The organism is Streptomyces sp. NPDC021224 (assembly GCF_044332905.1).
Lineage (GTDB): Bacteria > Actinomycetota > Actinomycetes > Streptomycetales > Streptomycetaceae > Actinacidiphila.
Map to the genome: position 1 here is coordinate 115,344 of NZ_JBIRPW010000011.1, position 40,732 is coordinate 156,075.

Consider the following 40,732-nt stretch of genomic DNA (forward strand, 5'->3'; position numbering starts at 1 on the left):
CGTGGCCGACGGGCTCGCCTACCTGCACGGGCTGGGCTGGCTGCACGGTGACCTCAAGCCCGCCAACATCCTGCTCGGCCCGCGCGGCGAGGTGTGGCTCGCCGACTTCGGCCTGACCGCCGAACTGGACGGCACCCACGCCTACGTCCCGCCCATGGGCACCCTCGACCACCTGCCCCCGGAATGGTGGTCCGCCCGCACCGGCAGCCAGGGCACCGCCGTCCGGCCCAGCGCCGACATCTGGGCCTACGGCGTGCTCGCCCACGAGGTGCTGTGCGGCGGACTGCACCCCTTCCCCGGCGCCACCGCCCGCGCCCGCGCGCTGGCCGCCCAGTCCTACGCCCGCGGCGCGGCGCCGCTGCGGCTCGACTCCTCCCTTCCCGACGGCTGGCGCCGCCTCGTCACCGACTGCCTGGCCCCCGACCACGCCCGCCGCGCCGGTCTGACCGCCACCCTGCTCACCGAGCGCGTCACCGCGCTGACCGCCGGACCCGCCCCCGCCCCCGGCCGGACCGCACCGCCCCGCCCGGCCCGGCGCCGGATCCGGCGGGCCGCCGCCGCGGCGAGCGGGCTGCTCCTCGCCTCGGGCGCCGCCGCCGGACTGCTGTCGGCGGAGCACGGCCACTCCGCCCACGCCCCCGCGGCCCGGCCGGACGGCACCCGCGCGGCGCCGGCCGCCCCCCTCGCCGACGCGCTGCCCGCCGGCTCCGACGTCCCTGTCACCCTGCGCCCCGCGATCGACCAGGCCACCCGGCTGTGCGTGCAGCCCGAAGTGACCCCCGCCCTGGTCGCCGCGATGCTCAAGGCGGAGAGCGGCTTCGACGTCCACGCCCGCCGGCCGGCCACCGACGAGTACGGGGTGGCGATGTGGACGCCCCGGGTCTTCGCCTCCTGGGCCGTCGACGGCGACCTCGACGGCACCAAGGACTACATGTCGCCGCCGGACGCCATCGCGACCATGGGCGTGTACCTGTGCTGGATCGACCAGCAGCTCAAGCAGCGCGGTATGCGCGGCGATCTCCCCTCGTGGATCGCCGCTTCCTACCGCACCAGCGTCCGGACCGTCCTCGACGCGGGAGGGGTGCCCGCCCGGCTGCGGCCGTACGTCGACAAGGTCCGCCGCTTCATGGCCGACTACGCACCGCGCGCCGCCGCTACGGGCGGTCCAGGGTGATGGAGTTGACCGGGGTGAGGTCGGCGCGCACCCCGGTCTGCGGGGCGATGTCATAGGTGCAGTTCGCCCCGTCGTAGCCGAGGCACAGATGGGCGTGGGCGCCGCCCGTCTGGTTGTTGAGCACCCAGTGCCAGCCGAGCTGGTTGCTCAGGTTGTGGGCGCCGTAGCTGTAGTAGACGGCCGTCGGCGTCTGCGCCGGGGCGTCCTTGCCGTAGACGCACACGGCCCCGGAGGGGCAGCCGTCCCACGAGTCGCCCGCGGGCTGCGCCTGGGCGATGCCGCCCGTCGCGGCCACGCCCGCCGCGAACACCAGGGCCGTGATCGCCTTCGTGATCTTCCGCATGATGTGCTCCTTCTCCGATGGCTGGTCCGTCCAGCCATCAGAAAAGTAGCCACCGTCGAGCACGCTCCGCTCCTGACAGATGACAGGGTGTAGTGGGAGCCGTTTCGTGCTTCCCGTCCCGCACGCCCGCCCGCGGTAACGGGAAGGCGGGAAGGGCGCGGATCAGGCGCGGCGGCCGCCCGGGGTCACCAGCCGCGCTCGCGCCACTCCGCCAGGTGCGGACGCTCGGCGCCGAGCGTGGTGTCGTTGCCGTGCCCGGGGTAGACCCAGGCCTCGTCCGGCAGCGGGCCGAAGACCTTCTCCGTCACGTCGTCGAGGAGCGAGGTGAAGGCCACCGCGTCCCCGAAGGTGTTGCCGACGCCGCCGGGGAAGAGGCAGTCGCCGGTGAAGACGTGCGGGTGGCCGTGCGGGTCGTCGTAGACCAGCGCGATGCTGCCCGGGGTGTGGCCCACGATGTGGCGCGCGGTCAGGGTGATCCGGCCGACCGTCACCGTGTCGCCGTCGTCCACGAGCACGTCGGTCGGGACCGGGATGCCGGCCGCGTCCTCCCGGCCCGCGTAGGTACGCGCCCCGGTCGCGTCCACGACCTCGCGCAGCGCCTGCCAGTGGTCCTGGTGGCGGTGGGTGGTCACCACCGAGGTGAGGCCGTCCTCGCCGACCAGGTTCAGCAGTGTCGCGGGCTCCGCGGCCGCGTCGATCAGCAGCTGCTCGCCGGTCGCCCGGCAGCGCAGCAGATATGCGTTGTTCTCCATCGCGCCGACCGCGACCTTGCTGATGATGAGGTCGGTCAGTTCGTGCGCGTCGGCGGGTCCGCCCACCGTCACCTGTCCGCTGTAGGCCATGGCGTCAGCCTAGCGGTGGCAGCACCGGCAGGGCGTGTCCGGCGGGGCTCACGTCGAGCTTCTCACCGGTGCCGCGCCCGCTGACCCACGCCAGCAGCGCGCGGGCCGGGCCCGCCACCGTCAGCTCCGGCTCCGCGGCGGCGCCCAGGTCCCACGTGGCGCCGGAGCCGGTGTCGCGCAGCCGTACCGCGGCCACCCCCTCGTGCGCCGCGAGCCGGTCGACGACATAGGCCAGCTCGCGGTCGGCGAAGTCGGCGGGCAGGTCGTCCGTGCCGGGGCCGGCGTCCAGGTCGACGTGGTGCATCCGCACCTCCACCAGCCGCAGCCAGGGCACCTCGGCCGCCGCGACGACCCGGCCCGAGCGCATCGTGACCTGCGCCGCCCAGCCGGCCGGGGGCATCCCGGCGGCGGCCGCGGCGAACCGGTCGGCCGATGCGCGCAGGTCGGCGAGCTGCTCCTCGGGGTTCCTGGCGGCGCCCGCCTCGATGTCGCGGTCGCGGGTGGCGGCGTCGGCGTACATCGGGGTCTCCTCGCCCGTCCGCGCCCATGTGAGCAGGTTCACCAGCGCGTCGGCGTTGCGGGCGACGTGGGCCAGGACGTGGCCGCGGGTCCAGCCGGGCAGCAGCGAGGGCCGCGCGAGGTCCTCCGCGGACAGCCCGGCGGCGGTGTCGAGCAGCTCGGAGGTGGCCGCGGCCACCTCGGCCGCATCGCGCTCGGGTGCGGGTCGTTGGACGGTCACGGGCGCTCCAGGGGGTCGGCGTCGTCGGGCGGCGTTGTCAGTGGTGTCGTGCAGGCTTGGGGTACGGCATCAGGTTTCCGTATGCCCCGGGGAGCGGGCGGCGATGTCCGCCACACGATCGGGTGAACCTGCCGGCACGAGCCCGTAAATCGAATGCACGTGCTATATGGTCGGTGTGTCGCAACCTCCGCGACAGGAAGAAATGCCGTGGGCTCCCCGTTTAGGCTGACTGGGGGGTGACGACTCTCCCCCCGTTTCTAGGAAAGGTGCGCACTGGCGTGGCCGATCGACTCATCGTCCGTGGCGCTCGCGAGCACAACCTGAAGAACGTCTCGCTGGAGCTGCCCCGGGACTCGCTCATCGTGTTCACCGGGCTGTCCGGCTCCGGCAAGTCCTCGCTCGCCTTCGACACGATCTTCGCCGAGGGCCAGCGCCGCTACGTGGAGTCACTGTCGTCCTACGCCCGGCAGTTCCTCGGCCAGATGGACAAGCCCGACGTCGACTTCATCGAGGGCCTGTCACCGGCCGTCTCGATCGACCAGAAGTCGACGTCGCGCAACCCGCGGTCCACCGTCGGCACCATCACCGAGGTCTACGACTACCTCCGGCTGCTCTTCGCCCGGATCGGCAAGCCGCACTGCCCCGAGTGCGGGCGCCCGATCTCCCGGCAGTCGCCGCAGGCGATCGTCGACAAGGTGCTGGAGCTGGAGGAGGGCAGCCGCTTCCAGGTGCTCTCCCCGCTGGTACGCGAGCGCAAGGGCGAGTTCGTCGACCTCTTCGGCGATCTGCAGACCAAGGGCTACAGCCGGGCCCGGGTGGACGGCACGACCGTCCAGCTGACCGACCCGCCGAAGCTGAAGAAGCAGGAGAAGCACACCATCGAGGTGGTCGTCGACCGTCTCACGGTCAAGGACTCCGCCAAGCGCCGGCTCACCGACTCCGTGGAGACGGCCCTCGGCCTGTCCGGCGGCATGGTCATCCTGGACTTCGTCGACCTGCCGGAGGACGACCCGCAGCGCGAGCGGATGTTCTCCGAGCACCTGTACTGCCCGTACGACGACCTGTCCTTCGAGGAGCTGGAGCCGCGCTCCTTCTCCTTCAACTCGCCCTTCGGCGCCTGCCCCGACTGCACCGGCATCGGCTCCCGTATGGAGGTCGACCCGGAGCTGGTCGTCCCGGACGACCAGAAGACGCTCCAGGAAGGCGCCATCGCGCCCTGGACCGGCGGCATGTCCAAGGGCTACTTCGAGCGCCTGGTCGACGGACTGGCCTCCGAGCTGGGCTTCCGCACCGACATCCCGTTCGCCGGGCTGCCCGCGCGCGCCAAGAAGGCGCTGCTCCACGGCCACAAGTCGGAGATCCGCGTCGCGTACAAGAACCGGTACGGCCGCGAGCGCGCCTACAACGCGCATTTCGAGGGCGCCATCCCGTTCGTCAAGCGCCGCCACCAGGACTCCGAGAGCGACTCCAGCCGGGAGCGCTTCGAGGGCTACATGCGCGAGGTGCCCTGCCCGACCTGCCAGGGCAGCCGGCTCAAGCCCATCGTGCTGGCCGTCACCGTGCAGGACAGGTCCATCGCCGACGTCTCGGCGATGTCGATCAGCGACTGCGCGGACTTCCTCGGCGCCATGAAGCTCGACGCGCGCGACCGCAAGATCGCCGAGCGGGTACTCAAGGAGGTCAACGAGCGGCTGCGCTTCCTGGTCGACGTCGGCCTGGACTACCTCTCGCTCAACCGCGCGGCCGGCACCCTGTCCGGCGGCGAGGCACAGCGCATCCGGCTCGCCACCCAGATCGGCTCCGGCCTGGTCGGCGTGCTCTACGTGCTGGACGAGCCGTCCATCGGCCTGCACCAGCGCGACAACCACCGGCTGATCGAGACCCTGGTCCGGCTGCGCGACCTGGGCAACACGCTCATCGTCGTGGAGCACGACGAGGACACCATCAAGACCGCCGACTGGGTCGTCGACATCGGCCCCGGCGCCGGTGAGCACGGCGGCAAGGTCGTCCACTCCGGCTCCCTCAAGGAGCTGCTGGGCAACGACGAGTCGCTCACCGGGCAGTACCTGGCGGGCAAGCGGGTCATCCCGACGCCCGACGTGCGCCGCCCGATCGACCGCAAGCGGCAGCTGACGGTGCACGGCGCGCGCGAGCACAACCTCCAGGACATCGACGTGTCCTTCCCGCTCGGTGTGCTCACCGCCGTCACGGGCGTGTCCGGCTCCGGCAAGTCCACGCTGGTCAACGACATCCTCTACACCCACCTGGCGCGCGAGCTGAACGGCGCGCGCAGCGTCCCCGGCCGCCACACCCGGGTCGACGGCGACGACCAGGTGGACAAGGTCGTGCATGTGGACCAGTCGCCCATCGGCCGCACCCCGCGGTCCAACCCGGCGACGTACACCGGGGTGTTCGACCACGTCAGGCGGCTGTTCGCGGAGACGATGGAGGCGAAGGTGCGCGGCTACCTGCCGGGCCGCTTCTCCTTCAACGTCAAGGGCGGCCGCTGCGAGAACTGCGCGGGCGACGGCACCATCAAGATCGAGATGAACTTCCTGCCGGACGTGTACGTGCCCTGCGAGGTCTGCCACGGCGCGCGCTACAACCGGGAGACCCTGGAGGTGCACTACAAGGGCAAGTCCATCGCCGAGGTGCTGGACATGCCCATCGAGGAGGCGCTGGACTTCTTCGAGGCGGTACCGGCCATCGCCCGCCACCTGCGCACCCTCAACGACGTCGGTCTCGGCTACGTCCGGCTCGGCCAGTCCGCGCCGACGCTGTCCGGCGGTGAGGCGCAGCGCGTCAAGCTCGCCTCCGAGCTGCAGAAGCGCTCCACCGGCCGTACGGTCTACGTCCTGGACGAGCCCACCACCGGCCTGCACTTCGAGGACATCAGCAAGCTCATCAAGGTGCTCTCCGGACTGGTCGACAAGGGCAACTCGGTGGTCGTCATCGAGCACAACCTGGACGTCATCAAGACGGCCGACTGGGTCATCGACATGGGCCCCGAGGGCGGCAGCGGCGGTGGCCTGGTCATCGCCGAGGGCACCCCCGAGCAGGTCGCCGCCGTCCCGGCCAGCCACACCGGCAAGTTCCTGCGGGACGTGCTGGGCGCCGACCGGGTCAGCGACGCAGCGGTGCCCCAGCCCAGGAAGCGCGCCGCGGCCAAGAGCACGGCGGCCAAGGGTGCAGCGGCCAAGAGCACGGCGGCCAAGGGCACGGCCGCGAAGAGCACCGCCGCCAAGTCCACGGCGGCGAAGAAGGCTCCCGCGGCCCGCAAGAGGGCGGCCAAGGCCTGATGAGCACCGGACAGCCGCCGCCCTGCCGCCGTACGGTCCTGCGCGGGGCGGCCCTCGCCGGGGCCGCCGGCGCGGCTGGTATCGGCCTGGCGGCGTGCGGTGGCAAGACCGGCTCCGCCTCCGGGCCCACCACGCCGGTGGCGCTCGGCCCGTCCGGTGACGTACCGGTCGGCGGCGCCAAGCTCTACCGGGAGGACCGGGTGGTGGTCTCGCAGCCGCAGCAGGGCACCTTCAAGGCGTTCAGCGCGGTGTGCACGCACGCGGGCTGCGTGGTGGACCGGGTGGAGGGCACGACGGTGTCCTGCCCCTGCCACGGCAGCCAGTTCGACGCAGAGACCGGGGCCGTGGTCCAGGGCCCGGCGACCAGACCGCTGCCCGCCGTCCATCTGACGGTGGCGGGCGGCACGATCACCGCGGGACCCGCGAGCTGACCGGCGGTCCGGCCCGCTCCCGGAATCCGGATCGCACGGTTCCGGGAGCCCGAGCCTGACCCCGGTCTGCGGCATCCCGCCAGTAGGGTGGGAGCCATGGCAGACCCCAGCAGCTACCGACCGAAGCCGGGCCAGATCCCCGACTCTCCCGGGGTCTACAAATTCCGGGACGAGCACGGCCAGGTGATCTACGTCGGCAAGGCGAAGAGCCTGCGCCAGCGGCTGTCCTCGTACTTCCAGGACATCACCAACCTGCACCAGCGCACCGCCACCATGGTCACCACGGCGGCGTCGGTGGAGTGGACGGTCGTCTCCACCGAGGTGGAGGCGCTGCAGCTCGAATACTCCTGGATCAAGGAGTTCGACCCGCGCTTCAACGTCAAATACCGTGACGACAAGAGCTATCCGTCGCTCGCCGTCACCATGAACGAGGACTTCCCGCGCGTCCAGGTCATGCGCGGACCCAAGCGCAAGGGTGTGCGCTACTTCGGCCCGTACGCGCACGCGTGGGCGATCCGCGAGACCGTGGACCTGCTGCTGCGGGTCTTCCCCGTCCGCACCTGCTCCGCCGGGGTGTTCAAGCGCTCCGCGCAGATCGGCCGGCCCTGCCTGCTCGGCTACATCGGCAAGTGCTCCGCGCCCTGCGTCGGCCGGATCAGCCCCGCCGAGCACCGCGAACTGGCCGAGGAGTTCTGCGACTTCATGGCCGGCCACACCGGCACGTACACCCGCCGGCTGGAGCAGCGGATGAAGGACGCCGCCGCGGAGATGGAGTACGAGCAGGCGGCCCGGCTGCGCGACGACCTGGAGGCGCTGCGGCGCGCCATGGAGAAGAACGCGGTCGTGCTCGCCGACGCCACCGACGCCGACCTGATCGCCGTCGCCGAGGACGACCTGGAAGCGGCCGTGCAGATCTTCCACGTCCGCGGCGGCCGGGTGCGCGGCCAGCGCGGCTGGGTCACCGACAAGGTCGAGGCGGTCGACACCGCGGATCTGGTCGAGCACGCCCTCCAGCAGCTCTACGGCGAGGAGAGCGGTGACGCGAGCCGGTCAGGCGGCAGCGGCGGCGTGCCCAAGGAGGTGCTGGTCCCGGTGCTGCCGAGCCCCGTGGAGCCGCTGGCCCAGTGGCTCGCCGACCGGCGCGGCTCGCATGTGAGCCTGCGGATCCCGCAGCGCGGCGACAAGAAGGACCTGATGACCACCGTGCAGCGCAACGCGCAGCAGGCGCTGGCACTGCACAAGACCCGGCGCGCCTCGGACCTGACCACCCGGTCGCGCGCGCTGGAGGAGATCGCCGCGGCGCTGGACCTGGACACCGCGCCGCTGCGCATCGAGTGCTACGACATCAGCCACCTCCAGGGTGAGGACGTGGTGGCCTCGATGGTGGTCTTCGAGGACGGGCTCGCCCGCAAGAGCGAGTACCGCCGCTTCCAGATCAAGTCCTTCGCGGGACAGGACGACGTCCGCTCCATGCACGAGGTGATCTCCCGGCGTTTCCGCCGCTACCTCCAGGAGCGGCAGAAGACCGGCGAGTGGGAGCCCGACCAGCCGCAGGACGCGGACGCGGCGGCGAACGGCGAGCCGGACGCAGCGGAAGGGCACCCCGAGGGCGGCGGCGAGCAGCCCGCCGGGCCCATCGACCCGGACACCGGCCGCCCGCGCAAGTTCGCCTACCCGCCGCAGCTCGTCGTCGTCGACGGCGGCAAGCCGCAGGTCGCCGCCGCCCGCCGGGCGCTGGACGAGCTGGGCATAGCCGACGTCTTCGTGTGCGGCCTGGCCAAGCGCCTGGAGGAGGTCTGGGTCCCGGACGACGAGGACCCGGTCATCCTGCCGCGCAGCAGCGAGGGCCTCTACCTGCTCCAGCGGGTCCGTGACGAGGCCCACCGCTTCGCCATCACCTACCAGCGCAGCAAGCGCACCAAGACGCTCAAGGCCGGCGCCCTCGACCAGGTGCCGGGTCTGGGCGAGACCCGCAAGCAGGCGCTGCTGAAGCACTTCGGGTCGCTCAAGCGGCTGCGCGCGGCAACGGTGGAGGAGATCTGCCAGGTCCCGGGGATCGGCCGCCGTACGGCGGAGACGGTCGCCGGGGCGCTGGCGACCGCGGCCCCGGCCGCACCCGCGGTGAACACCGCGACCGGAGAGATCATCGAAGACGACGGCGGCCCGGCCGACGGCACCCAACCGGTGCCGTCCGGGCGCGACCCACGGGGGAAGAGCACATGAGCGAGCAGGACGCAGAGCAGGACGCAGAGCGGGAAACCGGCCAGGAAACGGACAAGGAAACCGACCAGGGCCCCGAGCTGGGCCCCGAGAAGGACGCAGCGCGTATGACCAGCACCGCACCGGGCGAGGCCGGCCAGCCGGCCCAGGCGATCCCGGAACTGGTGATCATCTCCGGGATGTCCGGAGCCGGCCGCAGCACCGCGGCCAAGTGCCTGGAGGACCTGGGCTGGTTCGTGGTGGACAACCTGCCGCCCGCCCTCATCCCGACCATGGTGGACCTCGGCGCCCGCTCGCAGGGCAACGTGGCGCGGATCGCGGTCGTCGTGGACGTCCGCGGCCGGCAGTTCTTCGACAACCTCCGCGAGTCGCTCGCCGACCTGGAGACCAAGCACGTCAAGCGCCGGGTGATCTTCCTGGAGGCCTCCGACGAGGCGCTCGTGCGGCGCTTCGAGTCGGTGCGCCGCCCGCACCCGCTGCAGGGCCAGGGACGCATCGTGGACGGCATCAACGCCGAGCGCGACCTGCTGCGCGAGCTGCGCGGCGACGCCGACCTGGTGGTCGACACCTCCAGCCTCAACGTGCACGAACTGCGCGCGAAGCTCGACGCGCAGTTCGCCGGTGAGGAGGAGCAGGAACTCCGGGCCACCGTGATGTCGTTCGGATTCAAGTACGGCCTGCCCGTCGACGCCGACCTGGTGGTGGACTGCCGCTTCCTGCCGAACCCGCACTGGGTGCCGGAGCTGCGGCCCTTCACCGGGCTCAACGACGAGGTGGCGACGTATGTGTTCAACCAGCCGGGCGCCAAGGAGTTCCTCGACCGCTACGCCGAGCTGCTGCACATCATCGCCGCCGGTTACCGGCGTGAGGGCAAGCGGTACGTGACGATCGCGGTGGGCTGCACGGGCGGCAAGCACCGCAGCGTGGCGATGTCGGAACGGCTGGCCCAACGGCTGGCGGCGGACGGAGTGGAGACGGTGACGGTGCATCGGGACATGGGGCGCGAGTGATCATGGCGGGGCGGCGGTACGGCCGCCGCACCGGGCGCAACGCGGCGGGCCGACGCGGCGTGCCGCCCAAGGTGGTGGCGCTCGGCGGCGGCCACGGGCTGGCCGCCTCGCTCGCCGCGCTGCGCAGGATCACCGGCGATCTGACGGCCGTCGTCACGGTCGCCGACGACGGCGGCTCCAGCGGGCGGCTGCGCAGCGAGATGGGCGTCCTGCCGCCCGGCGACCTGCGCAAGGCGCTGGCCGCGCTGTGCGGCGACGACGAATGGGGCAGGACCTGGTCGCAGGTTGTCCAGCACCGCTTCGTCAGCGGCGGCGACCTGCACGGCCACGCGGTCGGCAACCTGCTGATCGTCGCCCTGTGGGAGCAGCTGGACGACGAGGTCGCCGCGCTGGAGTGGGTCGGCCGGCTGCTGGGCGCGCACGGCAGGGTGCTGCCGATGTCCGCCGTCCCGCTCGACCTGCACGCGACCGTACGCGGCCACGACCCGGCCGCGCCCGACGCGATCAGCACCGTCCGCGGACAGGCCACCGTCGCCCTGACCCCCGGCGAGGTGCAGGAGGTCATGGTCGTGCCGGCCGACCCGCCGGCCGTACCGGAGGCCGTGCAGGCGGTACTTGACGCCGACTGGGTGGTGCTCGGGCCCGGCTCCTGGTTCTCCTCGGTCATCCCGCACCTGCTGGTGCCGGAACTGGCGGACGCCCTGATGACGACCCGTGCCCGGCGGGTGCTCACACTCAACCTGGCACCGCAGCCCGGCGAGACCCCAGGATTTTCTCCGCAGCGTCACTTGGAGGTTTTGGGGCGACACGCCCCTAAACTCACCATCGACGTGGTTCTCGCCGACGAGGCCGCCGTGCCCGACCGTGACAGCCTCGACGAGGCCGCGCTGCGGTTGGGCGGCACGGTCCACCTGGCCCCGGTCGCCGCCCCCGACGGGCCGCGGCACGACCCGGAGTTGTTGGCCGCCGCGTATGACCGGATTTTTCGTATGCGTGGAAGGATCGGCCCATGGCGATGACGGCAGCGGTGAAGGACGAGATCTCCCGGCTTCCCGTCACCCGGACCTGCTGCCGCAAGGCGGAGGTGTCGTCGATCCTGCGCTTCGCCGGAGGACTCCACCTGGTGAGCGGCCGGATCGTGATCGAGGCCGAACTCGACACCGGGATCGCGGCGCGGCGGCTGCGCAAGGACATCCTGGAGATCTTCGGCCACTCCTCCGACCTGGTCGTGATGGCGCCCGGCGGGCTGCGCCGCGGCAGCCGGTACGTCGTCCGGGTCGTCGCAGGCGGTGACCAGCTCGCCCGGCAGACGGGCCTGGTGGACGGCCGCGGGCGCCCCATCCGCGGGCTGCCCCCGCAGGTCGTCTCCGGCGCCACTTGCGACGCGGAGGCCGCGTGGCGCGGGGCCTTCCTGGCGCACGGCTCGCTCACCGAGCCCGGCCGCTCCTCCTCGCTGGAGGTCACCTGCCCCGGCCCCGAGGCCGCGCTCGCCCTGGTCGGCGCCGCCCGCCGGCTGCAGATCCCGGCGAAGGCCCGCGAGGTGCGCAACGTCGACCGCGTCGTCGTACGCGACGGTGACGCGATCGGCGCGCTGCTGACCCGGCTCGGCGCCCACGACTCCGTCCTGGCCTGGGAGGAGCGCCGGATGCGGCGCGAGGTGCGGGCCACGGCGAACCGGCTCGCCAACTTCGACGACGCGAATCTGCGCAGGTCCGCGCGGGCGGCGGTGGCGGCGGGCGCGCGGGTCGCGCGGGCCCTGGAGATCCTCGGCGAGGAGGTCCCCGAGCACCTCGCCGCCGCGGGCCGGCTGCGGATGGACCACAAGCAGGCGTCGCTGGAGGAGCTGGGCTCTCTCGCGGAGCCGCCGCTCACCAAGGACGCGGTGGCCGGCCGGATCCGCCGCCTGCTCGCGATGGCGGACAAGCGCGCCTCCGACCTGGGCCTGCCGGGCACGGAGGCCAGCCTCACCGACGAGATGGTCGGCTGATCTCACCTGCCGGGCAGGGCCCGTGCCCCCCGGGGGCGCGGCCGCACGCGGGACGCGCCCCCCGCGGGAGCGGAAAACGCTCGGCCCGGGATGGGCAATGTCACTCGCGCGACACGGGCGAGGTAGGGTCGGACGTGGTCGGGGACATCCCATATTTCGCAGCCGGAACGGATTCCGGCGACTGAGCGAGGAGATCGGTTCGTGACGATCCGGGTAGGCATCAACGGCTTTGGCCGCATCGGTCGTAACTTCTTCCGCGCCGTCCTGGAGCAGGGCGCGGACATCGAGATCGTGGCTGTCAACGACCTGGGTGACACCGCGACCACGGCACACCTGCTGAAGTACGACACCATCCTGGGCCGCCTCAAGGCCGAGGTGACCCACACCGCCGACTCCATCACGGTGGACGGCCAGACCATCAAGGTGCTCGCCGAGCGCGACCCGGCCGCGCTGAACTGGGGCGAGCTGGGCGTCGACATCGTCGTCGAGTCGACCGGCATCTTCACCAAGGCCGCCGACGCCGGCAAGCACCTGGCCGGCGGTGCCAAGAAGGTCATCATCTCGGCGCCCGCCTCCGACGAGGACATCACGATCGTGATGGGCGTCAACCAGGACCAGTACGACCCCGCCAACCACAACATCATCTCCAACGCGTCCTGCACGACGAACTGTGTGGCGCCGATGGCGAAGGTGCTGCTGGAGAACTTCGGCATCGTCAAGGGCCTGATGACCACGGTCCACGCGTACACCAACGACCAGCGGATCCTGGACTTCCCGCACAAGGACCTGCGGCGCGCCCGCGCGGCGGCGGAGAACATCATCCCGACCACCACGGGCGCCGCGAAGGCCACCGCGCTGGTCATCCCGCAGCTCAAGGGCAAGCTGGACGGCATCGCCATGCGCGTGCCGGTCCCGACCGGCTCGGTCACCGACCTGGTCGTCGACCTGGAGCGCGAGGTCACCAAGGACGAGGTCAACGCCGCCTTCCAGAAGGCCGCCGAGGGCCAGCTCAAGGGCATCCTGGAGTACACCGAGGACGCGATCGTGTCCTCGGACATCGTCAACTGGCCGGCCTCCTGCACCTTCGACTCCTCGCTGACCATGGCGCAGGGCAAGACGGTCAAGGTCATCGGCTGGTACGACAACGAGTGGGGCTACTCCAACCGCCTGGTGGACCTGACGGTCTTCGTCGGCGGCCAGCTCTGACCTGCCGCACGGCAGCAGCAGACGGCACAGCCGACACGGCACCGCGGATGTGAGGGACAGGGTCCGGCCGGGCGCGACGGAGCGCCCGCGCCGGGCCCTGTCGCCGTGCGGTGCCCCCCGCAAGCAGACAGGGCAGACCCAGGCAGACCCGGCCGAGCGGCCGGGCCGGCAGACCGGAGTGACCGCAGAAGATGAAGACGATCGACGACCTCATCGGCGAGGGGCGGGTGGCGGGCAAGCGGGTCTTCGTCCGCGCCGACCTGAACGTGCCGCTCGCGGGCGAGACCATCACCGACGACGGCCGGATCCGCGCCGCCGTACCGACCATCACCAAGCTCGCCGAGGCCGGCGCGCGGGTGATCGTCGCCTCCCACCTGGGCCGTCCCAAGGGCGCGCCCGACCCGCAGTTCTCGCTCGCGCCGGTGGCGAAGCGGCTCGGTGAGCTGCTGGGCAAGGACGTGTCGTTCGCCACCGACACCGTCGGCGACAGCGCGACCGCCACCGTGGAAGGCCTGGCCGACGGGCAGGTCGCGCTGCTGGAGAACCTGCGCTTCAACGCGGGCGAGACCAGCAAGGACGACGCCGAGCGCGGCGCGTTCGCCGACCAGCTCGCGGCGCTCGCCGACACCTACGTCGGCGACGGCTTCGGCGCCGTGCACCGCAAGCACGCCTCGGTCTACGACCTGCCGGCCCGGCTGCCGCACGCCGCCGGCGGGCTGATCGCCACCGAGGTCGGTGTGCTCAAGAAGCTCACCGAGGACGTCGCGCGGCCGTACGCGGTCGTGCTGGGCGGCTCGAAGGTGTCCGACAAGCTCGGGGTCATCGACCACCTGCTGGAGAAGGCCGACCGCATCCTGGTCGGCGGCGGCATGGTCTTCACCTTCCTCAAGGCCCAGGGCCACGAGGTCGGCAGCAGCCTGCTCCAGGAGGACCAGATCCCCGTGGTGCAGGACTACCTGGCGCGGGCGAAGGCCAAGGGCGTGGAGTTCGTGCTGCCCGTCGACGTCGTCGGCAGCCCCGAGTTCCCCGACCTGAAGGCCAAGACGCCGAGCGACCCGGTCACCGTGCCGGTCGACGGCATCCCGGCCGACCTGATCGGCCTGGACATCGGCCCGGAGTCGCGCAAGCTCTTCGCGGCCAAGCTCGCGGACACCGCCACCGTCTTCTGGAACGGCCCGATGGGCGTCTTCGAGCACCCGGACTACGCCGAGGGGACCCGCGCGGTGGCCCAGGCCCTCATCGACTCCCCGGCCTTCACGGTCGTCGGCGGCGGCGACTCGGCCGCGGCCGTCCGCATCCTGGGCTTCGACGAGTCGGCTTTCGGCCACATTTCCACGGGTGGCGGCGCGAGCCTGGAATACCTGGAAGGCAAGACCCTGCCGGGGCTTGCAGCACTGGAGGACTGACGACGTGACCGAGCAGAGCCGCACCCCGCTCATGGCGGGCAACTGGAAGATGAACCTCAACCACCTGGAGGCCATCGCACACCTCCAGAAGCTCGCCTTCGGGCTCACCGACAAGGACCTGGACGCCGTCGAGGTCGCCGTGCTCGTCCCCTTCACCGACCTGCGCTCGGTGCAGACGCTGGCCGAGGGCGACCGGCTGCGGATCAAGTACGGCGCGCAGGACCTGTCGGCGCACGACTCCGGTGCGTACACCGGTGAGGTCTCCGGGCCGATGCTGTCCAAGCTCAAGTGCACCTTCGTGGTCATCGGCCACTCCGAGCGGCGGCAGTACCACGGCGAGGCCGAGGAGATCGTCAACGCCAAGGTCAAGGCCGCCTACCGCAACGGGATCACGCCGATCCTGTGCGTCGGCGAGGGCCTGGACGTCCGCAAGGCCGGACAGCAGGTGCCGCACACCCTGGCGCAGCTGGACGGCGCGCTGAAGGACATCAGCGCCGAGCAGGCCGCGTCGATCGTGGTCGCCTACGAGCCGGTCTGGGCGATCGGCACCGGCGAGGTCGCGACCCCCGAGGACGCGCAGGAGGTCTGCGGCGCGATCCGGGCGCGGCTGGCGGAGCTGTACGACCAGCCGACCGCGGACGCGATCCGCATCCAGTACGGCGGCTCGGTCAAGGCGGGCAACGTCGCCGCGATCATGGCGCAGCCGGACGTCGACGGGGCGCTCGTCGGCGGTGCCGCGCTGGACGCGGACGAGTTCGTGAAGATCGTCCGCTTCCGCGACCAGTGAGGTCCGCGGCACTGTGAAGTACCCTGGCGGGGCCGAACCGGGAATCCACGCGGCTCGGCCCCGTGCCGTTGTCCTGTAGTCGAGAGAGTTGGTCCAGCCGTGGAAATCGGGTTCTCCATCGCCCTCATCATCCTCAGCCTGCTGCTTCTGCTGCTGGTGCTGATGCACAAGGGGAAGGGCGGCGGCCTGTCGGACATGTTCGGCGGCGGCATGCAGTCCTCCGTCGGTGGTTCGTCCGTGGCCGAGCGCAACCTCGACCGGATCACCGTCGTCATCGGCCTGCTGTGGTTCGCGTGCATCGTCGTCCTCGGTTTGGTCATGAAGTACAAGTAGGACCGGCCCGCGTTCGACGGCACCCGACGCCCCCCGCTGCGACTCCCGCCCGTCCACAGGGAACTGACGCCTCGTCGCCCCTGCGGCTTACTATGAGGGAACGCCTTCGGGGGGCGGTCGTGTGCCTGCCACTGGACGGCACGTAAGGTCCCCGTAAACTGGCGAACCTCGCAGCACCATCACGCAGGGAGTTACGACCGTGGCAAGTGGCAACGCGATCCGTGGCAGTCGGGTCGGAGCGGGGCCGATGGGAGAGGCCGAGCGCGGCGAGTCCGCGCCGCGTCTCCGCATCTCCTTCTGGTGCTCCAACGGGCACGAGACCCAGCCGAGCTTCGCCAGCGACGCGCAGATCCCCGACACCTGGGACTGCCCCCGGTGCGGCTTCCCCGCCGGGCAGGACGAGGAGAATCCGCCGGCCCCGCCGCGTACGGAGCCGTACAAGACCCACCTCGCCTACGTGCGCGAGCGGCGTTCGGCCGCCGACGGCGAGGCGATCCTCGCCGAGGCGCTCGCGAAGCTCCGCGGCGAGATCTGACACCGCCGCCGCGGGCCCGCCCGCGGGGCGGCGGCACGCGCCGCGGGCCGTCAGCGGCGGCGCGGCCGGCCGGCGGCGTGCGCGTCGGCGATGTGGGCCGTCAGCGCGATGGACGCGGTCGCGCGCTCGTAGGTGAGCTGCGCGACGCGCGCGTACAGGCAGTCCACGATCAGCAGCACCGAGTGCCGGGTGCCGAAGTTGCCGCGCCGGAAGCTGGTCTCGCCGGAGAAGGACGTCAGCGCGACGTCCGCCGCCTGCGCCACCGGTGAGCGCGGGTCGCCGGTCACCGCGACGGTGAAGGCCCCGCGGTCGGCGGCCAGCCGCAGCGGCTCCAGCACCTCCCGGGTCGTCCCCGAGTGGGAGACGGCGAGCGCGGTGTCGGCGGGCGTCAGCAGCGCCGCGGAGGTCTCCGCGCTGTGCACCTCCGTCCAGGCGTGGGCCGCGCAGCCGATGCCGAAGAGCCGGGCCTGCGCCTCGCGCGCCACGATCCCGGAGCCCCCGACGCCGTAGACGTCGATCCTGCGGGCCCTGGAGAGGGACTGGGCGGCCCTTTCGAGTCCTTCCCGGTCCAGGTGGTCGGCGGTGTGCTGCATAGCCCGCAGATCCGCCTGTGCGACCACGGCTATCACATGCTCCAGGTCGTCGTCCGGCCCGATGCGCGGGCCCAGCGCGGCCTGCCGGGCGCCCCCGTCCCCCTCCGGCGCCGCCTGGCTGCGGCCCTGCTCCTGCGCCAGCTCGATCAGCAGCTGCTGGTAGGACTCCAGGCCCAGCGCGCGGCAGAACCGCGTCACGGTGGCCTGCGAGGTCCCGGTACGGCGCCCCAGCTCGGCCGCCGAGCCGTGCCCGGCCGCCGCCGGGTCGGCCAGCACCGCCTCGCCGACCTTGCGCAGCGAGTCGGACATCCGGGGGAGCTCGGAGCGGATCAGTGCGGTGATCATGGCTGCGCCTTTCTCGGTCCTGGCCGCCCCGGTCGCGGTGCGGTACGCCCGCGGCGGGCTTCCGGACCGCCGCGGGCGCGCGCCGCCCCCGGGCCCCGCGGTCCCGGCGCGTCCGCGGCCCGGGGCTTGTGCGCGGTGAATCCGTCAACCACCATGCGTGGCGATGAACGAAATCTACAACCGGCGGCTCGTCGTCGGGATCGACGCGGGCGGTACCCGCATCCGGGCCGCGCTCGCGGCGGCCGAGCCGGACGGCGCGCTCCTCGGCACCGGCTCGGGCGGACCCGGCAACGCGCTCAGCGTCGGCCGGGCCGAGCTCACCGCGCACCTGGCCGCGGCCCTGGCGCAGGCCGTGCCGCCCGCGGCGCGCGCCCGGGTCGGCGCGGTCCACGGCGGCTTCGCGGGCGCCGCCCCCGGGCTCGGCCCCGAACGCGGCCACGGCCTGGTGCTCACGTGCCTCGGCGACGCCTTCGCGGCCCTCGGCATGGCACCGGACGCGGTGGAGGTCGGCGGCGACACCGAGGTCGCGCTCGCGGCCGCGCCGGGCGCCCCGCGCGACGGCTTGGTGCTCATCGCGGGCACGGGCGCGGTCGCCGCCCGCGTCACCGCGGGGCAGCGCGCGCTGGTCGCCGACGGCCACGGCTGGCTGCTCGGCGACGAGGGCAGCGGCTTCTGGCTCGGCGCCCAGGCCGTCCGCGCCACGCTGGCCGCCCTGGACGGCCGCGGCCCGGCCACCTCGCTGGTCCCGGCGGTGCTGGCGCACTACGGGGTACCCGCGGCCTCCGGCCCGGGGGTACGGCCGGAGGCCGCGGCCGGGTCGCCGCCCGCCGCGGCCTCCGGGGACAGCGCGCTGGGTGCGGGGATCGCGTACGGCGGTGCGGGCCGCCCGGCGTACGGCGGTCCGGGCGGCCGCCCGGCAGCCGGGACGCGGGATCTCGCCGTGCCCGTGGGGGGAGCCCCCGGGGGGCCGGCCGCGCAGGCGGTCGCGGAAGGGCTCGTCGTGCGGGCGTACGAGGCGGCGCCGGTCGAGCTGGCGCTGCTCAGTCCGCTGGTCGTCAGCGCGGCGGGGGAGGGGGACGCGGTGGCCGCGGGGCTGCTGGCGCGGGCCGCGGAGCTGCTGGCCGGGAGCGTACGGGCGCTGCGGCCGCGGGCGGGGGAGCCGCTGGTGCTCAGCGGCGGGCTGCTCGGGCCCGGCGGCCCGCTGGTGGGGCGGGTGGGCGCGCTGCTGGCGGGCACCGGGGTGCGGGTCTTCCCGGTGTCCGACGGTGTGGTCGGCGCGGTGGCGCTGGCCCGGCTGCTGCGCTCTTGACGGCCGCGCCCGGTTGGTTGTTCCATCATGGAGGCACATCTTCGGTTCGTTGAGCCGAAGATCGCAACGGCGCAGGACCGCGCGGCCGCCGCGGTCCGCGCGGTCGTACGCCGTACGGAGAACCACCGCACATACCCGCACACACCCGCAGGCAACCGCACGTACCGCACGCAAAGGGGTCCGGCCATGGCCGAAGCACAGATCAGCGCCGCCACGTTCGCCGACGCAGGCCGGGACGCGGTCGAGCGGGCCATCGAGGCCAACAAGGACTCGGTCGCCGCCGCCGGGCGGCTGTTCGCCGACTGCGTCGCCGCCGACGGCGTGATCCACGGCTTCGGTACCGGCCACTCGCAGGCCACCGTGCTGGAGATCGTCGGCCGCGCGGGCGGCCTCATCCCCACCAACCGGATCGGCCTGTCCGACCTGGTGCTGCGCGGCGGCGACGACCGCTCGGTGCTCGCCGACCCGCTGCTGGAGCGCTCCCCGGGCCTGGCCAAGCGGCTGTACGAGCTGGCGACCCCGCGCCCGCAGGACCTGTTCGTCATCGTCTCCAACTCGGGCGTCAACAACTCCGTCGTCGACATGGCCCTGCACGTCAAGGAGGCCGGCCACAAGCTGGTCGCGCTCACCTCGCTCACCCACACCCGCGCCGTGCCCGCCCTGCACCCGTCGGGGCGCCGGCTCGCCGACATCGCCGACGCCGTCCTCGACAACTGCGCCCCCGCCGGTGACGCGCTGCTGCCGCTGCCCGACGGCGGCGCCCTGTGCGGGGTGTCCACCATCACCTCGGCGCTGCTGGTCCAGATGGTCGTCGCGGAGGCGGTGGGCCTGCTGGTCGCCGAGGGCGCGACCGCGCCCGTCTACATCTCGGCGAACCTGCCCGGCGGCTTCGAGCGCAACGCAGGTCTGGAGGAGCACTACGCCGGACGGATCCACCGCGGCGGTTTCTGAGCACCTCTTCTGAGGCAGGGTCACCGCAGGCCGCACCGGGTGCCGGGCCCGCGTTCCGCCGCGTCATCAACTAGCGTTGATCCCGCAGCGAGGACGAGGAGAAGTGGACTGATGTCCGAAACCAACGCGCAGGACGGCACGAGCCGCATCCGTCTCGACCAGCGACCGGAGTGGCACGCGCTCGCCAAGCACCGCGACGAGACGGCGGGCACCCACCTGCGGGACCTGTTCGACGCCGACCCCGGCCGGGCCGAGCGCTACACCCTCCAGGTCGGAGACCTCCATCTGGACTACTCCAAGCACCTGGTGACCGACGAGACGCTGGCGCTGCTGCGCGAACTGGCCGCGGCGACCGGCGTGCCGGAGCTGCGGGACGCGATGTTCCGCGGCGCGAAGATCAACACCACCGAGGACCGCGCGGTGCTGCACACCGCGCTGCGCGCCCCGCAGTCCGCCACGATCGAGGTCGACGGCCACAACGTCGTCCCCGCCGTGCACGCGGTCCTCCTCAAGATGGGTGTCTTCGCCGACCGCATCCGCTCCGGCGAGTGGACCGGCCACACCGGCAAGCGGATCCGCAACATCGTCAACATCGGCATCGGCGGCTCCGACCTCGGCCCGGCCATGGCCTACGAGGTGCTGCGCGCCTACACCGACCGCGACATGACCGTGCGGTTCGTCTCCAACGTCGACGGCGCCGACCTGCACGAGGCCGTACGCGACCTGGACGCGGCCGAGACGCTCTTCATCATCGCGTCCAAGACCTTCACCACGATCGAGACCATCACCAACGCCACCTCCGCCCGCACCTGGCTGCTCGCCCAGCTCGGCGCCGGGGACGACGCGGTCGCCCAGCACTTCGTCGCGCTGTCGACGAACGCGGAGAAGGTCACCGAGTTCGGCATCAACCCGGACAACATGTTCGAGTTCTGGGACTGGGTCGGCGGCCGCTACTCCTACGACTCGGCCATCGGCCTGTCCCTCATGGTCGCGATCGGCCCGGACGCCTTCCGCGAGATGCTGGCCGGCTTCCACCTGGTCGACGAGCACTTCAGGACCGCCCCGCCGGAGCGCAACGCCCCGCTGCTGCTCGGCCTGCTCGGCGTCTGGTACGGCGGCTTCCACGACGCGCAGTCGCACGCGGTGCTGCCCTACAGCCACTACCTGACGAAGTTCACCGCCTACCTCCAGCAGCTGGACATGGAGTCCAACGGCAAGTCCGTCGACCGCGACGGCAAGCCGGTGAACTGGCAGACCGGCCCCGTCGTATGGGGCACGCCCGGCACCAACGGCCAGCACGCCTACTACCAGCTGCTGCACCAGGGCACGAAGCTGATCCCCGCGGACTTCATCGGCTTCGCCCGTCCCCTCACCGAACTCGGCCCGCTCACCGCCCAGCACGACCTGCTGATGGCCAACTTCTTCGCCCAGACCCAGGCGCTGGCCTTCGGCAAGACCCCGGACGAGGTCCGCGCGGAGGGCGTCGCCGAGGAACTGGTCCCGCACAAGACCTTCCGCGGCAACCACCCGACGACGACGATCCTCGCCACCGAGCTGACGCCGTCGGTGCTGGGGCAGCTCGTCGCGCTGTACGAGCACAAGGTGTTCGTGCAGGGGGCGATCTGGAACATCGACTCGTTCGACCAGTGGGGCGTCGAACTCGGCAAGGTCCTCGCGAAGCGGATCGAGCCCGCTCTGGTGGAAGGAGCCGAGGTGCCCGGCCTGGACGCCAGTACGTCCCACCTGGTGGCCAGGTACCGCGAGCTGCGGGGCCGCTGACCCCTGCGGGGGGCCTGGGCCCGAAGGGGCGCGTGGGGGCTCCTCCCAGGCGGAGCCTGGGAGGAGCCCCCACGCGCCCCTGAAAACGCTCACCCGGCGCGAAGCGCCAAGGTCACATGCGGGGCGGCAGCTTCGCCGCCGCTTCGGTGTCCAGTAGCCACAGTGTGCTGGTCAGGCCCCGCGCGGCCGAGGCGGGGGCCCGGGACTCGCCCGGCTCGGACAGCGCGAGGGCGACCGCCTCCGCCTTGTCCGCGCCCGCGGCGAGCAGCCAGACCTCCTGGGCCGCCCGGATCGCCGGGAGCGTCAAGGAGATCCGCAGCGGCGGCGGCTTCGGCGAGCCGTGGACGCCGACCACCGTGCGGACGTCCTCGCGGACCGCGGGGTGTTCCGGGAAGAGGGACGCCACATGGGTGTCCGGTCCGACGCCGAGCATCAGCACGTCGAAGGCCGGCACCCGGGTGTGGCTCTCCGGGCCCGCCGCGGCGGCCAGCTCGGCCGCGTAGGCCCCGGCCGCCGCTTCGAGGTCGGAGCCGTACGGGCCGTCCGAGGGCGCCATCGGGTGGACCCTGGCGGGGTCCAGCGGGACCGCGTCCAGCAGCACCGCGGCCTGGGTGACGTTGCGCTCCGGGTCGCCGTCCGGCAGGAAGCGCTCGTCGCCCCACCACACGTCGAGCCGCGCCCAGTCCACCGCGTCACGCGCGGGGGACTGGGCGAGGGCCGCGAGCAGCGCGTTGCCGTTGCGCCCGCCCGTCAGCACCACCGAGGCGGTGCCGCGGGCGGCCTGCGCGTCCACGATCCGGGTGACGAGCCGGGCCGCGACGGCCTCGGCCATCAGCTCCTTGTCGCGGTGGACGACGACCTGCGGAGTGCTCACTTCGAGTTCGCCGCCTTGCCGGATCCGGCGGCCGGGGCCGCCTTCTTCGCCGCCGACGGGGTCGCGCCGGACGCGCCCTTGGCGGCCGTACCGGTCTCCTTGCCGCCCTTGGCGGAGGCCCCGGCGCCCACGAGGTGCTTGACGCCGAAGTCCACCGTCGCGCGGTATATGTCGTCCGGGTCGAGCCGGCGCAGCTCCTCGGCGATCAGCTCCGAGGTCTCCCGCCGCTTGAGCGCCACGTGCCGGTCCGGCTGGCCCGGCACCGACAGCTCGGCGAGCCGTCCGTCGGCGCGGTCCAGGCAGATGTCGCCGGCCTCGGTGAACAGGTGCACCCCGGTGATGCCGGGCCCGTCCGAGACCTTGCGCTCGACCTCGACGCCCAGCCGGTCGGCGAGCCACAGCGCGAGCAGTTCGGTGCTCGCGTTGTACGCCTCGCCCTCGACGGCCGCCGAGACGATCCGGGCGTGCTTCTGGTCCAGCGCCGCCGCCAGCATGGAGCGCCACGGCGTGAGCCGCGTCCAGGCCAGGTCGGTGTCACCGGGGGTGTAGCCCTCGGCGCGCAGGGTCAGCGAGCCGACCGGGTCCTCCGCGGAGGCCGCGTCGGTGATCCGCCGCTGGGCGAGCCGCCCCAGCGGATCCTTGCCGGGGTTCTCCGGCGCCTGGTCGGGCCACCAGCACACCACGGGGGCGTCCGGCAGCAGCAGCGGCAGCACGACGGACTCGGCGTGGTTGGCCAGCTCGCCGTGCATGCGCAGCACGACGGTCTCGCCGGTGCCGGCCTCGTCGCCCACGACCACCTCGGCGTCGAGGCGGGCGCCCGCCCGCTCCCGGGGGGAGCGGCCGGGGCGCTTGATGACGGCGAGGATGCGCGAGGGGTGCTCGCGCGAGGCCTCGTGCGCCGCCCGCAGCGCGTCGTACGCGCTGCCCTCGTCGGTGACGATGACCAGCGTCAGCACCATGCCCACCGCGGGGGTGCCGCTGGCGTGCCGGGCGTCGATCAGTCCGGAGTTGATGCGTGCGGACGTGGTGTCCGTGAGGTCGATCTTCATGGCCGGCGCCAGCTCCTGCCGTCTCGTGCGAGCATCTCGTCCGCCTCGGCCGGGCCCCAGGTGCCCGCCGCGTACTGCGCGGGCTTGCCGTGCTTGTCCCAGTACGCCTCGACCGGGTCGAGGATGTTCCAGGACAGCTCCACTTCCTGGTGCCGCGGGAAGAGGTTGGCGTCGCCGAGCAGCACGTCGAGGATGAGCCGCTCGTACGCCTCCGGGCTGGACTCGGTGAAGGACTCGCCGTACGCGAAGTCCATCGTCACGTCCCGCACCTCGGTGGAGGTGCCCGGCACCTTGGAGCCGAACCGCACCGTGACGCCCTCGTCCGGCTGGACCCGGATGACCAGGGCGTTCTGCCCCAGCTCCTCGGTCGCCCCGGTCTCGAACGGCAGGTACGGCGCGCGCTTGAAGATCACCGCGATCTCGGTGACCCGGCGGCCCAGCCGCTTGCCGGTGCGCAGGTAGAACGGCACCCCGGCCCAGCGGCGGTTGTTGATGGTCAGCTTGATCGCGGCGAAGGTGTCGGTCTTGGACTTGGGGTCGATCCCGTCCTCCTCCAGGTAGCCGAGCACCTCCTCGCCACCCTGCCAGGCGTGCGCGTACTGCCCGCGCACGGTGTGCTTGCCGAGGTCCTCGGGCAGCTCGACCGCGCCCAGCACCTTGAGCTTCTCCGCCGTGAGCGCCTTGGGGTGGAAGGAGCCGGGCTCCTCCATCGCGGTGAGCGCCAGCAGTTGGAGCAGGTGGTTCTGGATGACGTCGCGGGCCGCGCCGATGCCGTCGTAGTACCCGGCACGGCCGCCGATGCCGATGTCCTCGGCCATCGTGATCTGGACGTGGTCGACGTAGGACCGGTTCCAGATCGGCTCGTACATGGTGTTGGCGAAGCGCAGCGCCAGGATGTTCTGGACCGTCTCCTTGCCCAGGTAGTGGTCGATCCGGAAGACCTCGTTGGGCGGGAAGACGTCGTGCACGATCCGGTTGAGCTCCTGCGCGCTCGCCAGGTCGTGGCCGAACGGCTTCTCGATGACGGCGCGCCGCCACGAGTCGCCGGTGCCCTGCGACAGACCGTGCTTCTTGAGCTGCTGCACCACGTTCGGGAAGAACTTCGGCGGCACGGAGAGGTAGAAGGCGAAGTTGCCGCCCGTACCGCGTGCCTTGTCCAGCTCCTCGATCGTGGACTTCAGCGTCTCGAAGGCGGTGTCGTCGTCGAAGTCGCCCTGCACGAACCGGCAGCCCTCGGCCAGCTGCTGCCAGACCTCCTCGCGGAAGGGCGTGCGCGCGTGCTCCTTGACGGCGTCGTGCACCTCCTGCGCGAAGTCCTCGTTCTCCCACTGACGGCGGGCGAAGCCGACGAGCGCGAAGCCCGGCGGCAGCAGCCCGCGGTTGGCGAGGTCGTACACCGCCGGCATCAGCTTCTTGCGCGACAGGTCACCCGTCACGCCGAAGATGACCAGGCCGGAGGGACCGGCGATGCGGGGCAGCCGCCGGTCCAGCGGGTCGCGCAGCGGGTTGTCGGCGCGCGAGCCGTCCTCATCGGTCGCAGTGGTCACCTCAGGCCTCCGAAGGAGCGAGCCGTTCGAGTTCCGCCTTGGTGGAGTCCAGCAGTTCGTTCCAGGCCGTCTCGAACTTCTCGACGCCCTCGTCCTCCAGCAGCTGGACAACATCGTCGTACGAGATGCCGAGCGCCGCGATCGCGGCAAGCTCGGCACGCGACTGCTCGTACGTGCCCGCGATCGTGTTCCCGGTGACCTCGCCCTGCTCGGCGGTCGCCTCCAGGGTGGCCTCCGGCATGGTGTTGACCGTGTTGGGCGCGACCAGCTCGGTGACGTAGAGCGTCGCCGGGTAGTTCGGGTCCTTCACACCGGTGGAGGCCCACAGCGGGCGCTGCCGGTTGGCGCCGGCCCGCTCCAGGGCGGCCCAGCGGTCGGAACCGAAGACCTCCTCGTAGGCCTCGTAGGCCAGCCGGGCGTTCGCGACGGCGGCCTTGCCCTTGAGCGCCTTGGCCTCGTCCGTGCCGATCTTCTCCAGGCGCTTGTCGATCTCGGTGTCGACGCGGCTGACGAAGAAGGACGCCACGGAGTGGATCTGCGACACGTCCAGACCGGCCGCGTTCGCCTTCTCCAGGCCGGTCAGGTAGGCGTCCATGACCTCGCGGTAGCGCTCCAGCGAGAAGATCAGCGTGACGTTGACGCTGATGCCGCGCGCGGTGACGTCCGCGATGGCCGGCAGGCCCGCCTTCGTCGCCGGGATCTTGATGAGCGTGTTCGGCCGGTCCACCAGCCACGCGAGCTGCTTGGCCTCGGCGATCGTCGCCCGGGTGTCGTGTGCCAGCCGCGGGTCCACCTCGATCGAGACCCGGCCGTCGCGGCCGTTCGTGGTGTCGAAGATCGGGCGGAAGACGTCCGCCGCGTCCCGCACGTCGGCGGTGGTGATCATCCGCACCGCCTCGTCCGGGGTCAGCCGCCGCGCCGCCAGGTCGGTGACCTGGGTGTCGTACAGCTCGTCGCCGGAGATCGCCTTCTGGAAGATCGACGGGTTGGTGGTCGCCCCGACCACGTGGTTCTGGTCGATCAGCTCCTGCAGGTTGCCGGTCGTGATACGCCTGCGGGACATGTCGTCCAGCCAGATCGCGACGCCTTCGTCGGAGAGGCGCTTGAGTGCGTCTGTCATGGGAATTGCATCTCCTGGTATGTCGTGTTACCTGCGTCAGCGATCTGCGGCGGCGAGAGATTCCCGGGCCGCTGCGGCCACCGCCTCCGCGGTGAACCCGAACTCACGGAACAGCACGCCCGCGCTCGCCGAGGCACCGAAGTGCTCCAGGCTCACCACGCGTCCCGCGTCGCCCACGTAGCGGTACCAGGTCAGCGCGATGCCGGCCTCGACCGCGACCCGGGCCTTCACCGAGGGCGGCAGCACGCCGTCCCGGTACGCCTGGTCCTGCTCCTCGAACCACTCCACGCACGGCATCGAGACGACCCGCGTCGGGACGCCGGCCGCCTGGAGCTCCTCGCGCGCGCCCACCGCGAGCTGCACCTCGGAGCCGGTGGCGATGAGGATCACCTGCGCCGGGCCGCCCTCGGCCTCGAAGAGCACGTAACCGCCGCGCGCCGCGTCCTCGTTGCGGTCGTACGTCGGCAGGCCCTGGCGGCTGAGCGCCAGACCGTGCGGGGCGCCCTTGCCGAACTCCTTCGTCCAGCGCTTCTGGATCTCGCGCCACGCCACGACCGTCTCGTTGGCGTCCGCCGGGCGCACCACGTTCAGGCCCGGGATCGCGCGCAGCGAGGCCAGGTGCTCCACCGGCTGGTGGGTCGGGCCGTCCTCGCCGAGGCCGATCGAGTCGTGCGTCCACACGTACGTGACCGGCAGGTGCATGAGCGCCGACAGCCGGACCGCGTTGCGCATGTAGTCGGAGAAGACCAGGAACGTGCCGCCGTAGACACGGGTGTTGCCGTGCAGCGTGATGCCGTTCATCTCGGCGGCCATCGAGTGCTCGCGGATGCCGAAGTGCACCGTGCGGCCGTACGGCTGCGCCTCCGGCAGCGGGTTGCCGGCCGGCAGGAACGACGAGGTCTTGTCGATCGTGGTGTTGTTCGAGCCCGCGAGGTCGGCGGAGCCGCCCCACAGCTCGGGCACGATCGCGCCGAGCGCCTCCAGCACCTTGCCGGACGCCGCGCGGGTGGCGACGGACTTGCCGGTCTCGAACACCGGCAGGTGCTCCTCCCAGCCCGCGGGCAGCTCGGCCGCCGCGACCCGGTCGAAGGTGGCCGCGTGCTCCGGGTTGGCGGTGCGCCAGGCGGCGAAGGACTTCTCCCACTCCTGCCGGGCCTCGCGCCCGCGGTCACCGACCGCGCGGGTGTGGGCGATCACCGTGTCCTCGACCGCGAAGTGCTGGTCGGGGTCGAAGCCGAGCACCTCCTTGGTCGCGCGCACCTCGTCCTCGCCGAGCGCCGAGCCGTGCGCGGCCTCGGTGTTCTGCGCGTGCGGCGCGGGCCAGGCGATGATCGAGCGCATCGCGATGAAGGACGGCCGCTCGGTCTCCGCCTTGGCCGCCAGCAGCGCGGTGTACAGCGCCTGCGGGTCGAGGTCGCCGTTCTCCAGCGGCGCGACGCGCTGGACGTGCCAGCCGTACGCCTCGTAGCGCTTGAGGGTGTCCTCGGAGACCGCGGTCTCGGTGTCGCCCTCGATCGAGATGTGGTTGTCGTCCCACAGCAGCACCAGGTTGCCCAGCTTCTGGTGCCCGGCCATGGACGACGCCTCGGCCGAGATGCCCTCCTGGAGGCAGCCGTCACCGGCGATGGCCCAGATCATGTGGTCGAACGGCGAGGTGCCGGGGGCGGCGTCCGGGTCGAACAGGCCGCGCTCGTAGCGGGCGGCCATCGCCATGCCCACTGCGTTGGCGACACCCTGGCCGAGCGGGCCGGTGGTGGTCTCCACGCCCGTGGTGTGGCCGTACTCCGGGTGGCCGGGGGTCCGCGAACCCCAGGTGCGGAAGGCCTCCAGGTCCGCCAGCTCCAGGCCGTAACCGGCGAGGTAGAGCTGGGTGTAGAGCGTCAGGCTGCTGTGGCCCGCGGACAGCACGAAGCGGTCGCGGCCCGTCCAGTCGGCATCCGCGGGGTCGTGCCGCATCACCTTCTGGAAGAGCAGGTACGCGGCCGGGGCCAGGCTCATCGCGGTGCCGGGGTGGCCGTTGCCGACCTTCTGCACGGCGTCGGCGGCCAGGACTCGGGCGGTGTCAACGGCCCGCCGGTCCAGATCGGTCCAGTCAAGGTCTGCGGTGGTCGGCTGCTTGCTCACCCTGGGTCAGGGCTCCTCTCAACAATGTCGAACGCGCCGGTGACGTGGTGCCTACCCGACGCGGCTGAGCCTACCGCCGAGCGCGCTCACCTATTCGATCCTGCCCCCGTACGTCCGTGTTCGCCTCCCGAATCCCGGTGACGGCTCATATGCCCCGGTTGAACGGCGTAGGGACCACGTACGAACGCCGGAGAACACCGGACGAACACCCGATAACGGTCCGCGGTCCGGCGCCGGGGGCCGGGCCCGGCAACACGACCGACCCCGGAAGCAGCCGGGGTATTCCCTACGTCTAGAGTGGCGTGGTACGCGCAGGCCGCACCGTGGCCGGCCCGCTGGTGCAGCAGGCGGGGCCAGGTGTCCGCCGGCCTGCTGGACTCATCTCCTTGGGGTGTTCGTGACGGCCGTCGAAACCCGACCCGCGGGGGTCATCGCGACAGGCCCCGTGCATCGGCCGCTGGCGGCCCGTGTCATGGGGTTCGTGGCACTGACGAAACCGCGGATCATCGAGCTGCTGCTCATCACGACGGTTCCGGTCATGTTCCTGGCCGCCGGTGGCGTGCCGGACCTGTGGCTGGTCGTCGCGACCATGATCGGCGGCTATCTCTCCGCGGGGGGCGCCAACGCGCTCAACATGTACATCGACCGCGACATCGACGCGATGATGCACCGCACGGAGCAGCGTCCGCTGGTCACCGGGCTGATCTCGCCGCGCGAGGGCCTGGTCTTCGGCATCACCCTCTCCGTGGTCTCCACGGTGTGGTTCGCGCTCCTGGTCAACCCGCTGTCGGCGGGCCTGTCGCTCACCGCGATCCTCTACTACGTCTTCGTCTACACCCTCGGCCTCAAACGCCGCACCGCCCAGAACATCGTCTGGGGCGGGGTGGCCGGCTGCCTCCAGGTCTTCATCGGCTGGTCCGCCGTCCGCAACGAGCTGGCGTGGGCGCCCTTCGTCCTCTTCCTCGTCCTCTTCTTCTGGACGCCGCCGCACTACTGGCCGCTGTCCATGAAGGTCAAGGACGACTACGAGCGCGTCGGCGTCCCGATGCTCCCGGTCGTCGCGGGCAACCAGGTCGTGGCCCGGCAGATCGTCCTCTACAGCTGGGTCATGGTCCTGACCTCGCTCGCGCTGTGGTGGCCGCTCGGTGAGACGTCCTGGTTCTACCCCGTGGTCGCGGCCCTGCTGGGCGCCTTCTGGCTCAAGGAGGCGCATGCGCTGCACGCGCGGGCGAAGGCCGGGGTGACGGGCCCGAAGCTGAAGGAGATGCGGCTCTTCCACTGGTCGATCACGTACGCCACGCTGCTCTTCGTCGCCGTCGCGGTGGACCCCTTCCTGCACTGAGCGCCCCGCCCGCCGCGGCTGGGGCCCAGCTCTGGCTACCCGCGAGTAGCATGACGCCCATGGAGAGCAAAGGGACAGCGCGGCTCGCCCGGCAGGCAGCGCGCTTCGCGCAGGAGCACGGCGGCGCCGAAGCCACCGTCGAATACATCGGCGCCCGCGGCGCCCGCATCGTGCTGGTCGGACAGGACGGCGCCTGGGGCGACCTCGTCGCACCCGGCTACGACGCCGCCCGCGACGCGGTGACCGCCGCCGGCCTCACCCTCGCCGAGGACTTCGGGGGCGAACTCGCGGGCCGCGTGCGGACCGGGCCCTACGAGTGGCGAAGGATGGCCGGAATTCAGATCGGCGGCGGGTCGCACACCTGACGCTGTCACCTGCCATGAGGACCATGACGGGGTCCTGACGGGCGGGCAGGACGGCGAGGGGGCGGCGATGGCCGGGGCGCGGGCGCTCCAGCGGGGGCACCTGGTGGACGCGTACGGGCACGGTGTGCACCCCGCCGACCTCGGCATCGGCGCCTTCGAGGCCTGGCTGCCGGGGACCGCCGCGCCGCACACCACGCTCTTCGACAGCCCCGCCGGGTTCGCCGTACGCCGCTGGTGCCCGCCGCTGCTGGGCCTCGAACCGCACTGCGCCCCGGCGCGCTATCTGGCCAGACGCCGCGAGCTGGGCGCGTACGAGTCCGTACGGCGGCTGCTGCGCGGCACCGGCGTGGACACGTACCTGGTCGACACCGGCGAGCCCGGTGAGCTGGTGCCGCCGGCGGAACTCGCGGCGGCGGGCGGCGCGGCCGCGTACGAGATCGTGCGGCTGGAGCAGATGGCCCAGCAGGTTGCCGACACCTCCGGAACGGCAGGGGGCTTTCTGGCCAATCTCGCCGAGTCCGCGCGGGGCGCCGCGCTGGGCGCGGTGGGCTTCGCGTGCGCGGCGGAGGAGCTGGACGGCGGGCCGCCCGGCCCCTCGGAGCTGGGGTCCGCCGCCGCGCGCTGGCTCGGCTCCCGCCGGGTGGGCGAGCGGCCCGCCGACCCCGTACTGCTGCGGCACCTCGCCTGGCAGGCGGTGGCGGAGGGCCTGCCGCTGCTGTTGCGGCACCGCCAGGACGGGCCGGGACCCGACGCCGCCGCCCGGTTCCTGCGGGACACCGCGGGGGAGGGCACGGACGTCGTACTGCTGCCGGGACCGGCCCACGAGACCGCGGCGGCACGCCTCGCGGGGGAGCTGGCACATGTCTACGTGGGGGTCGGCGGGGACCCCGGACCCGTGCTCGCGCTGGCGCCCTTCGGCAAGGTGCTCTACGCCGGCGGCGCGGTGGGGCTGGCCGAGCTGCACGTTGCCGCGGCGCGGGGGTTCCGGGCGGCCCTGGAGTCCTTCGCCGCCGCGCGGGTCGGGGCGGGGGAGTGGTCCGCGTCCGACGCGGGGCGCGTTGCCGCGCTGGTGGGGGCGGAGAACGCCCGGCGCGTCTTCGGCCTGCCGGCCGGGTGAGGGTAAGGCCCCGGGCTGCGGCTTGCGGGCCGCCGCGCGACCTTCCGCCGGTGGGGGCTGAGCGCGCAGTTCTCCCCCAGGCTCCGCCTGGGAGGTGCCCCCACGCGCCCCTGCGGGGCGCCGTGGCTCAGCTCAGGACGCTCTCTCGCGCTGCGGCGGACTGAAGGGCTTCTCCCGGTTCGGATTCCGGGCGTTCGCGCATCGCGAGGACCACGCGGAGGACGGCGATCCAGACGAGGCTCGCGCCGAACATGTGGAGGTCGACGAGGGCCGCCGGGAGGTGGGTGAAGTACTGGACGTAGCCGATGACGCCCTGGGCCATGAGGACGGCGAAGAGTTCGGTCACGCGGCGCTGGGGGCCGCGGGGGGCGTCGACCGCGCGCAGGACGAACCAGAGGGCGATCGTCAGGCCGACGACGATCCAGGCGAAGTCGGCGTGCAGCTGGGCGATGGTCTTCCAGTCGACCTCGATGCGCTGGAGCTTGTACTTGCCGCTGCTGTCGCCGGGGTGCGGGCCCGCGCCCGTGACCAGCGTGCCCACCGTGATCAGCACCGCGGAGGCGGCGACGAGCACCAGGCCCAGCTGGCGTACCGGCTTGCCGACCAGCGGGCGCGGGGAGGCGTCGCCCTCGGCGGTGCGCTGCCAGGTGAGGACCGCGACCGTGATGAGGGCCGCGGTGAGCAGGAAGTGCAGCGCGACGACGTACGGGTTGAGCTTGGTCAGGACGGTCAGGCCGCCCCAGATCGCGTTGCCGACGACGACCCAGAACTGGGCCCACGCGAGCCGGTGGAGGCCGGTGCGGTGCGGCTCCATCGCGCGGATCGCGATGATCGCCCAGCCGACCGCCGCGCACAGCACGTACGTCAGCATGCGGTTGCTGATCTCGATGGCGTGGTGGATGCCCATCTCGCGGGTGCCGAGCAGGCTGTCCCCGCTGCACGTGGGCCAGGTCGGGCAGCCCAGGCCGGACGCGGTGAGCCGGACCGCGCCGCCGGTGATCACGATGACCACGGACATCACCAGGGCGGCCAGGGTCGCCCGGCGGACCGTCACGGGGTCCGGGGTCCACCTGGCGGCGATGAAGGCGAGCGGGTTTCGCGCGATTTCGGGCAGCTTCGGCACGAAGCCATCGTAGGCGCCTCCTTGTGCGTGTTTTCACGAGGGGGCCCGCGCGGGGTCCGTGGGCGGCTATTCCCAGCGGAAGAAGCGGCTCGCGGCGGCCAGTGCGACGGCCGCCCACACCGCGAGGATGCCCAGGTCGGCCCAGGGCATCGCGGCGCCGTCCCGCAGGACGTCGCGCAGGCCGTCGGACAGGGCGGACACGGGCAGCAGCTGGAGCACGTCCCGTACGGGGCCGGAGAACTTGTCCATCGGCACGATGACCCCGCCGCCGATGAGCAGCAGCAGGAAGACCAGGTTGGCGGCGGCGAGCGTGGCCTCGGCGCGCAGCGTGCCCGCCATCAGCAGGCCGAGCCCGGAGAAGGCGGCGGTGCCGAGCAGCAGCAGGACGAGCACGGCGAGCGGGTTGCCGTGCGGGGACCAGCCGAGCGCGAAGGCGATCACGACCAGGAGCACGACCTGGAGCAGCTCGGTGACCAGCACCGAGCAGGTCTTGGCGGTCAGCAGCGCCCAGCGCGGCAGCGGCGAGGCGCCGAGCCGCTTGAGCACGCCGTAGCGGCGCTCGAAGCCGGTGGCGATGGCCTGGCCGGTGAAGGCGGTGGAGGGCACGGCGAGCGCGAGGACGCCGGGGGCGAGGAAGTCGACGGACTTGCCCGCGCCGGTGTCGACGATGTCGACGGAGCTGAAGACGAGCAGCAGCAGCGCCGGGATCACGACGGTGAGCAGCAGCTGCTCGCCGTTGCGCAGCAGCATCTTCGTCTCCAGCACCGCCTGGGCGCGGATCATCGTGGCGGTCCCGGCGGGGCCGGGGCCCGGGGCGAACATGCCGGCGTGCGGGGCGTCCGGCGCGGTGTCCGTGGTGCTCGTGGTGGCGGTCATCCGCGCAGCTCCCTGCCGGTCAGTTCCAAGAAGACGTCCTCCAGGGTGCGCCGCTCCACCGCGAGCCCCTCGGGGAGGACGCCGTGCTGGGCGCACCAGGAGGTGACGGTGGCCAGCAGCTGCGGGTCCACCTTGCCCTCGATGCGGTAGCTGCCGGGGCCCAGCTCGGCGGCGGTGCTGTCGGCGGGCAGCGCCTTGAGCAGCGAGGCGAGGTCCAGGCCGGGGCGGCCGGTGAAGCGCAGGGTGCCCTCGGCGCCGCCGCGGCACAGCTCCTCCGGGGTGCCGCGGGCTATCGCGCGGCCGGCGTCGATGATGACGACCTGGTCGGCGAGCTGCTCGGCCTCGTCCATGAAGTGGGTGGTCAGCACGACGCCGACGCCGTCGGCGCGCAGCTCGCGCACCAGGTCCCAGGTGGCGCGGCGGGCCTGGGGGTCCAGGCCCGCGGTGGGCTCGTCGAGGAAGACCAGCTCGGGGCGGCCGACGACGGCCATGGCGAGCGCGAGCCGCTGCTGCTGCCCGCCGGACAGCCGGCGGTAGGCGGTGCGGCCGCAGGATTCCAGGCCGAGCCGTTCGATGAGCAGCGCCGGGTCCACCGGACGGGCGTGCAGCGCGGCGGTGTGCCGGAGCATCTCCTCGGCGCGGGCGCCGGGGTAGACGCCGCCGGACTGGAGCATCACGCCGATCCGGGGGCGCAGCGCCGCCCCCTCGGTGACGGGGTCCAGCCCGAGGACGCGTACGCTTCCGGAGTCCGGGCGGCGGTAGCCTTCGCACACCTCGACGGTGGTGGTCTTGCCCGCTCCGTTGGGGCCGAGCACGGCGGTGACGCTGCCGCGCGGCACCACGAGGTCGAGACCGTCGACCGCGGCCTTGGCCCCGTACCGCTTGACCAGACCGGCCACCTCGACAGCAGGGACCCCGGACGCGTTTCGCATGGGACGAGTCTAGGGAGCCGGGGGAGCGGATCCGGCCGCGGGGCGGAATTAGGTGACCCTAAGTGACGCAGCACACCGCGGGTGGTGCCGAGGCGGCTTGCCCGTGCCTGAGGAATTACGCAACAATGTCTTTGTGAAATACGTCGGTGGTGCCGCTCAGGAGGCGGCGGAGGAGCAGACGACCGGGGAGCGGCGCACCCGCAACCGGGTCGCCCGGTCCATCCTGAACCACGGACCGTCCACCGCCGCCGATCTGGCGCAGCGGCTGGGCCTCACCCAGGCCGCCGTCCGCCGCCACCTCGACGCGCTCGTCGCGGAGAACGTGGTGGAGCCCCGCGAGCAGCGGGTCTACGGCCAGCGCGGCCGTGGCCGCCCGGCCAAGGTCTTCGCGCTCACCGACTGCGGCCGGGACGCCTTCGACCAGGCCTACGACGCCCTCGCGGCCGACGCGCTGCGCTGGATCGCCGAGACCGCCGGCGGCGGAGCCGACGGGCAGGCCGCCGTGTCGGCCTTCGCGCGGGCACGCGTCGCCGCGCAGGCCGAGCGCTACCGCGCCGCCGTCGAGGCCGCGGCCCCCGAGGACCGCACCCGGGCGCTGGCCCGCGCGCTGTCCGCTGACGGCTACGCGGCGACCACGGCCGCGACCAACAGCGACTCCGGCCCCGCCGGGGAGCAGCTGTGCCAGCACCACTGCCCGGTCGCCCATACGGCCGAGCAGTTCCCCGAGCTGTGCGAGGCGGAGGCGGAAGTCTTCTCCCGGCTGCTCGGCACCCACGTCCAGCGGCTGGCCACCATCGCCCACGGCGACGGCGTGTGCACGACCTTCGTGCCGAGAGCCCCGCAGGCGCCGCAGACGGCGCAGCTCGGAACCGCTGACAGCACCACCCACACCGATCAGGCAACAGCCCGCACGTCCGGGAGGAACCCCGCATGACTGCTCCCACCGAGACCACTCACCCGGAGCTGGAAGGCATCGGCAACTACGAGTACGGCTGGGCCGACTCCGACATCGCCGGCGCGTCCGCCCGGCGCGGGCTGTCCGAGGACGTGGTCCGGGACATCTCCGCGAAGAAGGGCGAGCCGGAGTGGATGCTGAAGCTGCGGCTCAAGGGCCTGCGGCTGTTCGGCAAGAAGCCCATGCCGACCTGGGGCTCGGACCTGTCGGGCATCGACTTCGACAACATCAAGTACTTCGTGCGGTCCACCGAGAAGCAGGCCGAGTCCTGGGAGGACCTGCCGGAGGACATCAAGAACACCTACGACAGGCTCGGCATCCCGGAGGCGGAGAAGCAGCGCCTGGTCGCCGGTGTCGCCGCGCAGTACGAGTCCGAGGTGGTCTACCACCAGATCCGCGAGGACCTGGAGAGCCAGGGCGTCATCTTCCAGGACACCGACACCGCGCTGCGCGAGCACCCGGAGCTGTTCCAGGAGTACTTCGGCACGGTCATCCCGGCCGGTGACAACAAGTTCGCGTCGCTGAACACCGCGGTGTGGTCCGGCGGGTCGTTCATCTACGTCCCCAAGGGCGTGCACGTGGACATCCCGCTGCAGGCCTACTTCCGGATCAACACCGAGAACATGGGCCAGTTCGAGCGGACGCTGATCATCGTCGACGAGGACGCGTACGTCCACTACGTCGAGGGCTGCACCGCGCCGATCTACAAGTCCGACTCGCTGCACTCGGCCGTCGTCGAGATCATCGTGAAGAAGGGCGGCCGCTGCCGCTACACGACGATCCAGAACTGGTCGAACAACGTCTACAACCTGGTGACCAAGCGCGCCGTCGCCTACGAGGGCGCCACCATGGAGTGGGTCGACGGCAACATCGGCTCCAAGGTCACCATGAAGTACCCGGCCGTCTACCTGATGGGCGAGCACGCCAAGGGCGAGACGCTGTCCATCGCGTTCGCCGGCGAGGGCCAGCACCAGGACGCGGGCGCCAAGATGGTGCACATGGCGCCGAACACGTCGTCCAACATCGTCTCCAAGTCGGTGGCGCGCGGCGGCGGCCGCACCTCCTACCGCGGCCTCATCGAGATCGGCGAGGGCTCGGCGGGATCGAAGTCCAACGTGCTGTGCGACGCGCTGCTGATCGACACCGTCTCGCGCTCCGACACCTACCCGTACGTCGACGTCCGCGAGGACGACGTGTCGATGGGCCACGAGGCGACCGTCTCCAAGGTCTCCGACGACCAGCTCTTCTACCTCATGAGCCGTGGACTGACCGAGTTCGAGGCCATGGCGATGATCGTGCGCGGCTTCGTCGAGCCGATCGCCAAGGAGCTGCCGATGGAGTACGCCCTGGAACTGAACCGGCTGATCGAGCTGCAGATGGAGGGCGCCGTCGGCTGACGGCCGGCCCGCCTCCCGTACCCCGCTCGCGACGTTCGGCGAGCCTTCCCGAGTTCCTCCCGAAAGAGAGCTGTACGACTAGCCATGGCTGACATCACCCCTGCGGGCAGCACCACGGACGGTGCCATCACGGTGGGACAGCCCGCCGACGCCCGGGTCAGCGCGGCCCCGTCCTACGACGTGGCCGACTTCCCGGTGCCGCACGGCCGCGAGGAGGAGTGGCGCTTCACTCCGCTGGAACGCCTGCGCGGGCTGCACGACGGCACCGCCGAGGCCACCGGCGCCCTGCGCGTCGAGGTGACCGCCCCGGAGGGGGTCACGGTGCAGACCGTGGACCGCACCGACCCGCGGATCGGCCGCGCGGGCAAGCCCGTCGACCGGGTCGCCGCGCAGGCGTTCAGCTCCTTCGAGAAGGCCTCGGTCGTCAGCATCCCCAAGGACACGATCCTGACCGAGCCGGTCAGGATCGCCGTCCACGGCGAGGGCGGCACGTCCTTCGGCCACCAGGTCGTCGAGGTCGGCGCCTTCGCCGAGGCCGTCGTCGTCATCGACCACACCGGCGACACCACCTTCGCCGCCAACGTCGAGTACCTGATCGGCGACGGCGCCAAGCTCACCGTGGTGTCCGTGCAGGACTGGGACGACACCGCCGTGCACGCCGCCCAGCACACCGCCCTGGTCGGCCGCGACGCCAGCTTCAAGTCGGTCGTCGTGACCTTCGGCGGCGACCTGGTCCGCCTGCACCCGCGGGTCGTCTACGGCGCCCCCGGCGGCGAGGCCGAGCTGTACGGGCTGTACTTCACCGACGAGGGCCAGCATCAGGAACACCGGCTCTTCATCGACCACGACACCCCGCACTGCCGCTCCGACGTCGCCTACAAGGGCGCGCTGCAGGGCCAGGACGCGCACGCGGTGTGGATCGGCGACGTGCTCATCCGGGCCGCCGCCGAGGGCACCGACACCTACGAGCTGAACCGCAACCTGGTCCTCACCGACGGCGCCCGCGTCGACTCGGTGCCGAACCTGGAGATCGAGACCGGCGAGATCGTCGGCGCCGGTCACGCCTCCGCGACCGGCCGCTTCGACGACGAGCAGCTCTTCTACCTCCAGTCCCGCGGCATCCGCAGCCAGGAGGCGCGCCGCCTGGTCGTCCGCGGCTTCTTCGGCGAGCTGGTCCAGCAGATCGGCCTGGCCGACCTGGAGGAGCGGCTGATGGCGAAGATCGACGCGGAGCTGGAGGCGTCCGTCGGATGACCGCCACCGAGGCGTACGTCGCCGTCTGCAAGCTCGCCGAGCTGGAGGAGGACACTCCCCGCCGGGTCGAGATCGACGGCACCCCGGTGTCCGTCGTCTCCACCGGCGGTGACGTCTACGCCATCCACGACATCTGCTCGCACGCCAACGTCTCGCTCTCCGAGGGCGAGGTCGAGGACTGCCAGATCGAGTGCTGGCTGCACGGGTCCCGTTTCGACCTGCGCACCGGCAAGCCCTCCGGGCTGCCCGCCACGCGGCCCGTGCCCGTATACCCCGTCAAGATCGTTGGGGACGACGTGCTCGTCTCCGTCACCCAGGAGTCCTGAGTCACCCATGGCCACGCTTGAAATCCACGACCTGCACGTCACCGTCGAGGCCGACAACTCCACCAAGGAGATCCTCAAGGGCGTCGACCTGACCGTGAAGCAGGGGGAGACCCACGCGATCATGGGTCCCAACGGCTCCGGCAAGTCCACCCTCGCGTACTCGCTCGCGGGCCACCCCAAGTACACGATCACCGGCGGCACCGTCACGCTCGACGGCGAGGACGTCCTCGCGATGAGCGTCGACGAGCGCGCCCGCGCCGGCCTCTTCCTGGCCATGCAGTACCCGGTCGAGGTCCCCGGCGTCTCCGTCTCCAACTTCCTGCGCACCTCCGCGACCGCCATCCGTGGCGAGGCCCCCAAGCTGCGCACGTGGGTCAAGGAGGTCAAGGAGACGATGGAGCGGCTCCAGATGGACCCCTCCTTCGCCGAGCGCAACGTCAACGAGGGCTTCTCCGGCGGTGAGAAGAAGCGCCACGAGATCCTCCAGCTCGAGCTGCTCAAGCCGCACATCGCGATCCTCGACGAGACCGATTCCGGCCTGGACGTGGACGCGCTGCGCATCGTCTCCGAGGGCGTCAACCGGGTACGCGAGTCCGGCGAGGTCGGCACCCTGCTGATCACCCACTACACGCGCATCCTGCGGTACATCAAGCCCGACTTCGTCCACGTCTTCGCCGCCGGCCGCATCGCCGAGTCCGGTGGCGCGGAGCTGGCCGACAAGCTGGAGGAAGAGGGCTACGAGTCCTACGTGAAGGGTGGCGCTGCCGCGTGACACTCCCCCCGCCGACCCGGCGGCCCCTGCCCGGCCTCCTCGACACCGAGGCGATCCGCAAGGACTTCCCGGCCCTCGACCGGGTCGTCCACGACGGCAAGAAGCTCGTCTACCTGGACAACGCGGCGACCTCGCAGAAGCCGCGCCAGGTCCTCGACGTGCTGAACGCGTACTACGAGCGTTCCAACGCCAACGTCCACCGCGGTGTGCACGTGCTCGCCGAGGAGGCCACCGCGCTGTACGAGGGCGCGCGCGACAAGGTCGCCGCGTTCATCAACGCGCCCAGCCGCGACGAGGTCATCTTCACCAAGAACGCCTCCGAGTCGCTCAACCTGGTCGCGAACATGCTCGGCTGGGCGGACGAGCCGTACCGGGTCGACCGGGACACCGAGATCGTCATCACCGAGATGGAGCACCACTCCAACATCGTCCCGTGGCAGCTGCTCTCGCAGCGCACCGGCGCGACGCTGAAGTGGTTCGGCCTCACCGACGACGGCCGGCTCGACCTGTCCGACATCGAGCAGGTCATCACCGAGAAGACGAAGATCGTCTCCTTCGTGCTGGTGTCCAACATCCTCGGCACCGTCAACCCGGTCGAGGCCATCGTGCGCCGCGCCCAGGACGTCGGCGCCCTGGTGCTCATCGACGCCTCGCAGGCCGCCCCGCACATGGTGCTGGACGTGCAGGCGCTCGGCGCCGACTTCGTGGCCTTCACCGGCCACAAGATGGTCGGCCCGACCGGCATCGGTGTGCTGTGGGGCCGCCAGGAACTGCTGGAGGACCTGCCGCCCTTCCTCGGCGGCGGCGAGATGATCGAGACCGTCTCGATGCACTCCTCCACCTACGCGCCCGCGCCGCACAAGTTCGAGGCCGGCACCCCGCCGATCGCCCAGGCCATCGGCCTCGGCGCGGCAGTGGACTACCTCACCGCGATCGGCCTGGACAAGATCGCCGCGCACGAGCACACGCTCACCGAGTACGCGCTGGAGCGGCTGCGCGACGTCCCGTCGCTGCGCATCATCGGCCCCGACACCGCGCAGGACCGGGGCTCGGCGATCTCCTTCACGCTCGGCGACATCCACCCGCACGACGTGGGACAGGTGCTCGACGAGCAGGGCATCGCCGTCCGGGTCGGCCACCACTGCGCCCGCCCGGTCTGCCTGCGGTACGGAATTCCCGCGACCACGCGAGCGTCGTTCTATCTGTACTCCACTCCGGCCGAGGTCGACGCCCTGGTCGACGGGCTGGAGCAGGTCAGGAACTTCTTCGGGTGATGGTGGTGCTGCTGTGAAGCTGGACTCGATGTACCAGGACGTGATCCTGGACCACTACAAGCACCCGCACGGGCGCGGCCTGCGCGACGGCCAGGCCGAGGTGCACCACGTCAACCCCACCTGCGGGGACGAGATCACCCTGCGGGTACGGATGGACGGCGAGACCGTCGGCGACGTCTCGTACGAGGGCCAGGGCTGCTCCATCAGCCAGGCCAGCGCGTCCGTCCTCAACGACCTGCTGGTCGGCAAGGAACTGGCCGAGGCGCGGAAGATCCAGGAGACCTTCCTGGAGCTGATGCAGTCTCGTGGCCAGATCGAGCCCGACGACGCGATGGAGGAGGTGCTGGAGGACGCCGTCGCGTTCGCCGGCGTCTCGAAATACCCGGCGCGGGTCAAGTGCGCGCTGCTGAGCTGGATGGCCTGGAAGGACGCCACGGCGCAGGCGCTGTCCGGCACCACCCCCGAGGAGACCGCATGACTGACGGCACCGAGGTCGCGCTGAAGCCGGCCTCCGAGGAAGAGATCCGCGAGGCGCTGTACGACGTCGTCGACCCCGAACTGGGCATCGACGTCGTCAACCTGGGCCTCATCTACGGCATCCACGTCGACGACTCCAACGTCGCCACCCTGGACATGACCCTCACGTCCGCGGCCTGCCCGCTGACCGACGTGATCGAGGAGCAGGCCCAGACCGCGACGGAGGGCATCGTCGCCGACCTGAAGATCAACTGGGTCTGGATGCCGCCGTGGGGCCCGGAGAAGATCACCGACGACGGCCGCGAGCAATTGCGTGCCCTGGGCTTCAACGTCTGAGCTGCCCTCCGCGGAGGGGCTCTTTCTGCCCCGCCGGGCACGCGTTTTTAGGGGCGCGGGGGGGGCCCCCCCCCGGGCCCCCCGGGGGGGGGGCCCCCCCCCGCACAGGTATTTGCCCGCGCCGGGGGCGCCGGCGGATAAAAAAACCCCCCGCCGCGGGGGCCCGGGGGGATGGCCGGGGCC

At 72.1% G+C, this 40,732-nt stretch carries 38 protein-coding genes (1 of these 38 running past the window's edge); 26 read left to right on the top strand and 12 right to left on the bottom strand.

All coding sequences use genetic code 11. From position 1 onward, the window contains the following. Nucleotides 1-1,174: the 3' portion of a protein kinase gene (locus ACH4PY_RS25680; protein WP_398187347.1), read on the top strand. The gene continues 449 nt to the left of window position 1, outside the view; 1,174 of the gene's 1,623 nt are visible here — the last part of the coding sequence; its start codon lies beyond the left edge, outside the window; the stop codon is at nt 1,172-1,174. Here ACH4PY_RS25680 and ACH4PY_RS25685 read toward each other — a convergent pair. The 3 genes from ACH4PY_RS25685 to ACH4PY_RS25695 form a co-directional block, all read right to left on the bottom strand. Continuing rightward, nucleotides 1,155-1,517 (bottom strand): hypothetical protein, encoded by a 363-nt coding sequence (locus ACH4PY_RS25685; RefSeq protein ID WP_398187350.1) that lies wholly within the window; start codon nt 1,515-1,517, stop codon nt 1,155-1,157. The two genes, ACH4PY_RS25680 and ACH4PY_RS25685, sit on opposite strands and share 20 nt — an antisense overlap. 185 nt (nt 1,518-1,702) lie before the next feature. Then, nucleotides 1,703-2,359, bottom strand: a complete 657-nt coding sequence (locus ACH4PY_RS25690) for an MBL fold metallo-hydrolase (protein ID WP_398187353.1) — start codon at nt 2,357-2,359, stop codon at nt 1,703-1,705. Nucleotides 2,360-2,363: 4 nt separating this feature from the next. After that, nucleotides 2,364-3,098 carry a maleylpyruvate isomerase family mycothiol-dependent enzyme gene (locus ACH4PY_RS25695; protein WP_398187356.1) on the bottom strand — a complete coding sequence of 245 codons (735 nt, stop codon included), beginning with the start codon at nt 3,096-3,098 and terminating at the stop codon, nt 2,364-2,366. A 278-nt stretch (nt 3,099-3,376) separates the two neighbouring features. On the opposite strand from ACH4PY_RS25695, the gene uvrA reads away from it, so the two are divergent. From uvrA to ACH4PY_RS25750, 11 genes are all read left to right on the top strand, one after another. Beyond that, complete coding sequence (uvrA, locus tag ACH4PY_RS25700; protein WP_398187360.1) at nt 3,377-6,397, top strand: excinuclease ABC subunit UvrA; 3,021 nt, start codon at nt 3,377-3,379, stop codon at nt 6,395-6,397. Next, complete coding sequence (locus ACH4PY_RS25705) at nt 6,397-6,828, top strand: Rieske (2Fe-2S) protein (protein ID WP_398187363.1); 432 nt, start codon at nt 6,397-6,399, stop codon at nt 6,826-6,828. The genes uvrA and ACH4PY_RS25705 overlap by 1 nt, the downstream gene beginning before the upstream one ends. 96 nt (nt 6,829-6,924) lie before the next feature. Further along, nucleotides 6,925-9,051: an excinuclease ABC subunit UvrC gene (gene uvrC / locus ACH4PY_RS25710; protein WP_398187366.1), complete on the top strand. Its 2,127-nt coding sequence runs from the start codon at nt 6,925-6,927 to the stop codon at nt 9,049-9,051. Between the two features lie 104 nt (nt 9,052-9,155). Continuing rightward, complete coding sequence (rapZ, locus tag ACH4PY_RS25715) at nt 9,156-10,058, top strand: RNase adapter RapZ (RefSeq protein WP_398187647.1); 903 nt, start codon at nt 9,156-9,158, stop codon at nt 10,056-10,058. Nucleotides 10,059-10,060: 2 nt separating this feature from the next. Then, nucleotides 10,061-11,077, top strand: a complete 1,017-nt coding sequence (gene yvcK, locus ACH4PY_RS25720; protein ID WP_398187369.1) for a uridine diphosphate-N-acetylglucosamine-binding protein YvcK — start codon at nt 10,061-10,063, stop codon at nt 11,075-11,077. Continuing rightward, entirely contained in the window at nt 11,068-12,045 is a 978-nt protein-coding gene (whiA, locus tag ACH4PY_RS25725; RefSeq protein ID WP_398187372.1) for a DNA-binding protein WhiA, read from the top strand. Before yvcK ends, whiA begins: the two co-directional genes overlap by 10 nt. 201 nt (nt 12,046-12,246) lie before the next feature. Continuing rightward, entirely contained in the window at nt 12,247-13,251 is a 1,005-nt protein-coding gene (gene gap / locus ACH4PY_RS25730; protein WP_398187375.1) for a type I glyceraldehyde-3-phosphate dehydrogenase, read from the top strand. A gap of 191 nt (nt 13,252-13,442) precedes the next feature. Further along, nucleotides 13,443-14,657 carry a phosphoglycerate kinase gene (locus ACH4PY_RS25735; RefSeq protein WP_398187378.1) on the top strand — a complete coding sequence of 405 codons (1,215 nt, stop codon included), beginning with the start codon at nt 13,443-13,445 and terminating at the stop codon, nt 14,655-14,657. Nucleotides 14,658-14,688: 31 nt separating this feature from the next. Continuing rightward, nucleotides 14,689-15,444, top strand: a complete 756-nt coding sequence (tpiA, locus tag ACH4PY_RS25740) for a triose-phosphate isomerase (RefSeq protein ID WP_398187650.1) — start codon at nt 14,689-14,691, stop codon at nt 15,442-15,444. Between the two features lie 99 nt (nt 15,445-15,543). Then, on the top strand, nt 15,544-15,777 hold the full coding sequence (secG, locus tag ACH4PY_RS25745) for a preprotein translocase subunit SecG (protein WP_031521006.1): 234 nt from the start codon (nt 15,544-15,546) through the stop codon (nt 15,775-15,777). A 199-nt stretch (nt 15,778-15,976) separates the two neighbouring features. After that, nucleotides 15,977-16,312, top strand: a complete 336-nt coding sequence (locus ACH4PY_RS25750; protein WP_078862516.1) for an RNA polymerase-binding protein RbpA — start codon at nt 15,977-15,979, stop codon at nt 16,310-16,312. A 50-nt stretch (nt 16,313-16,362) separates the two neighbouring features. Here ACH4PY_RS25750 and ACH4PY_RS25755 read toward each other — a convergent pair whose 3' ends face one another. Continuing rightward, on the bottom strand, nt 16,363-17,250 hold the full coding sequence (locus tag ACH4PY_RS25755) for a MurR/RpiR family transcriptional regulator (RefSeq protein WP_398187383.1): 888 nt from the start codon (nt 17,248-17,250) through the stop codon (nt 16,363-16,365). A gap of 163 nt (nt 17,251-17,413) precedes the next feature. On the opposite strand from ACH4PY_RS25755, the gene ACH4PY_RS25760 reads away from it, so the two are divergent. The 3 genes from ACH4PY_RS25760 to pgi all read left to right on the top strand — a co-directional run bounded on the left by ACH4PY_RS25760 (nt 17,414) and on the right by pgi (nt 21,289). Then, nucleotides 17,414-18,559, top strand: coding sequence for a BadF/BadG/BcrA/BcrD ATPase family protein (locus ACH4PY_RS25760; RefSeq protein ID WP_398187386.1), 1,146 nt, complete (start codon nt 17,414-17,416; stop codon nt 18,557-18,559). 186 nt (nt 18,560-18,745) lie between these two features. After that, nucleotides 18,746-19,510: a sugar isomerase domain-containing protein gene (locus ACH4PY_RS25765; protein ID WP_398187389.1), complete on the top strand. Its 765-nt coding sequence runs from the start codon at nt 18,746-18,748 to the stop codon at nt 19,508-19,510. A gap of 111 nt (nt 19,511-19,621) precedes the next feature. Then, complete coding sequence (pgi, locus tag ACH4PY_RS25770; RefSeq protein ID WP_398187392.1) at nt 19,622-21,289, top strand: glucose-6-phosphate isomerase; 1,668 nt, start codon at nt 19,622-19,624, stop codon at nt 21,287-21,289. Between the two features lie 112 nt (nt 21,290-21,401). Here the strand turns inward: pgi and pgl are convergent, their stop codons facing one another. From pgl to tkt, 5 genes are read right to left on the bottom strand one after another with little or no spacing between them, the layout of a single operon-like run. Beyond that, nucleotides 21,402-22,121 carry a 6-phosphogluconolactonase gene (gene pgl, locus ACH4PY_RS25775; protein ID WP_398187653.1) on the bottom strand — a complete coding sequence of 240 codons (720 nt, stop codon included), beginning with the start codon at nt 22,119-22,121 and terminating at the stop codon, nt 21,402-21,404. A gap of 38 nt (nt 22,122-22,159) precedes the next feature. After that, nucleotides 22,160-23,212 carry a glucose-6-phosphate dehydrogenase assembly protein OpcA gene (gene opcA, locus ACH4PY_RS25780; protein WP_398187395.1) on the bottom strand — a complete coding sequence of 351 codons (1,053 nt, stop codon included), beginning with the start codon at nt 23,210-23,212 and terminating at the stop codon, nt 22,160-22,162. Then, nucleotides 23,209-24,759 (bottom strand): glucose-6-phosphate dehydrogenase, encoded by a 1,551-nt coding sequence (gene zwf / locus ACH4PY_RS25785; RefSeq protein WP_398187398.1) that lies wholly within the window; start codon nt 24,757-24,759, stop codon nt 23,209-23,211. Before zwf ends, opcA begins: the two co-directional genes overlap by 4 nt. 1 nt (nt 24,760) lies before the next feature. Further along, nucleotides 24,761-25,879 (bottom strand): transaldolase, encoded by a 1,119-nt coding sequence (tal, locus tag ACH4PY_RS25790; RefSeq protein ID WP_398187401.1) that lies wholly within the window; start codon nt 25,877-25,879, stop codon nt 24,761-24,763. Nucleotides 25,880-25,915: 36 nt separating this feature from the next. Then, nucleotides 25,916-28,003, bottom strand: a complete 2,088-nt coding sequence (gene tkt, locus ACH4PY_RS25795; protein ID WP_398187404.1) for a transketolase — start codon at nt 28,001-28,003, stop codon at nt 25,916-25,918. Nucleotides 28,004-28,400: 397 nt separating this feature from the next. Between tkt and ACH4PY_RS25800 the strand changes: the two genes are divergently transcribed. From ACH4PY_RS25800 to ACH4PY_RS25810, 3 genes are all read left to right on the top strand, one after another. After that, the gene (locus ACH4PY_RS25800; RefSeq protein ID WP_398187407.1) at nt 28,401-29,345 is read left to right on the top strand and encodes a heme o synthase; all 945 of its coding nucleotides are present in this window, start codon (nt 28,401-28,403) and stop codon (nt 29,343-29,345) included. 50 nt (nt 29,346-29,395) lie between these two features. Then, nucleotides 29,396-29,710: a hypothetical protein gene (locus tag ACH4PY_RS25805; RefSeq protein WP_398187410.1), complete on the top strand. Its 315-nt coding sequence runs from the start codon at nt 29,396-29,398 to the stop codon at nt 29,708-29,710. A 67-nt stretch (nt 29,711-29,777) separates the two neighbouring features. Beyond that, the gene (locus ACH4PY_RS25810; protein WP_398187413.1) at nt 29,778-30,827 is read left to right on the top strand and encodes an amidohydrolase; all 1,050 of its coding nucleotides are present in this window, start codon (nt 29,778-29,780) and stop codon (nt 30,825-30,827) included. Nucleotides 30,828-30,954: 127 nt separating this feature from the next. Here the strand turns inward: ACH4PY_RS25810 and ACH4PY_RS25815 are convergent, their stop codons facing one another. The 3 genes from ACH4PY_RS25815 to ACH4PY_RS25825 all read right to left on the bottom strand — a co-directional run bounded on the left by ACH4PY_RS25815 (nt 30,955) and on the right by ACH4PY_RS25825 (nt 33,758). Beyond that, the gene (locus ACH4PY_RS25815; protein WP_398187416.1) at nt 30,955-31,950 is read right to left on the bottom strand and encodes a heme A synthase; all 996 of its coding nucleotides are present in this window, start codon (nt 31,948-31,950) and stop codon (nt 30,955-30,957) included. A gap of 66 nt (nt 31,951-32,016) precedes the next feature. Continuing rightward, a complete protein-coding gene (locus tag ACH4PY_RS25820; RefSeq protein WP_398187419.1) occupies nt 32,017-32,826 on the bottom strand; it encodes an ABC transporter permease in 810 nt (269 codons plus the stop codon). Then, nucleotides 32,823-33,758, bottom strand: coding sequence for an ABC transporter ATP-binding protein (locus ACH4PY_RS25825; RefSeq protein ID WP_398187422.1), 936 nt, complete (start codon nt 33,756-33,758; stop codon nt 32,823-32,825). Before ACH4PY_RS25825 ends, ACH4PY_RS25820 begins: the two co-directional genes overlap by 4 nt. 133 nt (nt 33,759-33,891) lie before the next feature. On the opposite strand from ACH4PY_RS25825, the gene ACH4PY_RS25830 reads away from it, so the two are divergent. The 8 genes from ACH4PY_RS25830 (at nt 33,892) to ACH4PY_RS25865 (ending at nt 40,549) form a co-directional block, all read left to right on the top strand. Beyond that, entirely contained in the window at nt 33,892-34,692 is an 801-nt protein-coding gene (locus ACH4PY_RS25830; RefSeq protein WP_398187425.1) for a helix-turn-helix transcriptional regulator, read from the top strand. Beyond that, nucleotides 34,689-36,110, top strand: coding sequence for a Fe-S cluster assembly protein SufB (sufB, locus tag ACH4PY_RS25835; protein ID WP_031520964.1), 1,422 nt, complete (start codon nt 34,689-34,691; stop codon nt 36,108-36,110). The genes ACH4PY_RS25830 and sufB overlap by 4 nt, the downstream gene beginning before the upstream one ends. Nucleotides 36,111-36,194: 84 nt before the next feature. Beyond that, entirely contained in the window at nt 36,195-37,364 is a 1,170-nt protein-coding gene (gene sufD, locus ACH4PY_RS25840; RefSeq protein WP_398187430.1) for a Fe-S cluster assembly protein SufD, read from the top strand. Further along, the gene (locus tag ACH4PY_RS25845) at nt 37,361-37,690 is read left to right on the top strand and encodes a non-heme iron oxygenase ferredoxin subunit (RefSeq protein ID WP_398187433.1); all 330 of its coding nucleotides are present in this window, start codon (nt 37,361-37,363) and stop codon (nt 37,688-37,690) included. The genes sufD and ACH4PY_RS25845 overlap by 4 nt, the downstream gene beginning before the upstream one ends. Nucleotides 37,691-37,697: 7 nt before the next feature. After that, nucleotides 37,698-38,462: a Fe-S cluster assembly ATPase SufC gene (gene sufC, locus ACH4PY_RS25850; RefSeq protein WP_398187436.1), complete on the top strand. Its 765-nt coding sequence runs from the start codon at nt 37,698-37,700 to the stop codon at nt 38,460-38,462. Nucleotides 38,463-38,488: 26 nt separating this feature from the next. After that, complete coding sequence (locus ACH4PY_RS25855; protein WP_398187656.1) at nt 38,489-39,736, top strand: cysteine desulfurase; 1,248 nt, start codon at nt 38,489-38,491, stop codon at nt 39,734-39,736. Between the two features lie 13 nt (nt 39,737-39,749). Next, entirely contained in the window at nt 39,750-40,214 is a 465-nt protein-coding gene (sufU, locus tag ACH4PY_RS25860; RefSeq protein ID WP_398187439.1) for a Fe-S cluster assembly sulfur transfer protein SufU, read from the top strand. Then, nucleotides 40,211-40,549 (top strand): metal-sulfur cluster assembly factor, encoded by a 339-nt coding sequence (locus ACH4PY_RS25865; protein WP_031520951.1) that lies wholly within the window; start codon nt 40,211-40,213, stop codon nt 40,547-40,549. Before sufU ends, ACH4PY_RS25865 begins: the two co-directional genes overlap by 4 nt. Nucleotides 40,550-40,732: the final 183 nt, after the last annotated feature.

Excerpts from the sequence above, each read along its gene's own strand:
- ACH4PY_RS25685 (WP_398187350.1), bottom strand. The coding sequence starts at position 1,517 with ATGCGGAAGATCACGAAGGCGATCACGGCCCTGGTGTTCGCGGCGGGC.
- ACH4PY_RS25690 (WP_398187353.1), bottom strand. The coding sequence starts at position 2,359 with ATGGCCTACAGCGGACAGGTGACGGTGGGCGGACCCGCCGACGCGCAC.
- ACH4PY_RS25705 (WP_398187363.1), top strand. The coding sequence starts at position 6,397 with ATGAGCACCGGACAGCCGCCGCCCTGCCGCCGTACGGTCCTGCGCGGG.
- uvrC (WP_398187366.1), top strand. The coding sequence starts at position 6,925 with ATGGCAGACCCCAGCAGCTACCGACCGAAGCCGGGCCAGATCCCCGAC.
- rapZ (WP_398187647.1), top strand. The coding sequence starts at position 9,156 with ATGACCAGCACCGCACCGGGCGAGGCCGGCCAGCCGGCCCAGGCGATC.
- yvcK (WP_398187369.1), top strand. The coding sequence starts at position 10,061 with ATGGCGGGGCGGCGGTACGGCCGCCGCACCGGGCGCAACGCGGCGGGC.
- whiA (WP_398187372.1), top strand. The coding sequence starts at position 11,068 with ATGGCGATGACGGCAGCGGTGAAGGACGAGATCTCCCGGCTTCCCGTC.
- ACH4PY_RS25735 (WP_398187378.1), top strand. The coding sequence starts at position 13,443 with ATGAAGACGATCGACGACCTCATCGGCGAGGGGCGGGTGGCGGGCAAG.
- tpiA (WP_398187650.1), top strand. The coding sequence starts at position 14,689 with ATGGCGGGCAACTGGAAGATGAACCTCAACCACCTGGAGGCCATCGCA.
- ACH4PY_RS25755 (WP_398187383.1), bottom strand. The coding sequence starts at position 17,250 with ATGATCACCGCACTGATCCGCTCCGAGCTCCCCCGGATGTCCGACTCG.
- ACH4PY_RS25760 (WP_398187386.1), top strand. The coding sequence starts at position 17,414 with ATGAACGAAATCTACAACCGGCGGCTCGTCGTCGGGATCGACGCGGGC.
- ACH4PY_RS25765 (WP_398187389.1), top strand. The coding sequence starts at position 18,746 with ATGGCCGAAGCACAGATCAGCGCCGCCACGTTCGCCGACGCAGGCCGG.
- pgi (WP_398187392.1), top strand. The coding sequence starts at position 19,622 with ATGTCCGAAACCAACGCGCAGGACGGCACGAGCCGCATCCGTCTCGAC.
- pgl (WP_398187653.1), bottom strand. The coding sequence starts at position 22,121 with ATGGCCGAGGCCGTCGCGGCCCGGCTCGTCACCCGGATCGTGGACGCG.
- opcA (WP_398187395.1), bottom strand. The coding sequence starts at position 23,212 with ATGAAGATCGACCTCACGGACACCACGTCCGCACGCATCAACTCCGGA.
- tal (WP_398187401.1), bottom strand. The coding sequence starts at position 25,879 with ATGACAGACGCACTCAAGCGCCTCTCCGACGAAGGCGTCGCGATCTGG.
- ACH4PY_RS25805 (WP_398187410.1), top strand. The coding sequence starts at position 29,396 with ATGACGCCCATGGAGAGCAAAGGGACAGCGCGGCTCGCCCGGCAGGCA.
- ACH4PY_RS25810 (WP_398187413.1), top strand. The coding sequence starts at position 29,778 with ATGGCCGGGGCGCGGGCGCTCCAGCGGGGGCACCTGGTGGACGCGTAC.
- ACH4PY_RS25820 (WP_398187419.1), bottom strand. The coding sequence starts at position 32,826 with ATGACCGCCACCACGAGCACCACGGACACCGCGCCGGACGCCCCGCAC.
- ACH4PY_RS25825 (WP_398187422.1), bottom strand. The coding sequence starts at position 33,758 with ATGCGAAACGCGTCCGGGGTCCCTGCTGTCGAGGTGGCCGGTCTGGTC.
- sufB (WP_031520964.1), top strand. The coding sequence starts at position 34,689 with ATGACTGCTCCCACCGAGACCACTCACCCGGAGCTGGAAGGCATCGGC.
- sufD (WP_398187430.1), top strand. The coding sequence starts at position 36,195 with ATGGCTGACATCACCCCTGCGGGCAGCACCACGGACGGTGCCATCACG.
- ACH4PY_RS25845 (WP_398187433.1), top strand. The coding sequence starts at position 37,361 with ATGACCGCCACCGAGGCGTACGTCGCCGTCTGCAAGCTCGCCGAGCTG.
- sufC (WP_398187436.1), top strand. The coding sequence starts at position 37,698 with ATGGCCACGCTTGAAATCCACGACCTGCACGTCACCGTCGAGGCCGAC.
- ACH4PY_RS25865 (WP_031520951.1), top strand. The coding sequence starts at position 40,211 with ATGACTGACGGCACCGAGGTCGCGCTGAAGCCGGCCTCCGAGGAAGAG.